This window comes from Bradyrhizobium valentinum, from assembly GCF_001440405.1.
GTDB classification, from domain to species: domain Bacteria; phylum Pseudomonadota; class Alphaproteobacteria; order Rhizobiales; family Xanthobacteraceae; genus Bradyrhizobium; species Bradyrhizobium valentinum.
In genome coordinates this window covers 1-55,920 of record NZ_LLXX01000038.1, presented here as the reverse complement: position 1 = coordinate 55,920, position 55,920 = coordinate 1, and the positions used below count along the sequence as shown (strand labels likewise).

The 55,920-nt window shown below is 61.4% G+C and carries 60 protein-coding genes, 1 tRNA gene and 4 pseudogenes; 36 read left to right on the top strand and 29 right to left on the bottom strand.

Features of this window, described 5'->3' with window-relative positions; translation table 11 throughout:
- Positions 1-348: 348 nt before the first annotated feature.
- Positions 349-495, bottom strand: a pseudogene (rocD, locus tag CP49_RS49140) (ornithine--oxo-acid transaminase); the annotation flags it as partial.
- A gap of 1,139 nt (positions 496-1,634) precedes the next feature.
- Between rocD and CP49_RS45775 the strand changes: the two are divergent.
- Positions 1,635-2,118 (top strand): annotated as a pseudogene (locus tag CP49_RS45775) (cation:dicarboxylate symporter family transporter); the annotation flags it as partial.
- Between the two features lie 15 nt (positions 2,119-2,133).
- On the top strand, positions 2,134-3,597 hold the full coding sequence (locus CP49_RS07270; RefSeq protein ID WP_063791642.1) for an MFS transporter: 1,464 nt from the start codon (positions 2,134-2,136) through the stop codon (positions 3,595-3,597).
- Between the two features lie 1,225 nt (positions 3,598-4,822).
- On the opposite strand, the gene CP49_RS07265 is transcribed toward CP49_RS07270, so the two are convergent.
- The 13 genes from CP49_RS07265 to CP49_RS07205 all read right to left on the bottom strand — a co-directional run bounded on the left by CP49_RS07265 (position 4,823) and on the right by CP49_RS07205 (position 17,502).
- The gene (locus CP49_RS07265; protein ID WP_057849609.1) at positions 4,823-5,785 is read right to left on the bottom strand and encodes a carbohydrate kinase family protein; all 963 of its coding nucleotides are present in this window, start codon (positions 5,783-5,785) and stop codon (positions 4,823-4,825) included.
- A 4-nt stretch (positions 5,786-5,789) separates the two neighbouring features.
- Positions 5,790-7,454: an FGGY-family carbohydrate kinase gene (locus CP49_RS07260; RefSeq protein WP_057849608.1), complete on the bottom strand. Its 1,665-nt coding sequence runs from the start codon at positions 7,452-7,454 to the stop codon at positions 5,790-5,792.
- Between the two features lie 27 nt (positions 7,455-7,481).
- On the bottom strand, positions 7,482-8,255 hold the full coding sequence (locus CP49_RS07255; RefSeq protein ID WP_057849607.1) for an SDR family NAD(P)-dependent oxidoreductase: 774 nt from the start codon (positions 8,253-8,255) through the stop codon (positions 7,482-7,484).
- Between the two features lie 47 nt (positions 8,256-8,302).
- A complete protein-coding gene (locus CP49_RS07250; protein WP_057849606.1) occupies positions 8,303-9,307 on the bottom strand; it encodes an ABC transporter ATP-binding protein in 1,005 nt (334 codons plus the stop codon).
- A 17-nt stretch (positions 9,308-9,324) separates the two neighbouring features.
- Positions 9,325-10,155 carry a carbohydrate ABC transporter permease gene (locus CP49_RS07245; protein WP_057849605.1) on the bottom strand — a complete coding sequence of 277 codons (831 nt, stop codon included), beginning with the start codon at positions 10,153-10,155 and terminating at the stop codon, positions 9,325-9,327.
- A 3-nt stretch (positions 10,156-10,158) separates the two neighbouring features.
- Complete coding sequence (locus CP49_RS07240) at positions 10,159-11,031, bottom strand: carbohydrate ABC transporter permease (protein ID WP_057849604.1); 873 nt, start codon at positions 11,029-11,031, stop codon at positions 10,159-10,161.
- Positions 11,032-11,116: 85 nt separating this feature from the next.
- Positions 11,117-12,457 carry an ABC transporter substrate-binding protein gene (locus CP49_RS07235; protein ID WP_057849603.1) on the bottom strand — a complete coding sequence of 447 codons (1,341 nt, stop codon included), beginning with the start codon at positions 12,455-12,457 and terminating at the stop codon, positions 11,117-11,119.
- 171 nt (positions 12,458-12,628) lie between these two features.
- On the bottom strand, positions 12,629-13,582 hold the full coding sequence (locus tag CP49_RS07230; protein WP_057849602.1) for a sugar-binding transcriptional regulator: 954 nt from the start codon (positions 13,580-13,582) through the stop codon (positions 12,629-12,631).
- Positions 13,582-14,247 (bottom strand): HAD family hydrolase, encoded by a 666-nt coding sequence (locus tag CP49_RS07225; protein ID WP_057849601.1) that lies wholly within the window; start codon positions 14,245-14,247, stop codon positions 13,582-13,584. Before CP49_RS07225 ends, CP49_RS07230 begins: the two co-directional genes overlap by 1 nt.
- A 288-nt stretch (positions 14,248-14,535) precedes the next feature.
- Positions 14,536-15,270, bottom strand: coding sequence for an SDR family oxidoreductase (locus tag CP49_RS07220; RefSeq protein WP_057849600.1), 735 nt, complete (start codon positions 15,268-15,270; stop codon positions 14,536-14,538).
- A 32-nt stretch (positions 15,271-15,302) separates the two neighbouring features.
- The gene (locus tag CP49_RS07215) at positions 15,303-15,617 is read right to left on the bottom strand and encodes a putative quinol monooxygenase (RefSeq protein ID WP_057849599.1); all 315 of its coding nucleotides are present in this window, start codon (positions 15,615-15,617) and stop codon (positions 15,303-15,305) included.
- 14 nt (positions 15,618-15,631) lie between these two features.
- The gene (locus CP49_RS07210) at positions 15,632-16,462 is read right to left on the bottom strand and encodes an oxidoreductase (RefSeq protein WP_057849598.1); all 831 of its coding nucleotides are present in this window, start codon (positions 16,460-16,462) and stop codon (positions 15,632-15,634) included.
- 137 nt (positions 16,463-16,599) lie between these two features.
- A complete protein-coding gene (locus CP49_RS07205; protein WP_057849597.1) occupies positions 16,600-17,502 on the bottom strand; it encodes a LysR family transcriptional regulator in 903 nt (300 codons plus the stop codon).
- A 167-nt stretch (positions 17,503-17,669) separates the two neighbouring features.
- Here CP49_RS07205 and CP49_RS07200 point away from each other — a divergent pair, with 167 nt between their 5' ends.
- Entirely contained in the window at positions 17,670-18,431 is a 762-nt protein-coding gene (locus tag CP49_RS07200) for an SDR family NAD(P)-dependent oxidoreductase (protein WP_057849596.1), read from the top strand.
- Here CP49_RS07200 and CP49_RS07195 read toward each other — a convergent pair.
- Positions 18,394-19,398: a LysR family transcriptional regulator gene (locus tag CP49_RS07195; RefSeq protein ID WP_082645893.1), complete on the bottom strand. Its 1,005-nt coding sequence runs from the start codon at positions 19,396-19,398 to the stop codon at positions 18,394-18,396. The two genes, CP49_RS07200 and CP49_RS07195, sit on opposite strands and share 38 nt — an antisense overlap.
- Positions 19,399-19,503: 105 nt before the next feature.
- Here CP49_RS07195 and CP49_RS07190 point away from each other — a divergent pair, with 105 nt between their 5' ends.
- From CP49_RS07190 to CP49_RS07180, 3 genes and pseudogenes are all read left to right on the top strand, one after another.
- Positions 19,504-20,097, top strand: a complete 594-nt coding sequence (locus CP49_RS07190; protein ID WP_057849595.1) for an NADPH-dependent F420 reductase — start codon at positions 19,504-19,506, stop codon at positions 20,095-20,097.
- A 55-nt stretch (positions 20,098-20,152) separates the two neighbouring features.
- Positions 20,153-20,745 (top strand): annotated as a pseudogene (gene wrbA / locus CP49_RS07185) (NAD(P)H:quinone oxidoreductase).
- 99 nt (positions 20,746-20,844) lie between these two features.
- Entirely contained in the window at positions 20,845-21,285 is a 441-nt protein-coding gene (locus tag CP49_RS07180) for an ester cyclase (RefSeq protein ID WP_057849594.1), read from the top strand.
- A 308-nt stretch (positions 21,286-21,593) separates the two neighbouring features.
- On the opposite strand, the gene CP49_RS07175 is transcribed toward CP49_RS07180, so the two are convergent.
- The 11 genes and pseudogenes from CP49_RS07175 to CP49_RS07120 all read right to left on the bottom strand — a co-directional run bounded on the left by CP49_RS07175 (position 21,594) and on the right by CP49_RS07120 (position 33,635).
- The gene (locus CP49_RS07175; RefSeq protein ID WP_057849593.1) at positions 21,594-21,959 is read right to left on the bottom strand and encodes a nuclear transport factor 2 family protein; all 366 of its coding nucleotides are present in this window, start codon (positions 21,957-21,959) and stop codon (positions 21,594-21,596) included.
- Positions 21,956-22,249, bottom strand: a complete 294-nt coding sequence (locus CP49_RS07170) for a hypothetical protein (protein WP_057849592.1) — start codon at positions 22,247-22,249, stop codon at positions 21,956-21,958. Before CP49_RS07170 ends, CP49_RS07175 begins: the two co-directional genes overlap by 4 nt.
- Complete coding sequence (locus CP49_RS07165; protein ID WP_057849633.1) at positions 22,249-23,451, bottom strand: ABC transporter substrate-binding protein; 1,203 nt, start codon at positions 23,449-23,451, stop codon at positions 22,249-22,251. Before CP49_RS07165 ends, CP49_RS07170 begins: the two co-directional genes overlap by 1 nt.
- A gap of 10 nt (positions 23,452-23,461) precedes the next feature.
- A complete protein-coding gene (locus CP49_RS07160; RefSeq protein ID WP_063791641.1) occupies positions 23,462-24,742 on the bottom strand; it encodes an MFS transporter in 1,281 nt (426 codons plus the stop codon).
- Between the two features lie 40 nt (positions 24,743-24,782).
- A complete protein-coding gene (locus CP49_RS07155) occupies positions 24,783-25,979 on the bottom strand; it encodes an FAD-dependent monooxygenase (protein WP_057849590.1) in 1,197 nt (398 codons plus the stop codon).
- A 578-nt stretch (positions 25,980-26,557) separates the two neighbouring features.
- A complete protein-coding gene (locus tag CP49_RS07150) occupies positions 26,558-27,274 on the bottom strand; it encodes a TetR/AcrR family transcriptional regulator (protein ID WP_057849589.1) in 717 nt (238 codons plus the stop codon).
- Between the two features lie 49 nt (positions 27,275-27,323).
- Positions 27,324-28,122 (bottom strand): annotated as a pseudogene (locus CP49_RS49135) (dioxygenase family protein).
- 127 nt (positions 28,123-28,249) lie between these two features.
- Positions 28,250-29,332, bottom strand: coding sequence for a maleylacetate reductase (locus tag CP49_RS07135; protein WP_245310556.1), 1,083 nt, complete (start codon positions 29,330-29,332; stop codon positions 28,250-28,252).
- Positions 29,298-31,007, bottom strand: a complete 1,710-nt coding sequence (locus CP49_RS07130) for an AMP-binding protein (RefSeq protein WP_057849586.1) — start codon at positions 31,005-31,007, stop codon at positions 29,298-29,300. The genes CP49_RS07135 and CP49_RS07130 overlap by 35 nt, the downstream gene beginning before the upstream one ends.
- 69 nt (positions 31,008-31,076) lie before the next feature.
- The gene (locus CP49_RS07125) at positions 31,077-31,865 is read right to left on the bottom strand and encodes an enoyl-CoA hydratase/isomerase family protein (protein WP_057849585.1); all 789 of its coding nucleotides are present in this window, start codon (positions 31,863-31,865) and stop codon (positions 31,077-31,079) included.
- A gap of 24 nt (positions 31,866-31,889) precedes the next feature.
- On the bottom strand, positions 31,890-33,635 hold the full coding sequence (locus CP49_RS07120; protein WP_057849584.1) for a CocE/NonD family hydrolase: 1,746 nt from the start codon (positions 33,633-33,635) through the stop codon (positions 31,890-31,892).
- A 144-nt stretch (positions 33,636-33,779) separates the two neighbouring features.
- Here CP49_RS07120 and CP49_RS07115 point away from each other — a divergent pair, with 144 nt between their 5' ends.
- From CP49_RS07115 to CP49_RS07100, 4 genes are all read left to right on the top strand, one after another.
- Positions 33,780-34,199, top strand: coding sequence for a DoxX family protein (locus CP49_RS07115; RefSeq protein ID WP_057849583.1), 420 nt, complete (start codon positions 33,780-33,782; stop codon positions 34,197-34,199).
- A gap of 190 nt (positions 34,200-34,389) precedes the next feature.
- Positions 34,390-34,854, top strand: coding sequence for a (2Fe-2S)-binding protein (locus tag CP49_RS07110; protein ID WP_057849582.1), 465 nt, complete (start codon positions 34,390-34,392; stop codon positions 34,852-34,854).
- Positions 34,851-37,076 carry a xanthine dehydrogenase family protein molybdopterin-binding subunit gene (locus tag CP49_RS07105; protein ID WP_057849581.1) on the top strand — a complete coding sequence of 742 codons (2,226 nt, stop codon included), beginning with the start codon at positions 34,851-34,853 and terminating at the stop codon, positions 37,074-37,076. The genes CP49_RS07110 and CP49_RS07105 overlap by 4 nt, the downstream gene beginning before the upstream one ends.
- 156 nt (positions 37,077-37,232) lie before the next feature.
- On the top strand, positions 37,233-37,697 hold the full coding sequence (locus CP49_RS07100; protein WP_057849580.1) for a nuclear transport factor 2 family protein: 465 nt from the start codon (positions 37,233-37,235) through the stop codon (positions 37,695-37,697).
- 640 nt (positions 37,698-38,337) lie between these two features.
- On the opposite strand, the gene CP49_RS07095 is transcribed toward CP49_RS07100, so the two are convergent.
- Together CP49_RS07095 and CP49_RS07090 are read right to left on the bottom strand one after the other, a co-directional pair.
- A tRNA-Leu gene (locus tag CP49_RS07095) sits at positions 38,338-38,422 on the bottom strand.
- Between the two features lie 97 nt (positions 38,423-38,519).
- Entirely contained in the window at positions 38,520-38,762 is a 243-nt protein-coding gene (locus tag CP49_RS07090; protein WP_057835618.1) for a FliM/FliN family flagellar motor switch protein, read from the bottom strand.
- A 65-nt stretch (positions 38,763-38,827) separates the two neighbouring features.
- Here CP49_RS07090 and lipB point away from each other — a divergent pair, with 65 nt between their 5' ends.
- Both lipB and CP49_RS07080 read left to right on the top strand, forming a co-directional pair.
- Complete coding sequence (gene lipB, locus CP49_RS07085) at positions 38,828-39,556, top strand: lipoyl(octanoyl) transferase LipB (RefSeq protein WP_057849579.1); 729 nt, start codon at positions 38,828-38,830, stop codon at positions 39,554-39,556.
- A gap of 65 nt (positions 39,557-39,621) precedes the next feature.
- Positions 39,622-39,936 carry a hypothetical protein gene (locus tag CP49_RS07080; protein ID WP_245310553.1) on the top strand — a complete coding sequence of 105 codons (315 nt, stop codon included), beginning with the start codon at positions 39,622-39,624 and terminating at the stop codon, positions 39,934-39,936.
- Positions 39,937-39,956: 20 nt separating this feature from the next.
- Here the strand turns inward: CP49_RS07080 and CP49_RS07075 are convergent, their stop codons facing one another.
- Positions 39,957-40,319 carry a tautomerase family protein gene (locus tag CP49_RS07075; RefSeq protein WP_245310551.1) on the bottom strand — a complete coding sequence of 121 codons (363 nt, stop codon included), beginning with the start codon at positions 40,317-40,319 and terminating at the stop codon, positions 39,957-39,959.
- Positions 40,320-40,447: 128 nt separating this feature from the next.
- Between CP49_RS07075 and CP49_RS07070 the strand changes: the two genes are divergently transcribed.
- The 24 genes from CP49_RS07070 to CP49_RS06960 form a co-directional block, all read left to right on the top strand.
- On the top strand, positions 40,448-41,776 hold the full coding sequence (locus tag CP49_RS07070) for a tyrosine-type recombinase/integrase (RefSeq protein WP_082645889.1): 1,329 nt from the start codon (positions 40,448-40,450) through the stop codon (positions 41,774-41,776).
- A gap of 3 nt (positions 41,777-41,779) precedes the next feature.
- On the top strand, positions 41,780-42,379 hold the full coding sequence (locus CP49_RS07065) for a hypothetical protein (protein ID WP_057849577.1): 600 nt from the start codon (positions 41,780-41,782) through the stop codon (positions 42,377-42,379).
- Positions 42,380-42,491: 112 nt separating this feature from the next.
- Positions 42,492-42,719 carry a lysophospholipid acyltransferase family protein gene (locus CP49_RS07060; RefSeq protein ID WP_057849576.1) on the top strand — a complete coding sequence of 76 codons (228 nt, stop codon included), beginning with the start codon at positions 42,492-42,494 and terminating at the stop codon, positions 42,717-42,719.
- Between the two features lie 103 nt (positions 42,720-42,822).
- Positions 42,823-43,227, top strand: coding sequence for a hypothetical protein (locus CP49_RS07055; protein WP_057849575.1), 405 nt, complete (start codon positions 42,823-42,825; stop codon positions 43,225-43,227).
- A gap of 120 nt (positions 43,228-43,347) precedes the next feature.
- Positions 43,348-43,533 carry a hypothetical protein gene (locus CP49_RS07050; RefSeq protein WP_057849574.1) on the top strand — a complete coding sequence of 62 codons (186 nt, stop codon included), beginning with the start codon at positions 43,348-43,350 and terminating at the stop codon, positions 43,531-43,533.
- A 217-nt stretch (positions 43,534-43,750) separates the two neighbouring features.
- Positions 43,751-43,918, top strand: a complete 168-nt coding sequence (locus CP49_RS44365) for a hypothetical protein (RefSeq protein ID WP_156438135.1) — start codon at positions 43,751-43,753, stop codon at positions 43,916-43,918.
- Positions 43,919-44,304: 386 nt separating this feature from the next.
- On the top strand, positions 44,305-44,646 hold the full coding sequence (locus CP49_RS07045) for a hypothetical protein (protein WP_057849573.1): 342 nt from the start codon (positions 44,305-44,307) through the stop codon (positions 44,644-44,646).
- A complete protein-coding gene (locus tag CP49_RS07040; RefSeq protein WP_057849572.1) occupies positions 44,643-44,885 on the top strand; it encodes a hypothetical protein in 243 nt (80 codons plus the stop codon). The genes CP49_RS07045 and CP49_RS07040 overlap by 4 nt, the downstream gene beginning before the upstream one ends.
- The gene (locus CP49_RS07035; protein WP_057849571.1) at positions 44,882-45,202 is read left to right on the top strand and encodes a hypothetical protein; all 321 of its coding nucleotides are present in this window, start codon (positions 44,882-44,884) and stop codon (positions 45,200-45,202) included. The genes CP49_RS07040 and CP49_RS07035 overlap by 4 nt, the downstream gene beginning before the upstream one ends.
- 145 nt (positions 45,203-45,347) lie before the next feature.
- Positions 45,348-46,445, top strand: a complete 1,098-nt coding sequence (locus tag CP49_RS07030; RefSeq protein ID WP_156438133.1) for a hypothetical protein — start codon at positions 45,348-45,350, stop codon at positions 46,443-46,445.
- Between the two features lie 327 nt (positions 46,446-46,772).
- Positions 46,773-47,315 (top strand): hypothetical protein, encoded by a 543-nt coding sequence (locus CP49_RS07025; protein ID WP_057849569.1) that lies wholly within the window; start codon positions 46,773-46,775, stop codon positions 47,313-47,315.
- Positions 47,305-47,679 (top strand): hypothetical protein, encoded by a 375-nt coding sequence (locus CP49_RS07020; RefSeq protein ID WP_156438131.1) that lies wholly within the window; start codon positions 47,305-47,307, stop codon positions 47,677-47,679. The genes CP49_RS07025 and CP49_RS07020 overlap by 11 nt, the downstream gene beginning before the upstream one ends.
- Before the next feature lie 38 nt (positions 47,680-47,717).
- Positions 47,718-48,047 (top strand): hypothetical protein, encoded by a 330-nt coding sequence (locus CP49_RS07015; RefSeq protein WP_156438129.1) that lies wholly within the window; start codon positions 47,718-47,720, stop codon positions 48,045-48,047.
- 108 nt (positions 48,048-48,155) lie between these two features.
- Entirely contained in the window at positions 48,156-49,214 is a 1,059-nt protein-coding gene (locus tag CP49_RS07010; RefSeq protein WP_057849566.1) for a phage baseplate assembly protein, read from the top strand.
- Positions 49,215-49,362: 148 nt separating this feature from the next.
- On the top strand, positions 49,363-51,345 hold the full coding sequence (locus CP49_RS07005; RefSeq protein WP_057849565.1) for a phage tail tip lysozyme: 1,983 nt from the start codon (positions 49,363-49,365) through the stop codon (positions 51,343-51,345).
- A 27-nt stretch (positions 51,346-51,372) separates the two neighbouring features.
- Entirely contained in the window at positions 51,373-51,885 is a 513-nt protein-coding gene (locus CP49_RS07000) for a hypothetical protein (RefSeq protein WP_057849564.1), read from the top strand.
- Between the two features lie 12 nt (positions 51,886-51,897).
- The gene (locus CP49_RS06995; protein WP_057849563.1) at positions 51,898-52,098 is read left to right on the top strand and encodes a hypothetical protein; all 201 of its coding nucleotides are present in this window, start codon (positions 51,898-51,900) and stop codon (positions 52,096-52,098) included.
- A 196-nt stretch (positions 52,099-52,294) separates the two neighbouring features.
- Positions 52,295-52,642 carry a hypothetical protein gene (locus CP49_RS06990; RefSeq protein ID WP_156438127.1) on the top strand — a complete coding sequence of 116 codons (348 nt, stop codon included), beginning with the start codon at positions 52,295-52,297 and terminating at the stop codon, positions 52,640-52,642.
- Complete coding sequence (locus CP49_RS06985) at positions 52,639-53,208, top strand: hypothetical protein (RefSeq protein WP_057849561.1); 570 nt, start codon at positions 52,639-52,641, stop codon at positions 53,206-53,208. The genes CP49_RS06990 and CP49_RS06985 overlap by 4 nt, the downstream gene beginning before the upstream one ends.
- Entirely contained in the window at positions 53,205-53,468 is a 264-nt protein-coding gene (locus CP49_RS06980) for a hypothetical protein (protein WP_057849560.1), read from the top strand. The genes CP49_RS06985 and CP49_RS06980 overlap by 4 nt, the downstream gene beginning before the upstream one ends.
- Before the next feature lie 115 nt (positions 53,469-53,583).
- Complete coding sequence (locus CP49_RS06975) at positions 53,584-54,048, top strand: hypothetical protein (RefSeq protein WP_197423030.1); 465 nt, start codon at positions 53,584-53,586, stop codon at positions 54,046-54,048.
- A 113-nt stretch (positions 54,049-54,161) separates the two neighbouring features.
- On the top strand, positions 54,162-54,587 hold the full coding sequence (locus tag CP49_RS06970) for a hypothetical protein (protein WP_057849558.1): 426 nt from the start codon (positions 54,162-54,164) through the stop codon (positions 54,585-54,587).
- Between the two features lie 236 nt (positions 54,588-54,823).
- Positions 54,824-55,150, top strand: coding sequence for a hypothetical protein (locus CP49_RS06965; protein WP_156438125.1), 327 nt, complete (start codon positions 54,824-54,826; stop codon positions 55,148-55,150).
- 539 nt (positions 55,151-55,689) lie between these two features.
- The coding region (locus CP49_RS06960) for a helix-turn-helix domain-containing protein (RefSeq protein WP_156438123.1) at positions 55,690-55,920 on the top strand (231 nt) is incomplete at its 3' end.

Sequence of the window (55,920 nt, the reverse complement as noted above, 5' to 3'; positions counted from 1 at the left end):
AACCATTCACGCTTTGCGCAGAGGACTAGGGCATCATTGGCGCGACGAGTGAAGATGACGGGCGCTGCTTGGTCCGAGTCGGCAGCCTCATCCTCAACTTTGATGGCGGCTGCACCATGTTCGGCTGGCAAGGCCATGAAAATACAGCGCCTCCCGGATCGGGCTACCTTCCCGGACGATAACACAAACGCCAGTACTCATAAGGCACCCCATGAGCGGAATCAGCACGCTGGAAACACGTGGACAAGCCGCACGATTACGAATCCCTGTTGCGTGGGTAGCGGTAGCCTCACGTTGCCGCTGCCGTCTAGCAATATCAATAGCTTGCCAGTTGTTCCCAAATGATGTCGTGATCCCCTCCTCCAGTGCCCTGGCGAGCGCGAACGGTCCGAAATGCTCGCGTGCCACCGCGTCAGTGCTGAAGCCGGTGATACCGCGAGTGCTTCCGTGGAAGTTGTCGGCGCAAGCGAATATCTCGGCTTGTCCGCCCGGCACACGAGATAACGCTTCCAATGCGCATCTCGCGCCCAGACGCCCCGCGCGACAGAATCACACCGAGCAGCTCGTAGTGGTGGGCCGGATTGCGCGCTTCCGTCGCCATGAAATCAGGGACCGGTGGCTCCTCGCCGTCGTCGACTTCGTCTACCGGCCACATGAGAACTTCTTCCCGTCTTGATCCGTCGAAGCGCGCGGTGTCCACACATCAGGTGAGGGCTTCGTCCGATTGCAAGTTGCGACTGTGTGATGGTCGTTTACCCTCTTCGAAGCGCGCAGTATCAATTTTGCAACCATGGTGTATTCTGAATCTATGCACGTCGATTGTCGACTTGCATCGAGCCAACTTTTGGGATCACGGAGGGCAACATGGCCAAGAAAGCGAAGAAGGCAAAGGCAAAGAAGACAGCCAAGAAGAAAAAGAAGTAGCGGTTCAGCGAAACCTCTTACTATCCGGATAACATCTGAGGTCCGTTACGCCGTTTGCAGCACGGACAGGCCGCAGCTTTCGCCAACAGAATATCCGCGCTACAAACAGTCAGGCCGGACCATTATGCAGATGGCTGCTGCATAACGGTCCGGTTTTTCTTTGGGCTTGATCAGGCTGTCGCGTTATTGCGCGCCGGATAGCTCGGGTTTCCTTTGAGCAAATGGTAGTCAACTTACCCGGACATGAACGCTGCTCGCCTGTCGGAATGGCGTTGCTCAAGTTGCCGCCAACGATGAGCGCCTGAGCCGAATTGTCAGGTCGCTGCAGGATTAGCGGCGCAACGCCTGGCGTGAGCGGTATGGCGGATTATGGAGCAACGTGGCCTCAGCTCTCGGAGAATGTAAGAGTTGCGAATTCGAGACCGTCCGTCCCGAACGCAGTGAATACCTTCTAAGTTATTGATTTTTCTTGCTTTGACCGGTGTTTCCGTCACGTTTTGTTCACGGTCGTTTCACCCAATTCGTTGCGATTTCGTTGCGGCGTTCTTTAGGAGAACGGGCGCTCGCAGTGGTGATAGCTTCTCGGTGCGCGCAGGCCCTTGATTTGCACTCTGGTATCCCGCGGACGAGCGCTGAATGTGCAAGCTCGATTCCATGACAAAAAGTGCGCAGCCGGCATCTGTGCTTCGTCAATCATCCTCTGCGCCAGCACCAACATCTACATGACGCTGGCAACGCTGGCCTCGCCCAGGCGACCAACACGCCCCTCACGCTAGGCCAGAAGCTAAGCATCCTGGCGATCGCGATGCTGACCTCGAAAGGCGCCTCGGGTGTGATGGGCGCCGGGTTCGTCACCCTGGCCGCGACCCTGGCGATGGTCCCCGGAATTCCGATCAAAGCGCTGGCGATCCTCGGGGCATCGACAAGTTCATGAGCGAAGGCCGCGCGCTCACCAACCTGATCGGCAACGGCGTCGCGACCGTGGTGGTCCGCCGGATGACAGACGAGGAACTTCGTTACTGTCTGCGTCGGACCGGTTTGCTGTCGAGCCGCGCCATTCACCAGCACATGTCCCAAGCTCTCGGACAAGAGTACCATCAGGGGATCGAATGGGACCGTGTTTGTTTGCCGTTGCACTGCTCAAGCAGCGCGGTAGTTACGAGTGGCTCAATGACCTTGACCGGAGCCGCGTGAGCTGAGGAGAATGTCATGGCGCAGCCGTTTGTCGAGCCTTGCAGTCGCGGCGTTATTGCAGCGGAACCATGTCCGCGAGAGCTCGGGCATGAAATTCCGCTCCGGCGCCGCCAGTTGGTGCTGGCAGCATGCGTGCTCGCGTCCTCAATGGCGTTCATCGATGGTTCCGCCCTCACGGTGGCACTGCCGAGGCTGCGCGCCGATTTCGGCGCCGATCTCGCATCCGTTCAGTGGGTCCTCAACGGCTATGTACTCGCGTTGGCGTCTCTCACGCTGGTCGGTGGCGCACTCGCCGACGTCCATGGAAAGGCGCGCATGCTCTCGGTCGGCTGCATGTTGTTCGGTCTGGCGTCGGCGGCTTGCGCGCTTGCTCCAACGGCGGCCTGGCTGATCGCCGCCCGGGTCGTGCAGGGGATCGCCGCAGCGATTCTCACGCCGGCGAGCCTCGCCCTTATCGGCGCCACCTATCCGCGGGACGAGCGAAATCGGGCGATCGGCGTGTGGGCGGCGGCATCGGCGCTAACCACCGCTGGCGGGCCGGCATTGGGCGGCTGGTTGACCGAGACGTTTGGTTGGCCGTCCGTGTTCTGGATAAATCCACCGCTCGCACTCGTTGCGGTCGGGATCTTATTAGCCTTCGCGCCAGAGGATCGGCGCGAACCGCGTCGGTTCGACGTAATAGGCGCCGCAATCCTCACCGCGGCGCTAGGCGTGCTCGCCTATGCACTCAGCCAGATTGGCCCAAGCGAGGCGCAGGGCGCCACCGCTAGTCCGCCGCTGTCGGCCATGACGATCGCGGCCGTAGCCGGCCTCGGTGTCGTTGGGCTCGCCCTCTACGCCATCTGGGAGCGCAATTGCGGGCAACCGATGACGCCGCCCCGCCTCGCGAAAAACCGCGCCTTCTTTGGTCTGAATCTCGCAACACTACTTGTCTACGGTGGGCTTTCGATCATGTTCTTCCTCCTGCCCTTTGATCTCGTAGACCGTCGCGGGTTGCCGTCGACCGACGCCGGGCTGGCCTTCCTGCCCTTCACCCTCGGCGTCGGCCTCCTGTCGAAGGTCTTCGGCAGTTTGGCAGACAAGATGGGAGCCCGGGCTATGCTTATTATCGGGCCGGCTGGTGCGGCTCTGGCCTATGGCTGGATGGCGCTAAGCCAGGAGGCTTCCCTGATGATCGGCGTGATCGGGCCGATGGCGCTGCTGGGCGTCTCCTTTGCCGTGCTGGTGGCGCCGCTCACCGCCTCCGTCATGTCGAGCGTAGACCGGGCCGATGAGGGGCTCGCCTCCGGGATCAACAATGCGGCGAGCCGGATTGCACAGCTCGCCGGCGTCGCGGCGGCTGCAGGTGTGGCATCGTTCGCGTCGGGCTATGAGATCGGTCTTGCGGTAGCGGCGGCCATTTCGCTCGCCGGCGTCGTTGTGGTCGCGGCGACGGTACCGCCGCCGGCCGTGGAAGAGAGCGATTTGCGACAGGCTTAGCAATCCATCACCTGCCAAGAAAGCAGGACTCGCTCGATCCGCTCGCGCTGAGCTTTGGCTCACCCGGCGCCAGGTAGTCCGTTGGATCCTGAGATGGTTCGGTTGCAGACCGACATGGCGATGGCTCATTTGTTTGCCGGACGCTTCGATGCCACATCCTCATGAGCGGAAAAGGCATTCAGGCATCTGCAGCTCGACCCGATCTGTGGTTTCCGGATCAAGGACGCGCGTGCTTCTCCCTCGACCGGAGGATCTCGCTACGTTCCTCGCGGCCTATCCCGACAGCGGATCGAACTGGCCAACCCAAGGCTCGCGCGCAAGCACTGCCTTGGTGTGAGCCTATCGATTTTTGGGCTAAGTCGTTGTTTTGCCTCAGCTGGTTTTGCAATCCCACCCGTTTTTGATGCGGCCAAAACTGAGCAGTTCTGAGACGTTTGCAAAACTCTGAGCGCTGTTCTACGGCCTCAACTGGAGGAAAAACCGAGACAACCAAAACGATTTTACTTCCTATTGCACTCGCAGTGGGTTTGGGAGACTTTCGCGTTCGCCGAGAGCCGCGCGAGAACGCATTCAGCGCACTGCCCCACCGGTTATGTCGGAAGACAACAAGTGCGAGGCATTGCATGTCGACGCCTCACGCGCCATGCCGAAGATCAAAGATAGGGCGCGCCCGGCTTTGTGCACGACACAGATCGTTGCGGCACTCGCACGGCGGCCAGCGAAGCCGCGTCTCTCATCTCCTGATGTGCGCAGTTCGGACCGTCGCCTTCGGATCGATGCTTGCGGTTTTGGTGGGTATTGACGTGATTTCGCCGCCGGGCCTCTTCAACGGCACCCCGGCGGCGAGACTTAAAGATTGGACTAGATTCAGAATGACGTGGAAGTATGCACTTGCCAGCCGTCACGAGGCTTGCCCCACGGAGCCTTTTTGTTAGTCGTAATCGTGACACTCGTCACGCCGGAGAACGCGGGGCCGACGTAGGTGAACCACCTCTCCTTGCCGCGACCGCCAGGGTTCAGAGACTCGCAACACACTAGCCCGCCACCGGCAATGCGTCGCCGCCCAGTGTGAGGTCCGCTGCTAGGCGCCGTCTTTCAATTTTCGTCCAATGACAATCAACGTAAGGAAGTGTGGGTCAGTCCAGTCCATCAATCGTGGCGCTGTTCCAAATCGGGTCAAAGGAATCTAGGCCAACAAAGTCGCGGCCGGGCGATATCTCGCGTTTCATTCGACATATCTGGCAAGAAGACGAGACAATGCCGGGCCGACATCCGTTTGGCGCGGCGGATCGGCCCCGGCCCGCCCGCACGTGAAGGCCGCGCAAATCGAGGCAAACGACAGCACTCGACAAAGCTGGTTGGAATTCATCTGCGACAGGGGGTGGGTTTTGATCCTTCCGATCGTATGCAAAGCGAATAGGAGCGCCGCTTGAAAACTGTCGCCAGCCCCAATGCTATCCACCACGTCTACGGCGGGGGCCTGAACCTCGACTGCGCCTGCCCCTCGATGCCATGCCTGCGCTCCCTTGATTCCACGGGTGACAACAACCAGGCCGGCGCCCGCCTCGATGAGCGACTTGGCCTTTCCCGCATAGTCGTTGCCGCCGTATAGAAATTCAAAATCGACATCCGACATCCGCACGATGTCTGCAGCGGCGGCAAATGCATTCATCTGATCGACGTAGCGCGCCTTGTGCCTGACCAAATTGGGTCGGCAATTCGGATCGAAGGAGATGGTGGTCGAGCCGCCTGCGTCTTCGATCATCGCCAACGCCTGGGCTGCCCCATTGTCGTTGGCAAGCGTGGTCGATCCGACATGAACCGCTTCGATCTCGTCGAAGGGGATGGAGCCGCGCTGGTAGGTCCAATTTCGGGACGCCGTCGCCTCGTCATAGAACGCATACTGCGGCTCGCCCGCGATAGTGCGGACGAACGCAAGCGTCGTCTGATGCTCGCTGCGCGTCACGTAGCGAAGATCGACCTGCGAGGCCGACGCGTGTTCGGCAATCATGCGGCCGAAGAGATCGGTCGAGATGCCGCCTACAAACCCCGCCGGAGCGCCGAGACGCGCCATGCCGACAGCGATGTTGAGGCAGGATCCTCCGACAACTGGCACGGCCGCGTCGCGTCCATCCGAGGACTTGACCGGCAGGAAATCGACCAGGGCATCTCCACAACTCAGCAGCATGGCTCTAGTTCTTCATATCAAGTGCGGCGATCGATGCGATCCCCTGCATCGCACTACGGCTATCTTGCTCCAGCTTTCGCATCAGCCCGTGAACCCGCCGCTTTGTCCGGTGGAAATCGGTTAATCCCGGCGGTGTCGACTCGCTCAGCCGGCCGATCGCGGACATTGATGCCATCGCCTCACCGACTGATCCGCAAGACTTCGCCGCAACCGCACCCAGCATGGCGGCACCGAGCAGGACGGGCTCGTGCGTTTCGGGAACCGCAACGGTCAGGCCGGTCGTATCCGCCATGATCTGGCGAACCAGCGGACTTCGTCCTGCGCCGCCGCTGATCACCATCATGTCGCTGTCCACGCCGTGCGATCGGAAAGCTTCGACGACATCGGCAAGTCCATACGCAAGGCCGCACAGTCCGGCCACGAACAGTCGCTCCATCGAGCCGATGTCGGCGTCGAGATCCATGCCTGCAACGACCGCGCGGGAGTAGGGATCGGCAAAGGGCGACCGGTTGCCGAGAAACTCGGGCAGAACGTGGATGTCTCGGGCAAAAATCGCAGCTTCACCCAGACTCGCGACGCGGGAGACGATACGCCGTTCGAGAAATTCCAGAACTTCCATGCCGGCAGCATGCGCAGTCGCGACGGCCTCGTTGTAGGCAGGATGAGACCCGACGAGATGATCGATGGCCGCACCGGCCGCGGACTGACCGCCTTCGTTGAGCCAGAACCCCGGCACCATTCCTGAACAATAGGGACCCCAGACGCCGGGGACGAAGCACGGCTCACGCGTCGTTGCCATGATGCAAGCCGAGGTCCCCATAATGTAGGCAAGGCGACGACACACATCGACCGGCTCACCCGACTTCCCGCGTCCACCAATCGTGCCCACGCCGCCGGCGTGCGCGTCGATCAGCGACGCGGCGACCGGCGTGCCTTCGAGAAGCCCCAAATCCTGTGCCGCGGACTTCGTCAGGCCGGCCCCCAGCGACGTGCCGGGTGCGACGATCTCCCTTCCGATTCGCGCGTATTCGTCCGAGGCAAGATCGCCAAGACCAACGCGCTCGAAATAGCTGCGGCACCAGCGCTGATCGTGGGCAAGATAATTCCATTTGCAGACGACGGTGCATATCGACCGGGCCGTTGATCCGGTGGCACGAAACGAAAGATAGTCGGCAAGGTCGAAGAAATGACCCGCCGACCGATAGGTCGACGGCAGGTGCCGTTTCAGCCAAAGCAGTTTTGGAATTTCCATTTCCGGCGAGATCGAGCCGCCGACATAGCGGAGGACCTCGTCCTGCGTCTCGTTGACCTCGTGCGCTTCGGCCATAGCGCGATGATCCATCCAAACGATGACGTTCCTTCGGTCGTCGCCGCAGCTACTTACCGTCAGCGGATGGCCGCCAGCATCGAGCACCACGAGCGAGCAGGTCGCGTCAAAACCCAGGCCCTTGACTGCGGAAGGCGGAATGGCGGCCTCCCCCATCGCCGCGCGAACCGACGCGGCGCATGCTGACCAGATCTCGGACGACGACTGTTCGACGACACCGCCCGCTTCGTGCCATAGCGTGATCGGATGCCGGGCGGTCGCCAGCAAGGTTCCGTTCTCGTCAAACACTCCGGCGCGGGCGCTCGACGTTCCGACGTCGATGCCGATGAAGGCCTGCTGCATTGCACCCCCGCTTAGTTCAGCGCCAGCTCACCAGCACGTATAGCCTCCGTCAACAAGGACAACACTCCCGGTCATCAGGCTTGCGGCGTCAGACGCCAGAAACAGGACGACGGACGCGATTTCGTCGACCTCTCCCATCCGGGCCATTGGCGTGCCGCCGATCCAGGCATCGTACATCCGCGGGCTGTTCTTGACGAATGCGTTGAGTGGGGTCGCGATATAAGTCGGCGCCACGGCGTTGACGCGGACGCCGCGTGCCCCCCACTCGGCCGCGAGCGATTTGGTGAGATGGTGCACCGCGGCCTTGGAGGCGTTGTAGTAGCACTGCTCCTGCGGTTTGTTGACAATGAAGCCTGACATCGACCCGATGTTCACGATGGAACCGGACTTCGCGTCCAGCATGTGCTTGCCGAAGGCGCGACAGCACCAGAACGTGCCGTTGAGATTGACGTCGATGACGTTGTTCCAGTGTTCGTCGGCAACCTTTTCGGCCGGCGTCTCGCTTCGCGCAATGCCGGCATTGTTGACAAGGATATCGATGCCGCCGTAGCGGGATGCCAATTGGTCGGCGACCTCGGTAACGCGCTTCGAGTCCGTTACGTCCATGATGACGATCTCGGCATCCAGACCTTTCGCCTTCAGACTAGCGCACCCGGTATCGGCAAGTTGGGAGTCGCGATCGGCGATCACGACCTTCGCTCCGGCCTCCGCCAAGGCCTCGGCGCAGGCAAGTCCGATTCCCTGGCCGGCGCCGGTCACCAGGGCCGTTTTTCGGTCAAGCTTGAATTTTTCCAGATACATAATCCTGTTCTTCCTGTTTGCTCATCGCGGCGCGGCGCGCCATCCGCTCATGTCCTGATGACCACGCCGTCCTTGTCGAAGCGGTGCAAGCGCGCGGGATCGGGCGAAAGCCAGATGCGGTCGCCGGCCTTGAAGTTGAATTCTCCGATGCAACGCGCCGTCAGCAAGCCAAGTTTGCCGGCGTCGACATAGAGGAAGGTATCGCTGCCGAGATGCTCGGCGACCGATACGGTCCCGGGCCAGCCTTCCCCTTCCTTGCCGATCTTCAGATGCTCGGGCCTGACGCCGAGCGTGGCGACGCTGGGCTCGCCGGCCACTTCGCCGGGCACAAAGTTCATCTTCGGCGAGCCGATGAAACCGGCGACGAAAAGATTCGCCGGGCGCTCGTAGAGCTCCAGCGGCGAGCCGTATTGTTCGATGTTGCCGGCGTTGAGCACGACGATCTTGTCGGCCATCGTCATAGCCTCGACCTGGTCATGGGTGACATAGATGGCGGTGGTCGCAAGTTGCTTCTGCAATTTGGCGACTTCCATTCGCATCTGGACCCGCAGCGCAGCGTCGAGATTTGACAGGGGTTCATCGAACAGGAACGCCTTGGGCTCGCGCACGATTGCCCGTCCGATCGCGACGCGCTGGCGCTGTCCGCCGGAAAGCTCGCGCGGCTTCCGGTCGAGATAGGGCGTCAGGTTCAGCGTGGCGGCCGCGGCCTCCACCTTGCGGTCGATATCGGAGCGCGGCAGGCCGGCCATCTTCAGGCCGAACGCGATGTTGCCGCGGACGCTCATATGCGGATAGAGCGCATAGGACTGGAACACCATCGACAGGCCGCGCTTCGCCGGCGGCACGCCCACCACGTTCCTGCCGTCGATCAGGATCTGTCCGCCGGTGACATCCTCTAGTCCGGCGATCAGGCGCAACAGCGTCGTCTTCCCGCAGCCGGATGGTCCGACGAAAACCACGAAGGAGCCGTTCTCGATATCCAGATTGGCATCCTTGATGATGTTGACCGGCCCGAACGACTTGCGGACCCCCTGCAACGTGATCTGGCCCATGATCCCTGATCCCTTTGCTATTTGACGGCGCCGAACGTCAGCCCGCGAACAAGTTGCCGCTGGGTGAACCAACCGAGAATGATGATCGGAGCAATGGCGAGCGTCGAGGCGGCGGATAGTTTGGCCCAGAACAGGCCCTCTGGACTCGAATAGGAGGCAATGAACACCGTCAGCGGCGCTGCGTCCGATGTCGAAAGGTTCAGCGTCCAGAACGCCTCGTTCCACGCCAGAATGAAATTGAGCAGTAGCGTCGAGGCAAGGCCTGGAATGGCCATCGGCGTCAGCACGTAAACGAGCTCGCGCCCGATGGTCGCCCCATCCATCCGCGCCGCTTCCAGAATGTCTTTCGGAATCTCCTTGAAATAGGTGAAGAGCATCCAGATCACGATCGGCAGATTTCCGAGACAAAGGATCATGACCAGTCCGGCGCGCCTGTCGAGCAGTCCGAAGTCCCGGTAGATCAGGTAAATCGGAAGCAGCACGCCGACCGATGGCATCATCTTGGTCGAGAGCATCCAGAGCAGAATGTCCTTGGTACGCCTGGTTGGTGCGAACGCCATCGACCAGGCCGCCGGAATGGCAATGATCATCGCAATCAGCGTCGAGCCGCCTGCAATGAGAAGCGAATTGACCGCATGATGAAAGTAGTCGCTGCGCTCCTGCACCGTCGCGTAATTCTCAGTGGTCCAGTGAAACAACAGGAATTTTGGCGGCATCGAGAACGCCTCAAGCTCGGTCTTGAAACTCGTCAGCACCATCCACAAGATCGGCAGGAAAATCAGAAATCCGAACAACCACGCCGCAGCGGTGGACACCCAGACGCGTCTTGCTGTGACCTTGCGTGCCATCGCTTACGCCTCCAGATTCCGCCCGACGATCCGCACCAGGAAGAACGCGACGATATTGGCGATCACGACCGCGACCAGTCCGCCGGCGGAGGCGTTGCCGACATCGTACTGGACCAGCGCCTGCGTGTAGATCAGGAATGCGATATTGGTGGTCGCCAGGCCGGGGCCGCCGCCGGTGGTGACAAAGATTTCGGCGAACACGGTCAGCAGGAATATCGTTTCGATCAGGATGACCACAGTGATCGGCCGCGCGAGGTGCGGCAAGGTGAGATAGATGAACGTCGAAAGCGCGCTCGCCCCGTCCATCTCGGCGGCTTCCTTCTGCTCCTCGTCCTGGGACTGCAGCGCCGTCAACAGGATGAGGGTGGCGAACGGCAGCCATTGCCAGGCCACGATAAGGATCACCGAGAACAATGGCACATCGTTGAACCAGTCGATCGGCGTTGTGCCCACGAGCGTCGCGACCCAGGCGAACAGTCCGGACACCGGATGCATCAAGAGGTTCTTCCAGACCAGCGCGCTGACGGTCGGCATCACGAAGAACGGTGCGATCACCATCAAGCGGATGATGCTGCGCCCGACCACCTGCTGATCGAGCAGCAGTGCCAGCGGCGTGCCGAGCAAAATGGTGATTGCCAGCACCGAACCGACCAGCACCAGCGTGTTCCGAAGTGCGGTCAGAAAAGCGGGATCGGTGAGAAAGTATCGAAAATTCTCCAGCCCGACGAAGCTCCAGGCTTCCGAATCGAGCAGGCTATAGTGCAGCGTCGAAAAATAGATCGTCATGGCGAGTGGGACGATCATCCAGATGAACAGCAATGCGACGGCCGGCGTCAGCAGGGCCCTTCCAAGGACCTGGGTTTGCTGCGTCGCCATCACCGCCTCCTGCTATCTCTTGAAGGGAGATGTGGCTGCCGGCCGTGCCCCGGGGCCGGTCGGCAGCTAAGATTGGCGCGGCGAGCTACTTGATATAACCGGCGCGCTTCATTTCGCGTTCGGTGGCGGTCTGCGCGGCTGCGAGTGCAGCGTCCACCGTCGATGAACCAGCCAACGCCGCCGAGAATTGCTGACCGACGGCGGTGCCGATGCCCTGGAATTCCGGAATCGCCGCGTATTGCACGCCGACATACGGCACCGGCTGTACGCTCGGCTTGTTCGGATCGGCGGCGTCGATCGATGCCAGCGTCAGCTTGGCGAACGGCGCGACCTTCAGATATTCCGGATTCTGGTAGAGCGAGGTTCGCGTGCCGGGCGGGACATTTGCCCATCCCTCCTTCGAGGCGACGAGCTTGGTGTAGTCCTTGCTGGTCGCCCAAGCGATGAACTTCTCGGCGGCTGCGGTCTTCTTCGAACCCGCGGGGATCGCAAGATTCCACGCCCACAGCCAGTTGGCGTTCTTGCCGAGCCCCGCATTCGGCGCGAGCGCGAAGCCGACCTTGTCGGCTACCTTGGAGTCCTTCGGGTTGGTGACGAAGGACGCCGCCACCGTGGCGTCGATCCACATCGCGCATTTGCCGGAATTGAACAGCGCCAGGTTTTCATTGAAGCCGTTTGAGCTTGCGCCGGGAGGGCCTGCGGCCTTCATCAGGTCGACATAGGTCGAGAGCGTCTTCTTCCACTCCGGCTTGTCGAATTGCGGCTGCCACTTCTCGTCGAACCAGCGCGCGCCGAACGAGTTCGACATCGCGGTCAGGAACGCCATGTTCTCGCCCCAGCCCGCCTTGCCCCTCAGGCAGATGCCGTAGACGCCGCCGGACTTGTCGGTGAGCTTGTTCGCCGCATCGATCACGAAATCCCAGGTCGGGTTTTCCGGCATGGTCAGGCCAGCCTTCTGGAACAGGTCGGTGCGATACATGACCATCGAGCTCTCGCCGTAGAACGGCGCGGCATAGAGCTTGCCCGATACCGATACCGCATCGCGGATCTTGGGAAGCAGATCTGCCGCGTCATAGTCGGCGCCGAGATTATCGAGTGGAACGAGCCAGTTCTTCTTGGCCCAGATCGGCACCTCGTAGGTGCCGATGGTCAGCACGTCGAACTGTCCGCCCTTGGTCGCGATATCCGTGGTGACGCGTTGGCGCAGCACGTTCTCTTCGAGCGTCACCCATTTCACGGTGATGTCAGGGTTCTTGGCGGTGAAATCGTTGGTCAACGCCTGCATGCGGATCATGTCGCCGTTGTTCACGGTGGCGATGGTCAGGGTTGTCTGTGCGACGGAAGGGGCTGCGCCCAACAAGGTAGCCGCGCCCAGCAGGGCGCTGAGGACGTGTTTCACGGTAACCTCCCTTATGGCATTGAGCATATGCCCACGCCTTGCATTTATGTTCACACCGACGCCGGGTATTGTCAAGGATCGGATCGCGCTTCCGCACCGGACTCGCTAGGCGGGAGGACAGGGTTCGACGGGGTCGCAAGCCCGGATCGGCTGACTGGAAACCCCGCGCGCGCCGAGGCCGAAAGACCGCTCAGTTCGCTACGGCTTGAGGATCGCGCCGGCCGTCGCCTCGTCGGTGATCAACCCGTTGAGGAGCCGTCCCTTCAGCGCCGCCCTCATGGCCGGAACCTTGGCACGACCGACCGCTGCTCCGATGGTCAGGGCCTCGGCAGGTACCCGCGGCGGAATGCTGGTGAGGCGAAGGTTCGTCCCGCCTTTGATGAGGTGCCCCTCCTCGTTGAATGCCCAGCCGGTCAGTTCGCCAACGGCGCCCAGCCGCATCATCTCGAACAGCTCTTCGCGCGAGACGAAACCGTCAACGTGGACTTGCGCCTGCCGATCCATCTGCCCGACCCCGACAAGCCGCAGATCGGCCTTGGCGGCGACCGCTCTCACCTTGGCGATCGGATCTATCTTGAGCATCTGGTCGCGCTCGCGCTCGGACGACATCAGAAACGGCAGCGGCATCGGATAGTGACGCGCCTTGGTCCGGTCGGCGAGACGACCGACAGTGTCGAAAAAGCTGGCCGAGCCGTCGGCCGAAATGTTTCCGACCAGCGACACGATCTGGTGGTTCGGACAGTCGATCGGAGACACGCGCTCGACGGCTGCCCGCACCGCTCTGCCGGTGCCAAGCGCCACGATCGTCGGCTTCTCGGTGCGCAGGGTCGATTCCAGGATGCTGGCAGCGCGCTCGGCAATTCCAGCGGCCGACAGCGGCGCGGCGGGATCGGTCGGCACGACCTCGCAATAGGCCAGATGAAACAAATCTTTCAGGCGTGCCGCCAATTCCATGCATGCCGCGATCGGATGCTCGAGACGAAAGGTGATCAAGCGCTCGGCTAGGCATAGCGAAACCAGGCGCTGCGCCGAGGCGCGCGAAACCTGCAGCATCTTGGCGATTTCATCCTGGGTGTGACCGGCAATGAAATAGAGCCAGCCGGCCCGCGCGGCTTCGTCCAGACGTGACTTCTCGTTATCGGATGCTGCCATCAGTCTCCTTGCCAATCCGTCCGCCAGAAATCCGCCATCCGTGCGAATGCGCGATCGGCTCCCGCTTCGCGGAGAATGGCCCGCCCGTCACGCGATTGATAGTGGCTGCCTCCGACAAAGCCCCAAACGGTCATGCCGGCCGCCTTGCCCGCCTTGACGCCGCTAACGCTGTCCTCAACCACGAGGGTGCGGCCAGGATCTACCTGCATCCTTTCGGCCGCGTAGAGGAAGAGGTCTGGCGCCGGTTTGCCGCGTTCCACCATTTGCGAGGTATAGAGACGCGTGTCGAAATGCGGCGCGAGGCCGGTCAAAGAGAGCGAGAAGGACACCCGATCGACATCGCTGGACGAGGCGACACAATGCGGGATTTGCAAGTCTTGCAGTACCGAGTTCACCCCTTCGATCGGGCAAAGCGACGAGAGAAACGCCGCCCGAACCCCTGCCCTCAGCTCGGCCGCAAATTGCTCGGGGATCAAGCGCCCCAACGCTTCATAATGCTGGAAGACCGCCGTCACGCTTCGTCCAAGGAACAACTCAAGCGCCTGATCGACGTCAAGGCTGATGCCGTATCCCGCCAACGTGTCGGAGAGACAGCGACAACTCAGCACCTCGCTATCGACCAATACGCCGTCGCAGTCGAAAATGATGAGATCGGGCCGGATCATCGCAAGCTTTCCCGATTCAATCAGAGCATATACTCAAAGGATGAGCAATAACCCTTTCTCAAGGCTACTGGAAAACGCTGGGCGCATAGCTCCCCCCCTCACGGCACTCACGTCTCAGCCAACGACGTTCTGACGCGCATCGGCCAGGATCAGAGGAAACACGATTCGCGGAACCGCTAGTAGCAAACGTCCGACGTTCACTTTGATACTGCTCTGCTCGCGAAACGTCGTCCACCCCCTGTTCTCACTTGGAAGTCTGCGCGGTATCATCGCTCACGCTTTCCTCTCTCAGAAGGAACTGGCTGTCGGACGAACGACCAACTCGCTGACGTCAACGTCATTGGGCTGTTCGATGGCGTAGGCGACGGCGCGGGCGATGGCATCTGCGGGAATGGCGATCTTACGAAACGTCTTCATCTCGTTGCGGCCTGCTTCGTCGGAAATGCTTTCGGCGAGCTCCGACTCGGTGACACCCGGGCACACGACTGTCACACGGATCTTGTCAGTTTCCTGCCGCAGTCCATCCGAGATTGCCCGGACTGCAAATTTGGTCGCACAATAGACCGCCGCTGTTGGCGTAACGCTGAGGCCGCCGATCGACGAGATGTTGATGATCTGGCCAAAACCCTGGGCTTGCATGCCCGGCAGGACAGCAGCGATACCGTGCAGAACGCCACGAATGTTGACGTCGACCATCCGGTCCCACTCGTCGACCTTCAGCGAGGCGAGCGGCGAGAGCGGCATAACGCCAGCATTGTTCACCATGACATCGACGCGTCCGAACTGCTCCTTCGCGTAGTCGATGAAGGCTTGTGTGTCCTGACGGCTGACGACGTCGAGCGCACGCATCCGGACGGACCCGCCGCCGGCAGTAATGGACTCGGCCAGGGCCTCGAGGCGATCTATCCGGCGGGCGCCGACAACCACATGCGCGCCCTTCGCCGCGAGAAGCCTCGCCGTCGACTCGCCGATGCCGCTCGAGGCACCCGTGATGGCAACAACTTTTCCATTGACGTTGGACATGACTATTTCCCTTTTCTCCTTGTCGTTGATGGTTACGTGTCTTGCGGTGCCGGCAGCGAGATCATGGAAAAGCGCCGCAGATCGAGCTCGCCTTCCACGAGGTTCGGCACCGCCGCGATGAACGCCTGCATATGCGGCAGCGTGAAGTGCGTCGCGAGGTCGTCGGCGGAGCGCCAGTTCTCGTAGACGCACCAGATGTCCGGATCGGCGTCGGAACGATGGAGATCGTAGTTGATGCAGCCGGCCTCCTGACGAGACGGCGCGACCAGCGCGAGCAACTGGCGGCCTAGCTCTTCTGATTGGCATGATTTCGCGCGAATGAAGGCAATATTTGTCACTTTGGTCATCGGTTAACTCCTGTTTAGGCGGTGAAATCGGTGCTGAGCGTGAGGCGTTCCCAACGCGTGAGGTCTTCCTCGAAGCGATCGAGACGACCCCTGGCGCGATCAAGCGCATCGCTGCCAAGTAAAAGGTTCAGCGGCGGCTCATCAGACTCGACAGCCTCCATGATCGCCGTGGCGCCGCGATCCGGGTCGCCGAGTTGCTGCCCATCCCTGGTCAGCAGCCCATCGACGGCGCGCCCGCTCGTGACGGCGTAGTCGTCGATGCTGCGAGATGTGCGGAGCACGGAACGGGTCGACAAGAACTCCGTCCGGAACGATCCGGGATTCACTACGGTCACCCAGATGCCGAACGGCGCCACTTCTTGCGCCAGACTGTATGACATGCCGTCCAAAGCGGATTTCGTAGCGGCGTAGAGGCCGGCGCCGGGCGTCGGCGCGATGCCGGCGATCGAGGAGATGTTGACGATGTGCCCGCACTGCTGCTCGCGCAGCCGCGGCAGCGCCGCGCGAATGAGAGCGAGAGGACCAAAGAAATTGACTGCGAAGACGTGATCCGCTTCGTCCAGCGTCGAGGCTTCGATGGATCCCAGCAGGCCGTATCCGGCATTATTGACGATCACATCGAGCCGACCATGACGGGCAAATGCCGCAGCAGCGGTACACACGATTTGTTTGCGGTCGGTCATCTCTAACGGCAGGATGGTGAGATTGTCCGCAGCGAGGCCCGCGGGCTGTTCGCCATGTCGGGTGGTGCCGATCACCAGGTCGCCCCTGGCCAGGACGGCCTTGGCGAGCGCATGGCCGAGCCCCCGCGCGATGCCGGTCATGAACCAGACTTTCTGAGCCATGGGATTTCCCTTCTCATCTGCGAACGGCGGACTTGTCCGTCGGTTCGAAGGGAAACTAGCCAGACACTGCCGATCCGATAATCGCGGGAATTCCGGACGAGCCTTTCAGCTCAGCCGCATAATCGGCCGAGCTGGCATCAGCGTTCGGCCGCGCTGGCCTTGACGAAATCGATAAAGGCACGAAGAGCGGGCGCCATCTGACGCTGCTGCGGGTAGCAGATATAAAATCCCGGAAATGGGGCGGAGTACTCTTCAAGAAGCGAGACCAGCTTGCCCTGGTCAATCAGGGGCTTGAGCTCCTGTTCGATCCAGAAGGCGATCCCCATCCCCTGAACTGCCGCGTCAATGGTCATCGTCTGTTCACTGAGGATGAGTGGACCATCCACCTCGACCTCGAACCACGCGCCATCCTTGAAGAATTCCCAATTATAGGGAGTCACCCGGCCCGACCAGCGCCAGCGTATGCATTTGTGCGAATGCAGATCCTTCGGCGTTTCGGGGCGGCCGTGGCGGGCAATGTAGTCAGGTGACGCGACGGCAATCTGGCGCATCTCGCCGCCAAGTTTCACACCGACCATATCCTTTTCCAGAACCTCGCCCAGGGTAAATCCAACGTCGAAGCCGCCCGCAACCAGGTCGACGATGGCGTCGTCCACCAGGATATCGAGCTTGATGTCCGGATACGCCGTGTGGAAAGCGACGAGGATCGGCGCAACATAGATCCGGAAGGCATGCCGCAAGCAACGGACCCGCACGATCCCGGCAGGGCGATCCCGGAAATGCCCGACATCGGAAAGCGCCGCATCGAGTTCGGCAAGAGCGGGCCTGATACGGAGCAGCAGCCGCTCTCCGGCTTCTGTCAGGGAGACACTACGGGTCGTGCGATGAATCAGGCGAACGCCGAGCCGCTCTTCGAACGTACGGATGATCTGGCTGAGAGAGGATGGGGAGAGACCGAGTTGTTCCGCAGCTTTGGAGAAGTTCCCCTGCTCGGCGACGGCGACGAAAGCGCGAAGATCAGTATTTCCGGTAGCCCGCATTCGAAATCCAAAGGGAACTGAATCGTTTATGTATCTGAACCTAAACAACCCATGCGGTCCAGAACGGATTATCTCTCGCGCCTTCACCTCCTAGCTTCTGAGCATCCGGCACCAGAGCACCTATCGCTATCGCAAGCGTGCCGAAAAACCCAAGTTAGGAGACTACAATGACTGCCATCTCAACGGCCATAAACGAAGTCGAAGGTAAGGTCGCCATCGTTACCGGAGCAGCCAGCGGCATCGGCCGTTCTATTGCAGAATTGCTACACACCCGCGGGGCCAAGGTGATCGCTGAAGACATTAATCCCGATGTCGAGCGCCTGAAGAGACCTGGCATCATACCCCTCGTGGCGGATGTCTCGCGGGAGGATGCTGCCCGGAAGGCAGTCGCGCTGGCCCTCGAGAACTTCGGCAAGCTCGACGTTCTCGTGAACAACGCCGCGCGTATCATGAGCAAGCTCGTGGTCGATATGACCATCGAGGACTGGAATGCGATCATGTCGGTGAATGTCACCGGCGCCTTCCTGCATTCGCGCGAGGCCATGAAGGCGATGATACCCAACAAGAGCGGCGCGATCGTCAACATTGCTTCCTATGCCGCCTATTTCGCCTTTCCGCAGATCTCGGCCTACACCTCGTCCAAGGGCGCCCTGGTGCAACTGACGCGGACGCTGGCGCTCGAAGCCATAGAACACGGCATTCGCGTGAACGCCGTCGGCTCGGGCGATGTGGTGACGAATATCTGGGCTGGCAAAATGGAGAACGGGCCGGGCTTCCTAGCCGATCACGGCGGCAAAGCGCCGATCGGCCGCGCCGCCGAGGCGAACGAGATCGCCGAGGTCGTGGCCTTCTTGGCCTCGGACAGGGCGAGTTTTATCGTCGGCTCGGTCGTCATGGCCGATGGCGGGATGAGCGTGAAGATCGGCTGACTGCAAGTCTTTCGGGTGGAGCCCGTCGCTCCACCCGATGGCCAGCTTTCGCACTTCCCTTTCGACTCTCGGCCTGTGATTTGAAGCGCTCGATAAGCCATGTTGCAGCCGGCCCCGGCGGGGTATCGGAGCGATATATCGCTTCGAGACTGTAAACCCCGCCTTTTGTGTCCGGCAGATCAAGCCGAACGAGGCGGCCTGCTTTGATATCGTCGTCAACCATCGGCGCTGGCATGTTGCCCCAGCCGATCCCTTCCTTCAGCAACATGTGCTTGGACCCCAGGTCCGCCAATCTCCAGGTGCGGGGGCTGACCACGGCAAAGTCGATCTTGCCTGTGAGCGGCGATCGGTCGGTCAGCACCAATTGAACATGTTCGCGTCCGGCGCCTGGTCTATTGCGCCCTCTTGCGAGCGGATGGTCCGGCGCCGCGACGGGAATTAGCGCGACGTTGCCAACGCCTATTCGCTCGACGCCAGCAACCCCAGCGTCACCCGGGAGCGGCCCGCTCACGCCGATACCAGCGGTTCCATCAAGAACGAGTTGCGTCACCCCGCCCAGAGCTTCCATGTGGAGCCGGAGCCCGACCGTTGGGAATTCTGCACGAAACGACTTGAGCGCATCGACGATGCGCGAGGCTGGCAACATGACATCCAGCGCGAGGTGAACTTCCGACTCCAGCCCTTGAAGGAGCCCTTTCACCTTCGCTCTAAGACCGTCAACCCCGCCATATATCGTGCGGGCCTCGGCCAAAACCGTTCGTCCGGAATCGGTCAACTGAGGTTTTCGCGTCGAGACCCGATCGAACAACGACACCCCCAGCTGCGTTTCGAGGTTGGCGATCGAATAGCTGACAACCGAGGTCGCTCGGTTGAGCTTTCGTGCAGCGGCAGCAAAGCTTCCTGTTTCGACAACAGTGAGGAAGACCCTCAGCTGATCCAACGTCGGCGTGCCCGGCTCGGAGCTCATTTCTATTCTTTCGAACGTTTTGATCGATGTTATACCAGTTTTCTCGAATGATAAGCCCCCTTAATTCTGATCGTACGCCGACCGATCAACTAAGGAGTAACGACCGTGACGAGCTATTCAATCATTGGCGCAGGCGCTACCGGGACCGCGCTCGCGCAGCAATTCTCGCGCAAGAACATCAGGGTCAAGATTGCGAACACGCGAGGCCGTGAATCCCTTTCCGACCTGACCGCCACCCTGGGTAACAACGTCGAGGCAACGTCAACACAGGACGCTCTGAAGGCGGACGTCGTCATTCTGGCGGTGCCGTTTGATCGCGTGCCCGATGCCGTCCGCCAAGCTGCGACGTGGGACAACCGGATCGTGGTCGACGCAACAAATGCAATCAAGTTTCCCGAATTCCTGCCCAGGGATCTTTGTGGTCGCCTCTCGACGGAGATCGTTGCCGAGGCTCTGCCTGGCGCTCGTGTCGTGAAGGGTTTTAATACCTTGCCGGCGGCGATACTTGCGCGAGTTCCAGACGATCATGGACGGCGCGTCATATTCCTCGCCGGCAACAACAGCCCGGCCAACGCCGAAGTCGCAGCTCTCGCGAGCGCCCTCGGATATGCGCCGATCGTCCTCGGATCCCTCAACGAAGGCAAACACGCGCAATTCGGCGGCGCGCTGATGGTCCACGACCTCACCAGCCACGGCTGAGCGCTTAACTCCCCTCGGCATTCACCGCGTCAAGCAATTCAATTGGAGCTTCACAATGAGCAAAGTTCTCGTTCTCTACTACTCCTCGTATGGCCATATCGAGCAGATGGCTCAAGCAATCGCTGAAGGCGCGCGCAGCGCAGGCGCGCAAGTCGACATCAAGCGTGTTCCCGAAACCGTGCCTGAAGCGATTGCGCTCACTTCAAACTGGACCAGAAAACGCCCGTTGCAGAGGTGGCCGAAATCGCCGACTACGACGCCATCATCGTCGGGACCGGCACGCGGTTCGGACGCATGTCATCGCAAATGGCCGCCTTCCTCGATCAGGCCGGTGGACTGTGGGCGCGCGGTGCTCTCAATGGCAAGGTCGGTGCCGCTTTTGCATCAACCGCGACTCAACATGGCGGCCAGGAAACGACTCTGTTCTCGATCATCACCAACTTGCTGCACTTCGGTATGACCATCGTCGGACTTCCGTACAGCCACCAGGGGCAGATGACCCCGAGCGAAATCGTCGGCGGCGCTCCCTATGGAGCGACAACCATCGCCGGCGGCGATGGCTCGCGCCAACCCACCGAGATCGAATTGGCGGGTGCCCGTCACCAGGGCGAACTGGTCGCCAGGACGGCAAACAAGCTTTTTGGTTGAGAACAGGTAATCGCGTCGTGCGCCGTCACCGATCTAGTGGCGGCCACCTGCTTCGAGTCATCGATGTAGAATCTTCAACAGCAAGGAAAGGTTATTCAGATGTCAGGAAATAGCGTCAGCGAGGCCGCAAAGGCGGTCATTCGCCGCAATACAGACGAGGTGCAGAGCAAAGGCAACTTCGATCTTTTCGAAGAGCTTTTTGCCGACGACTTTGTCGATCATACACCGCAGCCCGGTGGAACGCCGGACAAGGGCGGAGCGCGCAAGCTTTATCACGCGTTGCGGGCGGCGTTTCCCGACTTTCATGCCACCATCCACTGGCAGACCGCTGACGGCGATGTGGTCACGACGTTCAAGACGTATCACGGCACCCACCAAGGCCCTTTCCTCGGCATTCCGGCAACGGGCCGGAAGATCCAGTTCGAAACGGTCGATGCCATGCGGGTCCAGAACGGCAAGATCACCGAGCATTGGGGTGTCGCGAACTTGTTTTCCGTCATGCAACAGCTCGGCGCGCTGCCGCCGTTTCCAAAGGCGTAGCGTGGCTCTTCGGCGACCGGTCGCTCCAAGCCGGTGATACGAAGCGGCGTCAATAGACAAAAAAGCCCGCTGCCGGAGGGCAGCGGGTGCGATCGCGAAAGTCGCGATCTAGTCTAGGGAGGAAATGCCCCTTAGGGCGGCAGAAGGGTCACTTCTGCCTGGCCGTCCGACGCCGAATTCCGGATGAGGCATCATTCGACCCCCAAATACGCATTCTTGACCTTCGGATCGGACAGCAACGCCGAGGCCTTGTCGGAAAAGGCGATACGACCGGTCTCGGACTAGCTCCGACGAGAGCACCGACACAGCTAGGAGGGAATGGAATCGAGGAACACGTAGAGCGCCGCAATCTTGCCGTCGTGAACGATGATCACATCGAGGCCGGTATAGTCGGGCGCCCCGCCACGCGGGCCGGAGCCCCAGGCCAGACGGCCCGCGTTATGGAGAGCCTGCGATTCGCCGTGCGGGACATAAGCGAAGTGCGGATGGGTCGCGCGAAGATCGCCAGCAAACTTGTCGAGAGCCTCGCGCCCGACGAACGTGCCCGGCGGCACATAGAGGATGCAGTCTTCAGTATAAAGCTCCTCGATCGCGGCGCGGCGGCGCGCCGCGTCGGCCTCTCCGAAGACTTCTTGAAGATTACGGTGTAGCAGTTCGTGAATACGGTCGGTCATAAACGATTCTCCTTGATTATTGACTGGGTTTTCGAGCCCCAGTCGCGTTGTGAGTAACGTGCTCCGTCCTGGGCTTGTCCGCCGTTGATGAAGCGTTCGGTTCCGGCGATGAGCTTGCGTCCTAGGACGCGAGGAAGACGGCGGCGCCGGCGACGTCGCAACGACGTGTTCCAGATCACAGCCAACTGCCGGCTCGTCTGGTGATCGGAGAAACAGATCGACGTGGCGACCTTGCCGATCGCTTCAATCCGCATGCTGAAACAGACATGCTTCCATGTCGGCAGAAGCATCAGTTCGCCGTGAGGATCTCGCCGAAACGCTCCCACTGTTTGCCGTCGAAGCGCATGAACTGCATTTGCTTGACCGGTGTATGGTCATTAGGCGCGGTATTGACCTTGATGCCGGGCAGGAGCATTGGCAGTTCGAGATCTCTGATCGAATAGGCCTGCTTGTGAATGTTCTCCGGGCTCAGGTCGCTTCCAGCGGCTTTGAGCACGTGTTCAAGAGCCATCGCGAAATTGTACCCGAATACATAGTTCTGATCGCGAATATCTCCGTCTGGAGCATACTTTGCCATGAACTCGCGCCAGTCCTTTACGCCGCGATCCCCACTCCAGGTAGGATCCATCGGATCCTTCGCAAAGGCCGTCGAAATGATACCAATGCCGGCCTCCAGTCCGGCAACCTCCATCACGGATGAAATCCAGATTGAAACGTTGCTCAGAAACCTTGTCGGCTTCCACCCTATCTCGTGAGTCTTTCGAATGGCTTGTGCCGCGAACTTCGGGGTTGCTGCGATCAGGAAGACATCTGCTCCGGATGCCTTCAACCTTACGACCTGGGAGTCAATGGTTGGTTCGGTGACCTCATAAGTTGCCACGGTGACGACCTGCTCGAACCTGGATTCGAGCACGTCCCTCAAGCCGGCCAGATAATCGCGGCCAAAGTCATCGTTCTGGGCGAGCACGGCAATCTTCGTTGCTCCCAATTTTTCAACCGCGTGCTTGGCATAGAGCCGCGCCTCAAGGCGGAAGGGAGCTTGAATTCCCATCAGCGCCTTTGGAAACTGGGAAATATCGCCAAACTTCGACGCGCCCGACGCCAGGAAGAGCTGAGGAACGTTCTTTCCTTGGAGGTATTTCGCGATGGCGTTGTTTTGCGCGGTACCGAGCGAAGAGAATATCAGGGCGACCTCATCACTCTCGACGAGACGCCGCGTCTGCTCAACGGTTCTGGGAGGCACGTATCCGTCGTCGAGCGAGATCAGCTTGATCTTGCGGCCATTTATACCACCTCTCTCATTGACCCGGTTGAAGTACGCGATTTCCGCCTTGCCGAGGGCGCTGTAGGCGGAGAGCGCGCCACTATAGGGCATGGTCTGCCCGATCCGGATTTCACTATCCGTGACGCCACGTTGCTCAGCGCTTGCTGCTGACGTGAAGGCAAGAAAAGCGGCAGCTACAAGCAGATGTCGAATGGTTGTCTGGTACATGATCTTCCCCTTATGCGCGTTCGGCGGCAGGAGCGTCCACAACTCGCCCAGCACCGGCCGGAATCTTTTCTTCAGCGGGATAGCGATAGGGACCGAGAGAGAGTATCGCCGCGGTTGCGATCAGCATGAACGCGCCAAACATCCAAAGGGCCGGTTCGTAGGAATGCAGCCGCTCGAAAGCCAGGCCCATCATGAGCGGGCCGATAGCCGACCCGATGACGAAGCTGGCGAACAGGTATCCGTATAACTGCCCGAAACGCTTCATTCCGAAATAGCGGGACGTAAGGAATCCGATCATGTCAATTTCGGTACCGGATGCCAGACCGAGACTGATAATGCCCGCAACCGGTGAGACGGTGCTGCCGAGCAAGTAGATTCCGAGGCACGGGAGCAGAAAGAAGAACGCCGCAACAAACGGCGCGAAGATCCTGTCAACCAGATATCCGGATAGCAGACGCCCTACCATCGTAGAGAGACCAACGGCAACCATCAGGGCCGCGGCCGACTCAGGCGAATAACCCTTGTCCGTCAAGAGAGGCACTGTGTGCACGACCAACCCCTGGGTCACGGTCGACACAAGCAACAGGGCGCACGCGATCAGCCAGAACTGGCGGCCGCCAAGCACCTCCCGTACCTCAAGGTCGGGCAGCCGGTCCTGGGAAGCAGGAGATTGTGCGGGCACGTCGTCGGCCACGGTCATTGCCTTGGTCGGCTCGCGAATGAACAGAAACACCGCCGGAAAGGCCACCATCAGCGTGAGCAGGCCGAGACCGAGATAGGCGACACGCCAACCAAAATTGCCGATGAGAAACTGGGTGTACTGGGGCACCAGCGCCGCTCCCAGACCGATCCCGCTCATGGTTATTCCCAGGGCCAGGCCTCGCCTGTCGTCAAACCATGCGGAAACGCATTTTGCATAACCGAGGGGCCCCTGGCCCGATCCCAAAACGCCGGTCATCGCAAAGAACAGCATGAACACGATGATTGATGCTGGAGTCAGGGCAATGAGTGCGACGCTTGAGGCGCAAAGGACAACGATCGGAAGCAGAACGGTCCGGACGCCCCAGCGATCCATTAGTGACCCCACGAAGGGAATGGTCATCGCGGAGAAGATTGCAGCAACGCCGCCGGCGGCAGAAATGCTCGCGCGATCCCAGCCGAATTCCTGGTTCAGCGGTTTGATGAACAGGCCTAACGTGTACAGAATGACCGGGCCTTGAGCCACGAGCATCGACAACGTCGCGCCGAACACGATCCACCATCTGTTACCGAAAGCTGTTCCTTGAGACATGTTTCCCTTCCCCCGCGCTTTTTGATTCGATCGACTTCGCTCAGTGCCCAGACTTCGCCAGGGCATCTCGGGCGGTCTCTTCCGCATCGTGCTCGAATACCCACTTTCCCTGCGCCATCCACTCGCGCAGGCGCTCAGCCTTCTCCGTGGGATTCTCGTGCTCGGAGCGATAGAGTTTGCCTGCGGCGCGCGCGAGCGCCTGGACTCGGCTGGTCCGCGCAAGCCTGAGCGTCTCATAAAGTTTCAGACGGCCTGCGACGTCGACGGCGGTACATCCCTCCAGAAGAACGGCAAGCGTGATTGCGTCTTCGATCGACTGACCGGCGCCCTGGCCAACGTGAGGGACCATTGGATGCGCCGCATCGCCCATCAGCGTGATGCGGCCAGTCGACCAGTACGGCAATGGCGCACGATCGTAGACACCCCAGCGAAAGGTCTCGTCGAGCGAATTGATGGTGTCCTGGACGGGCTTATCCCAACCGGCATACTCGGCAGCTAGCGCCTTGAGCTCGCCTGGCGCAGACCAGGATTCCTCTGACTCGGTGTCGGTGGGAACGAAAGCCACCATGTTGATCAATCGCCCGCTGGCGACGGGATAAAGCAGGAAACTCCGGCCTGATCCGAGCCAAAGCGCGGGGTCCTTGAGATCGTCGGCCCACGCGAGCCGCTCGGCGGGAATCAGCGCCCGGTAGGCCATGATTCCTTCGCTCGTCGGGCGACTTTGCAGGCCGATCTCGCGCTGGACGACGGAACGAATTCCGTCAGCGCCGATCACGACGTCCGCGTCCGCGGCAACGCCGTTCGCGAACGAAAGATGCACCAGATCACCGTCTTCCTTGAGCTGGAGGCACCGGTGACCAAGAGCGACCGTTCCATTCGGTAGTGCGGCAAACAGCAGGTTCAGGAAGTCCGCGCGATGAACGTTGTACCCCTGACCGCCATCTGGCGAAAATGCGGGCGTTGCCGGCCCCACAGGGGTCGTGATCGCCTCGCCGTGCGACGTGCGCAGTGCAATGCCGTTGATTGGCGAGCCGATCTTCCGCAGTTGATCATCGAGACCGATGCGTTTCAGCAAGCGAGCGGCGTTTGGGTGGATCGAGACTCCGGCTCCGATCTCCCTCACGACCTCTGCCTGCTCGAAGACGCTCACATCGAGACCTCGCGCCCGAAGCGCGAGCGCAGCGGTCAGGCCTCCGATTCCACCGCCCACGATTGCAATGCGAAGCGAACCAGGCATTTCTTTCAGACCTTTTCTGTGGCGGCAGTCACGAGTTGCAGTTATCCGCTGGATATCTCGGCCGATACGCCACAAGGGAATGGGCTAGCCCGGCGACACCATCGCCGGAGCACGATCCGATGCCACCCCAATGCTTCGAGAGGACGAACCTGAAGCCGGATGGACATGCGGGCGGCTACTTCCTCCTCCCTGGAGGCGTTGATCGGCCCATTTGGGCATCGAAATCAAAGCCGTGGCCTTTAGCTTGTCTCTTGCGCCACATCATTATACTATACACTCGTAAAGTTTAATCAAGAGAAAAATGAGAATTCGGCGAGGCAGCGCGGCCTCGCGAGGTTTATGGGTCGGCGGCGGATTGGGTTGCGCGTTGTTGGGGGCCAGAGCCTTGGACCGCCAGACGAATTGTCGTTATTGGAGGCGGCGAGGGTTCGGCGGTACCGTCCGTCCACTCACATTGTTGTCGCGATGCGTAGAAACAACAAAGGCACCCCCTCGCACGACAAGCAAGGATCGTAAGATGCGCTTCAGAAGGCGAAGCGGGTGCAGCCTATTTCAAAGGGTCTTGGTTCTGCCTGCGCTCAGCGCTTACTCGCCTCGTTGATCCGGGCAGGCTTCGCGCGCGCATGTTTTCCAAAGACTGTTTCGTCCACAAGGCGCCAGTACGCTTCGATGACCTTCGAATTTTCGGCAGATAGTCCGCTCGTAACCCGCATTTCAGGCCCCAATCCGGAGAGCGTCGTAGTAAGACTGACCATCATGTAGTGGAACAGGATAGGATCAACCGCAGGAAGGAGTCCTTGCTTCTGAGCCGCAACAATCTGGGGGATCAACCGCCCAAGGAGCGGCGACAAGACTGTTTCCGCAACCCACTTCAGCCGCGGACTGTTCGTGAACGCCTCTTGCCGCATGAACCGGTGAAATTCGGGAAATGCGACCGTGTAACGGAACAGCGTGGCATATTCCTCCCGCAATCGAGTGAGCGGTGGCAAATCGGAATTTTCCGGCGCCGACGTATCCCACCCTGCCCTGATCTGCGCGAACGCATGTTCAGCCGCGGCCCGCCAGAGTATGTCCTTGCTTCGGTAGTGGTATGTGATGAGCGGATGTTGCAGACCAAGCCGATCTGCAATCGCGCGAATGCTCGCTCCTTCGAATCCCCGTTCGGCGAACTCCGCAATGGCGGCGTCCAGGATCGCGCCCCGCGTCTCAAGCGCGCGTTGTTGTTCGGCTCTCTTGCGCGGACGCCCCCGCCCTTCCACAGTCGATTTCAGCTTTGCACTCTTCGCCATATTCATTGGCTAACATGATTGCCGGGGAGAGGCCAAGAGCGCGATGCGCCGACGACTACCCGGGTGACCTTTTGTTGTTGGCAGCGACGAAGCTCGGTGGTCGGTTACTCCCAGGGTTGAGCTCCCTCGCAAGGCCGAAGTTATATTCGACGGTGCCAGTACCACCTTGCAACTCGGGACGAACGACGAGGGACGGCTTAACCCCAAATACCGCATCGCTCTCCAGAAACTCATCGCCTTCGAAGAACATATGAGTGATGAGGGTGCGATAGCCCGGCGCGCTGATCATGAAATGAATATGTGCGGGACGGAATGGATGTCGTCCCATTGCCGCGAGCAATTGGCCCGCGGGCCCGTCATCTGGAATTGGATAACAGACAGGTTCGGAATCGATAGGCACCTGCGATATCGGCACGAAAGCTCGCCCTCAGGTGCCCCTGTGGCTGGTCGCTGTCCTGGACGTCATACAGTTGATTGGGAGCAGTCTGCCAAACCTGAATCAACGCATCCCCGACCGGCTGCCCCTCCTGGTCAGTGACGCGGCCACTCATCACCAACGGCTCGCCCGCCTCCTCCCGAAGCAGGATACTGTCGCCTTGCGCGAGCTCGCGCTGGTGACCGGCATAGAACGGGCCGAGGACTGTGGAGTCACTGATGCCGGGACCCGCTACATTGTCGACCGCGTCAACCAGCATCGAAACGCCCAGAATGTCCGAGAGCAGGACAAACTCCTGGCGGCTTTCGGAACACATCTTGCCGGTGCGCGTAAGGAAGTCGATGGCTTGCCACCACTCGCCCTGGGTCAGCTTCGCTTCCCTGACGATCGCATGCAGATGGCGGATGACGACCTCCATGACCTCCTGCAGCCTGGCGCTTTTCGCATTGCCCATGCGGTCGATGACGTCGCGCGTCAGTTCCCGGAACGATTTCTACTGGTAAAGCACCCTCGTTCTTGCGGGTCATGACCGTCACTTGCACTCCTCAGGACGGCCGGCGGCCGTGATAGGCGTCGTCGAGAAGGGCCCGGATCGGGTTCCGCTCGATTGGACGCGGATTCCAGTAAGCGGACTGGAGGGCCGCATTGGCAGCCTTGTCGAGGTCGGACTCTGACATCCCGATTTGCCGCAGCGACGTAGGCGCGCCATTCTTCAATGCCAGATCAAACAATGCGCCTGCAGCGTCGGGCGCGCCAAGCGCGCGCGCAACACGGTCAAACGCGGCCGGTGCGGCGCCGGCGTTATACGCAGCGGCATGCGGCAGGATTACCGTGTGGGTCTCGGCGTGCGGAAGACCGAAGGTCCCGCCAAGAACGTGACACAGCTTGTGATGGAGCGACATCCCGACCGCTCCGAGGCACGATCCACAGGCCCAGGCTCCGAACAGGGCGTCGGATCGGGCATCGCGGTTTGCTGGATCCGCCATAATCTGAGGCAGCGCACGTCCAAGCGCTGCAATGCCCTGCTCCGCGAGATTCGAAATGACCGGGTTGGCTTCCCTTGCGTAAAGCGCCTCCACGGCGTGCGCGATCGCGTTAATCCCGGAAACCAGCGACAGGCCCGGGGGCAGGCCGTATGTCAGTTCCACATCGTAGATGATCACTTCGGGAAGGACCTTCATCGAGCGGATCGTCGACTTTTGACCCCCATCCGTCTCGCCGAGTACCGGGGTCGCCTCGGAGCCGGCATAGGTGGTCGGGAGCACGATCTGCGGAAGGTCGGTCCGGAACGCCAGCGCCTTGCCGAGGCCGATCGTCGACCCGCCACCGAGAGAGATGAGACAATCGGCATTATGAGCAACAAGCTTCGCCATCACGCGTTCGGTGACATCCACGGGGGTGTGCATGACAGCATCGGTCGAAAGGTGAACACCGAGCTTGCCCAATGCATGCATAAGCCGCGTAGCACCGGCGTCTGCGTGATGTGGATCGGAAAGCACAAAAGCCCGTTTGCGACCCAGAGCGTCCAACTCGTCCGTAACACGCGGGAGTGTTCCGAACCCGAAAACAACCCGCGCCGGCAGCGCCGAATATTCAAACGCCTCCATGTCGCTTGCCCAGAAGTTCATGTCCTTGTTGTGCGCGGGCGAATTCCTCGATCATCGCTTCGCGCATTGCAAACTTCTGAACCTTGCCGGTTACGGTTGACGGAAAACTCTCGACGAAACGGATATAGCGCGGAATCTTGTAGTGGGAGATCCGGTCCTGACAGAACCTGCGGACTCCTTCCTCGTCGAGAGCGGCGCCGGCTCTGGTGACGATCCAGGCACAAAGTTCTTCGCCGTATTTGGTGTTTGGTACCCCAAACACCTGGACGTCCTGAATATCGGGATGGCGGTACAGATACTCTTCGACTTCGCGCGGATAGATGTTTTCGCCGCCGCGGATGACCATGTCCTTGATCCTGCCGACGATGCGGCAATATCCATCGTCATCGATGGTCGCCAGGTCTCCCGTATGCATCCAGCCGGCTGAATCGACGGCTTCCCTTGTCCGAGCCTCGTCATTCCAATAGCCGAGCATGACCGAGTATCCCCTGGTGCACAGCTCGCCGGCTTCGCCGCGCGGTACGATCCGGCCGTCGCGGTCGACTATCTTGACTTCAAGGTGCGGCTGAATCCGTCCGACCGTCGAAACGCGCAGTTCCAGCGGGTCGTCACGGCTGCTCTGGAAGCTCACAGGGCTGGTTTCGGTCATCCCATAAGCGATCGTTATCTCGCTCATGTGCATCGTCGAAGCGACTTCCTTCATGACCTCGATCGGGCACGGAGCCCCGGCCATGATTCCGCGGCGAAGCGAGCTGAGATCGAAGCAGGTAAACTCAGGGTGGTTCAGCTGGGCAATGAACATGGTGGGTACCCCATAGAGCACGTCGCAACGTTCTGCTTCGACCGTTTCCAGGGTTTTCAGCGGATCAAAGGACTCCGACGGGTAGACCATCGTTGCCGCATGAGTCACACAACCGAGATTGCCCATCACCATGCCAAAGCAGTGGTACAGCGGCACTGGTATGCAGACCCGTGAACCGGGCTCGATCCCCGTCGCTTCACCCACAAAGAAGGCGTTGTTGATCAGGTTATGATGCGAAAGCGTTGCCCCCTTGGGCAACCCGGTGGTCCCACTGGTGAACTGGATATTGACGGCGTCATCCATCTGGATCGTAGCCGACAAGGATTCCAGTCGTTTGGTTCCAGCTTGCTTGCCTCTCTCTGCGATCCAGTCGAATGATAAGCAGCCATCGTGCTTTCCCGCAATCGAGATGACGTGTCGCAGTTCTGGAAGACGCGTGCTATGCAGCTCATCGCTTCCGTTTCCGAGCTCCGGGACGAGTTCGCGAATCATCGCGATATAGTCGCTGGTCTTGAAGCGAGCCGCGGCTATCAACGCGCGACATCCCACGGCGCGAAGCACATGCTCCAGCTCGCTCAGGCGGTAGGCAGGATTGATATTGACCAGAATCAGGCCAGCCTTCGCCGTCGCAAACTGCGCGATCGTCCACTCTGCGCAGTTAGGAGCCCAGATGCCGATGCGGTCCCCCGGCTCCAGACCAAGCGCCAGAAGTCCCGACGCGAAGGCGTCGGAACGCGACTTGAGCTCCGAGTAGGTCCAACGTATTTTCTGGTGCGCAACAACCAGCGCTTCGCGGGACCCATCAGTCGCGCTCACCTCGTCCAGGAGAGCGCCGATGGTCTTCCCGATCAGGGGCGGGCCGCTGTTACCATGCACATAACTTTCGCGTAGCACGAATACCTCCGATCATATTCGGATCCGGCACGACCGGCGACGTTTCACCGGCAATCAGTCGCCGTCGATCTACTTGCCTTCGAACACCAGGGTCGGCGGCTCGATATCCTTGTTGAAGGCATCCGCCGTACTGGCAAAGCCGCGCTGTGCATCCGGGCCGTCATAGAGCTCCATGGCGACATCAAGCATCACGAGGTCCGCGGCGGCCACGCCTCCGCTTGACCACGCCTTGAGCAACGTGCGGGTCGCCGCGTACGACCTGGTCGGCCCGGTCGCGAGTTGCTTCGCCAATGCGGCGGCGGTCGCGGTGAGATCCTTCTCCGGTACCACATGCGTCGCGATTCCGAGCTCACCGGCTTCGCGTCCGGAAATCGGTTCGCCCAGCATGGCGAAACGTGATGCCCGGGCTCGACCGACGCGCTCAGCAATCCGCTGCAAGGCGCCGGCGATCGGCAACATCGCCGTGGTGACTTCCACGCAACGGAAGACGGCATTGTCAGCCGCGACAAGAAAATCGCAGGCCAGCGCCAGTTCGAAGCCGCCGCCGAAGGCAATCCCCTGCACTACCGCGACCGTCGGTACCTTCAGCATCTCGATGGCGCGATAGGATACGTTTACGTCGGCAACGAATGTCCGGAACCAGTTGACATCCCTTCCCGGCCATTCCCGGACTTCCCCTCCGAAGCTGAAATGCGGTCCTTCGGAGCGAATCACCAGCACCCGTATGTCGCTTTCGCTGGCCTGGCGCACCGCGACCCGCAAGGCCTCGGCAAAGCGAAGATCGAGACGGTTGAAGGGCGGGTTGGCCAGTACGATGTTTCCAACCGCGCCATCTCTTTCAAAACGGATCGTCGTCATGTGAGACTCCTTTTTGTGCCGACGTCAGGCCGGGCGCTGATCGGTGGATTGCGGGATGATGGGCAGTAGCAGATGCGATGGCCGCTCGGCATCTCGATAGATCCTGTGGGTCACGGTCTTGCTGCTGCAAACGTGGTATGGAATGTACTCGACATTAGTCATCGCCCCGGTACCGGTGGGCACATCCATGGACGTGATGTCGAGGCAGATGCGGTGACCTGCCTTGAACTGGTTTGCCGTGGCGAGGATCTGTATCCGGTACTCGACCACTTCTCCCGGTTTCACGGGGGCGATCGCATCCTGCGTAAGCTGGTGGAAAGGCTCCCAGGGCTTGGAGCGCTTCTCATCGAGCGCCCGATAGGACGCTTTCAGCCAGCCCCGCGTCAATTCGCGTTCGGGCAGCGTCGAGGGAACATCGCGTTCGCCCTCGCGCGCGGTGCGAACGGACACGTCGGGCCCTACGTCCTTGAGCACGACAATCCAGTTGGTGTCTTCCTGATCGATTGCCGCATGCAGCGTTAGCGTGATCGGGCCGGCGACGGTGACGTCGTGCGGCAAGGGATCGGTCATGTAGCGCAGCCGTTCGACCTTCGTCGTCCGCGTTACCGGCATCTGCGTGAAAACGTCGGGTTCGCGCGCGGCCGCTCCGAGCTCAGACGCGGGGCGCGGGGGCTCGGTCGACAGGGTCTCCCAGTGCGAGAGGTAGTACTTTGTCCATTGCGTCTCCGGCAGTGGCCAATCGGTTCCGGTTCGCCACTCGTTGGCGCCCATGAGCCAGTAGCGCACCGGCGGCTCGTCCATGATACCGGTGTCTTGTCCCTTCAACCAATGGTCATACCACCGGATGATTTCGTCGTGATGCTGGTGGAACGGTCGCTCGAGGTGCGCCGGTCCGGTGAAGAGTAATTTCTTGGGCGCATTCACATTCTGGAAATAGTGCTGCGCGCCGAGCCAATGGAGCTTGTAGGTGTAAGCGTAGGCTCCTGAACCCGTGTAGAACGGTATTTTGATTTTCTTGAAGGTTTCCTCTGCGCGCTCGACGGTGCCGTCGAATTCCCAGGGGTGAGTCATCATGAGATACATGATGAAGGTGCGCTGACCTTTCTGGGTGAGGATGTTGTAGAGGTTGATGTATTGCTTGAAATCCGGGTTCTGCATGGCGCGGCGCCAGAGTTCCTCCTCAGGAGGGGGCAACTCGGCCGGGCGGTCGCGGGACTCGTGAACCGTGCTGAACACGTCGAGCAAATAGGGGAACGTGTGCAACACCCCGCCGGGATTGAAGTCACGGAATCCGAACATGCCACCATATGCGCTGCACGCGTCGTATGGAAAGATGGCTTTTAGCGCGGGATGTCCCTGCGCGGCTGCACGCCATTGTTCGCCGGCATAGCCGGAGATACCGACCATGCCGACCTTGCCGTTTGACCACGCTTGTTGGGTGATCCATTCGATCAAGTCGTAGTGATCGGTATCCTCGTGGCCGTAGTGCCCTTCGGACTTGGCGGATCCTCTCGGCTGCGCGATCACATGAACGTAGCCATTGGCAATGAAGCGACGCGTGTCGCCCGCTTCTATGGGACCGAACCAGAGCGGTGCGTGAGCCGGTTGCGGCGGCAATATGTCCGCGATGTCCGGGCCTTGAAGGTCCTTGTTATGCAGGGCCGCCGCATAAAGTACGGGATACGTGCCCGGCTTGTCCGGTCGATACACATCCACCGCTAACCGCGTGCCGTCCCGCATGGCGACACTGATGTCCCGCTCCTCGATCATCGCTACGTCTCCGCCCTTTTTTTGCGGCGCCGCTCGCCGACATTTCGAGACCATACCACTTTACTTTACGATCGTAAAGTATAATATGAGGTCAGGAACGCACGTCGGCGTCCGACACACTCACCCCTTCAAAGAGAGCCGAACATGGAATTCACGAGATTTCTGCCCCTGCTTGGTCGCCTGCTCATTGGCCTGCCGTTTCTTATGAGTGGCGTGGGCAAGCTCACCACCTATGCGGCAACGACAGCCTATATCGGCAGTGTAGGCTTGCCGTTGGCTCCGCTTGGCTGGGCGATCGCCGTTGCCTTCGAGATCGGCGGCGGGCTGCTGCTGGTTCTCGGTTTTCGCGCCCGAGAGGTCGCGCTCGCTCTCGCCTTGTTCGTTTTGGCGACAGCCGTCTTCTTTCACAGGAACTTCGCCGATCAGAATCAGATGATCCATTTTCTCAAAAACATCATGATGGTCGGCGGGCTTTTGCAAATCGCGTATTTTGGAGCCGGGCCCTACGGTCTGGACGCACGGAGAGGACGCGGTCCCAAGAATGTCACAGGCGCGGCCGCTTAAGGCGCTCCGACTCCAAGCCGTTGTACCAACACGAGAACTGCACCCGAGCGCGACGCTAGAACGCGCTCGGTAAGCGGCGGCGCGATAACGACCGAAGATTTCTACGGCTACCGCAACGTCATCTCGATCGCGAGGCAATCAGGATTGCTTCGAGATCGATCAATTTGGCTCGTGCCCACAGGGATGGAACATGTCCACTCGCATTACAGTCAACGGCGAATCTCGCATGGTCGACGCCGCTCCCGACACGCCCCTGCTCTATGTCCTGCGTAACGACCTCGGACTGAACGGGCCCAAATACGGTTGCGGGCTTGGGCAGTGTGGAGCCTGCGCTGCCATAATCGGTGGCAATCTGGTCAGGACCTGCTCGATGCCGCTTCGGGACGTTGAGAACGATCACGTCACTACGCTGGAGGGATTAGGCTCTGTGGAAAACCCTCACACCTTGCAGAAGGCATTCATCGCCGAGCAGGCGGCACAGTGCGGCTATTGCACCAGCGGTATCATCATGGCCGCAAAGGTGCTTCTGGACCGCAATCGCAACCCGGACGACGAAGACATCAAGAATGCGCTCGCGGACCATCTCTGCCGCTGCGGCACCCATAACAGAGTGGTCCGAGCCGTTCGGCGCGCGGCAGTGGAGCTCGCGCGATGACGGACCTCGTGCTGTCACGGCGGCGCTTTACCCAGGGACTGGGCATTGTCGTCGCGACGTTCGCGTGGACGACCCGATCTGCGATCGGCCAGGCGCCGCCCAATTTGCCCTTTAGTCTGCGCAACAATCGCAAATTGGAAGGCTGGATCAGACTCGAACCGGACAACTCCGTCGTGATCTTCACCGGCAAGGCCGAACTCGGTCAGGGCATCCTTACGGCTCTCGCCCAGATCGCCGCCGAGGAACTTAATGTCGAGTTCGACAAGATCCGAATGGTATCCGCCGACACCACGCGCGGGCCAGACGAGCAATACACTTTCGGCAGTCAGTCGGTCGAGCAAAGCGGTGCCGCCATTCGCGCTGCCGGCACCGAAACCCGGGCGATTCTTCTCGCTGCGGCGGCGCGCCGGTTCGACCTTCCGGAGACGCAACTGAAGGCCATGGCCGGATCAGTCGTTGCAACGGACGGCAGACGCGCGACGTATTGGCAGATTGCGAGTGAACAGCCTGAGATATTGCGGCGAGAGATCGCCGCCAACATCGTGCCGAAACGACCGGCCGACTACCGGATTGTCGGTCAGTCCATCAACCGCGTCGACCTTCCCCCCAAATTGACCGGTCGTGCGTCCTACGTTCAGGATATGAGACTTCCCGGAATGATCTTCGCGCGCGTCGTGCGTCCCCCGCGTTACGGGGCAAAGTTGATGGCGCTCGATGATACCACCGTGCGCTCGCTCCCAGGTGTCGTTGCAGTGATCCGCGACGGCCATTTCCTGGCGGTCGCCGCCGAGCGCGAGGAGCAGGCAATCGCGGCTCTAAACGCCTTGGCGTCGGGAGCGCGGTGGAGTGATGACGGCATTTCACTTCCCGACATGTCGAACCTGGCCAGGGAGCTGCGACAGCTTCGCAGCGAGACGAGCGTGGTCGGCACGGCAGGTCAGTCCGAGCCGGCGCCGCCCGACGCCAAGAGGATCAGCGCAGAATATGTCCGGTCGTACGTCTCCCACGGCTCAATCGGGCCGTCGTGCGCGGTGGCCTTGCTCAAGGATGGCCATATGACCGTGTGGTCACACACCCAAGGGGCTTTTCCGCTGCGGGGCGATCTCGCCAAGGTGTTGGGGATGCAAAACTCCGAGGTTGACGTGATCCACACGCAAGGATCCGGGTGCTACGGTCACAATGGTGCGGACGACGTCGCGCTGGACGCCGCCCTGGTTGCGCGCGCCGTGCCAGGCAGGCCGGTCAAGATCCAGTGGATGCGAGACGATGAATTTGCATGGGCTCCGATCGGACCTGCCATGACGACGAAGGTTGAGGCGGCGCTCTCGTCTGAGGGCAGGATTGTCGACTGGTCCTATGACGTGTGGAGCAATAGTCACGCGATGCGACCGGGTCAGGCCGGCGGCGTCAACCTGCTTGCGGCCTGGGATTTGAGTGTCCCCTTTACCAAATCCCCTCCTCCGCGTATTCCGCAGCCGTTCGGCGATGGGGACCGTAATGCTGTTCCCCCCTATGAATTGGCGCGAAAGGAGATCAGGAATCATCTCCTCCTTGACACACCAATCCGCAACGGATCGTTCCGGACATTGGGTGCCCATGGCAACGTCTTCACCATCGAATCCTTCATGGACGAACTCGCCGAGGCAGCCCAGCTCGATCCCATCGCTTTCCGCCTCGCTCACCTGAAGGATCCGCGGGCCCGCGCCGTCATTGAAGCGGCGGCCGCAACGGCAGGCTGGAGCGCGGGCGCGAAAGGTGATGGCTGGCGCGGACGTGGCTTTGCTTACTCGCGTTACAAGACAATCGGAATGTACGCGGCGGTCGTTGTTGACGTGAGCATCGACCGCAACAGCGGTATCGTCCGCGTACCGAAGGTCGTGATAGCCGCCGACATCGGCAGTGTCGTGAATCCGGACGGTGCGAGAAACCAGCTTGAGGGCGGGATCGTCCAGGCCGTCAGTGTAACGTTGAAGGAGCAGGTCACGTTCGATCGCCGCCAGATCACCAGTCGTGATTGGGCCGGATATCCGATCCTGACGTTTCCGGAGGTACCGAGCATCGAAGTTGTGCTGATGAACCGTAGTGATCCATCGCTAGGCGCCGGAGAGGGCTCGTTGGCGCCGACTTCAGCAGCACTGGCGAATGCCTTCGCTCATGCGACGGCGCGCCGGATTCGATTGCTTCCCATGACACCCGAACGCGTGAAAGCCGCTCTCGCCTGAGCACCGTGGCATTCTCGCAGTCCCCCGGACGCCCGATGCCAAGCGCCGAGCTACGCAATCGCCCGCCAGTTCGGGACTGAGGCATTCTCGAACCACGTGACAATCTCCAAGTGATCGCCGCGCGTTATCAGAACCAATCGAGCAAGGACACCAGCCATGAGTGAGCACGTCACCATCTCCCCCACCGAAGCCGCCGATCGCCTCGCGATCCGGGAGCTCATCGAGGCCTACGCACATTGCGCCGACCGTCGCGATGCGCAGGGCCAAATGTCTCTCTTCACTGCAGACACCCATTTCGTGGTGTTTATGAGCGCCAATGATCCGACTCCGTCGCAGGAGCTGCATTCGCGCGAGGCGCTCGCGCCAGTGTTCGCCGAGTTGAACAAGTACGACGCCACTACGCACTTCATCGGACAAACCACTATTATCACGCTGACGAACGACCGAGGCACCGGCGAGACCTATTGCCTGGCGCATCACGTCACGGTCGTCGGTGAACAGCGGCGTCTGATGGTTGCCTCGCTCCGCTATCGCGACACCTTCGTGAAGATGAACGGTGCATGGCTGTTTGCAGAGCGCCTGCTTTACGTCGACTGGCTGGAGGAGCGCGCCCTCGCGTGACATCAACGGCGGTGTAAGCTTCTCTTGCATTGTTGGCCGAACCCGAGGAGCACACGGAGCGAGTCCTAGCGCTTCGTAGCGTGAACGGCCCAGGCAATACCGTCGCCTAGATACGCGCGTCCAAGGCGGTTAAGCGCCTCCCCTTGGGCTAGACTGAAGAAGAGGGACGGGACTTTTTCGGACTGTCCACGCCAAGGCGCGCCTCATTCCATAACCGCCCATCACGCGAAAGACCTTTCCTCAGCGCTCCCATCGAGCGTACTAGCTACCCGCCATGCGACGCTGACTAGGCTGTGATTGAGCGACATCAAGGATCGGTCGGGCCCGACGGCGCCCTGCCCGCATATCGTTTGATGGAAACACTGCTCGGGAGACCGCATAGCGCTCACGGATGAGAGTGCGAGCCCGCCGATTTGTACGCTGGGCTACGCTACTGTCCTCCGTTGAGCAAATGGTGGTTTCCCATCGCGAAGCCTTGGTTCAAATAAAGATGCGACGACCATAGGAGCAAGCGCTGGACCAACACGCGCGATCAAACAGTGAAGATTTGCGCGGAACAGGATAGTAACATTCGCTGCGAGTAACGATGTGGGAGTAAAAAATCGCGAAAATTATTCTTCGTATCAATGACTTATGACTTTGGTGCGCTCGGAGGGACTCGAACCCCCACGATTTTACTCACTGCCACCTCAAGGCAGCGCGTCTACCAATTCCGCCACGAGCGCTTGGGATACCGGCTGGAAGGATTGCAGCCTGCCGGATCAACGGCGCCGATGTAACAAATCAGGGATGGTGGGACAAGGAGGTTTTGCGATCCGGTAACTACCTGACATCAGGGGATTTCGGCAGCATTTGCTTGACTTCGACCGCGATGCGGTTGCGATCCACCAGCACCACGCCGGAAGCCACCGGAAGGTTGTTGGCGAGGATCTTGACCTCGTCCTGCTCGGTGGCGTCCAGTTCGATGATGGCGCCGCGGGAAAGCCGCATCACCTGGTGGATGGGCATGGTCGTGGTGCCTAGCACCACCATGAGATCGACGCTGACTTTATCGAGGGTGGCCACTTCTGAACCGCCAAAGGGGGACTAAATTGCTGTGTGGTTCCACCTGACCACGTTATGGTTAGCCAATGGTTAATGACCGCCAAAGCCTTGATTTGACGACGTTCGCGCAGGCCAAAGGCGGCCGCGAGGTCGAATGGCGGATTTCGGCCGCTCCTGTGCCCTACCCCGAAGCCGTGACTGAGATGGAAACCCGCGCGGCCGGGATCGCCGACCAAAAGGCGGCCGAACTGGTCTGGCTGCTGGAGCATCCCCCGCTCTACACTTCCGGCACCAGCAGCAAGGAAGGCGACCTGCTCGATCCGCGCTTCCCGCTATTCACCACCGGCCGCGGCGGACAGCTCACCTATCACGGCCCCGGCCAGCGGGTGGCCTATGTGATGCTCGACCTCAAGCGCCGCCGGCCGGACGTGCGCGCCTATGTCGCCGGCCTGGAGGAATGGATCATCCGCATGCTCGACGCCTTCAACGTGCGCGGCGAGCGCCGCGAGGACCGCGTCGGGGTCTGGGTCAGGCGCCCCGACAAGGGCGAGGGCTACGAGGACAAGATCGCAGCGATCGGCGTGCGGCTGCGGCGCTGGGTGTCGTTCCACGGCATCGCCATCAATGTCGAACCGAACCTGTCGCATTTCTCCGCGATCGTGCCCTGCGGCGTGATCGATCCGCGTTACGGCGTCACCTCGCTGGTGGATCTCGGCCTGCCCGTGACGATGGAAGATGTCGACGTCGCGCTGCGGCAGGCGTTTGAAGAGGTGTTCGGGGCAACCAGTGCACGCCTGCCGGAGGCGATGGCCTGAGACGTCCGCCGCCCTGCGGTCTTCCGCTCCCGCGAGCGGCGCCACATATCCAGAGGCAGCGGCGCATGGTGGAGGTCGCGATGACGACGCACAGGCTTCCCTTCGAAAACCGGTGGACCAACAGCGCGAATGCCCTGCAATGGAATTGCGAGCTTGACCATCTGGGCGTCGCGAACGTACGGGCCATGTTCGTAGATCACGAAACACGGCATCCAAACCGGCGCAACGTCGTGCAGGACGTTCCGGCCGGCTTTGTCCGGGACTGGCTGGCGTTCCAGGATCGGCGCGCGGCGCGCCAACAACTGCTGTGGCGCGCGACCGTGATTGGCCTTTCGTTTGTCGCGGCCACCGCGGCCGTGCTGGGCGTGCTAAGGGCGTGACATGTGCTTGCCGATGAGGTTCACGCCGCCGCCTTGCGCGGCGCGACCTCGAGTTGGCCCGCGATATAGCGGCGCTCCTGGGTGAGGCCGCCGAAGCCGTAAGCATCACCCTTCACTTCGTCGACATGCGCGTAGCTCTCTTCGTGCAGCGGCCCGAGCAGTTCGCCCATGCGCTGGAACAGCGCGGCGAGATAGGCCGCCTTCTCGTCCTTGGTGTTGGTGCCCTCGCTGACATGAACGTCGAGCCAGAAGCTGGCGAGGCTCTGTTCGGCGAGCGACTTTCCGCCGGCGAACCAGTCGGCGGCATCGACCGACTTCACGATGACAGCGGTGACCTTGGGATCCTTGCGCAGGGTCCGGCGCGTAATCTCGACGTGTCTCACCGCATCTCGAAAACGAGCAAAAACCCCTTTAACCAAGGGCGTCCGCGCAATCCGTCTGTGCCTTGACGCTGCAAACTGTCTCACCTAGTCTCACCGCTGATTGTAGGTGAACCTATAGGCAGGCGGAAATGGCGAAGGCGGAGAAGAGATCGCAGGCGGCGGCGCGCAAGGCGGAGGCGGTTTCCGTTGTTCCAAGGGTCGAACCGAAAGGGAAGCCCCGCCGAGCTACCAGCACTGGCAAGCTGACCGCCCTCGCCGTCACCCGGGCGACCAAGCGCGGAATGTACAACGATGGGCTCGGGCTCTATTTGCAGATCGCCGAGAACGGCTCGAAGTCGTGGATACTGAGGTATCTGTTCAACGGCCGCACCCGTCACTACGGCATCGGGCCGCTGCACACCGTCAATCTTGCCGAGGCGCGCACCCGGGCCGCTGTTGCCCGCCTGCAAATCCTCGACGGCATCGATCCGGTGGAAGCGCGGCGCGAGCGGAAGGCCGCCGCCCAACTCGAAGCTGCGAACAGCATCACCTTCGATGACGCCGCCGAGGAACACATCAAGGCGATCGAACCGCAGTGGAAGTCCAAGAAGCTGGGCAAGCAATGGCGCTCGCATCTGAAAACCTATGCCAGTCCGCATTTCGGCAAGCTGCCCGTTGCCGCCGTCGATACCGGGCTTGTGACGCGAGCCCTCATGCCAATCTGGACAACGAAGCCCGAGACGGCATCGCGCGTCCGAATGAGGATCGAAGCTGTGCTCGACGCGGCAAAGGTCAAGGGATATCGGACCGGAGACAATCCGGCGCGATGGGACGGGCACCTTCAGCACATTCTCGCGGCCCTTCCCGCCGCAAAGCACCACGCCGCTATTCCCTACACCGAGGTCGCTGCCTTCATCGCCGATCTGCGCACGCGGGAAGCGACATCAGCCCGCGCGCTGGAATTTCTGACTTTGACCGCGACCCGAACCAACGAGACGCTCGGCGCTCAATGGGATGAGTTCGATTTGCAGGGCAAGGTCTGGACGGTGCCCGCGATCAGGATGAAGGGCAAAGCAAAGGTGGCGCGCGAGCATCGTGTGCCGCTCAGTGATCGCGCCGTCGAGATCGTCAAGGAGATGCAGAAGATCAAGCACGGCCCGTTTGTGTTCCCCAGCGCCTTCCGGCCGATGAAGCCGATGAGCGGCAACGCCCTCCTCGACCTGTTGAAGCGGATGGAGCGCGACGACATCACATCGCACGGCATGCGCGCGGCTTTCCGCACCTGGGCAGGCGAACAGACGAGCCATCCGGGCGCCGTTGCCGAAGCCTGCCTCGCTCACGTCGTCAAAGGCGTCGAGGGCGTTTACCAGCGCGGCGACCTGTTCGAGAAGCGCCGCAAGCTGATGGACGATTGGGCGCGCTACTGCAACGACACCGCCACCACCGGCGCCAACGTCATCCCGATGCGGGGCGCGTGACCGATGCCGAAGCGCAAGGGTGCATTCGTCTACAGCGCCGACCAATGGCAGGCCGTGACGCAGGCGATCCCGTCTGACGATCCAAAACTGTTGCAGGCCGTTCGCCGCGAGCTTCAACAGAACATCATCACGCCTTACCTTGAGGCGATGGCCACCGAGGAAGAGAAATCGACACAGACGCCGCTCGACGCGATGCGAAAGGCGCTCGCCGCCGTCGACCATCTGCCGCCCGACACCGTTGCCGACTTTCGCCAGCACGCCCGCGACATCATCGAAGCGATGGAGGATGCGAACCGGCGCAACCGTGGCAAAGGTCGCTCGAAGCGTTTACGCGGCATGCTCTACGAAGCAATCCTCCGCATCTGGACGGGCATGCTCGGCCAGAAGCTGGCGCGCAACAAGCCCGACAAGGGCGCGAGCCGGACGACGGCGCCGAGCGGGCCGACGCTCCGCTTTCTGCAAGCCGTACTCCGGCCGGTGATGAAGAACGAAATGCCGGGACCTTGGGGCGTTGTCGACATCATTGAGCGCGAGCACGATGCCCGGACCGACACGGTTAAGCAGGTGAAGGCGTTCAAGGCGACACAAGCGAAGCTGCGCTGAGATGCCTGTATGGGGGGAGTGACCCCCGAAATCGGGCTTCACTTCCCCCATCTTTCGCAACGGATTTTTCCGGAGTACAGGTCGAAGCAGCGTAAGACATTTGAGGTGAGCCGTGACGAAATCAACCGCTGCCCTGAAATCCGCAAGTCCCTTCGAGCCGCAGGCCGCGAGCCGCACGCCGTTCGGCTATCGCATCTACACTTGGTGCGCGATGACCGAGATGAGCCGAGCGACGCTGTACAGGCAGATCGCAGCCGGGAAGTTGAAGGTGATCAAGCCGAACGGCATTCCGATGATCCCGCACGCCGAGGCTGTTCGGCTGGGTTACGTTACCGAGTAAGACGAGATCGACCTGCCGGATCAGGAGCACCGGCAGGGCGATTGCACGACGGACGCGGAGAGCAACCGCGTCCGTCACTGGCAACAAAGCCGAGACGGCGACCATGCTCCAATCCGACGAACTATCATCACCGCATATTTCCCGCGCCGCGCGCCGCGCCATTGTCGGCGACGGTGTGATGGACACTGCCCTGGTTGCTGCCGGTCAATCGCTCGCCGGTCATCGACATGAGGCGCGCTACCGCGGCGTGATCGCCGACCTTTTCCGCTCTGGCCGTTCGGTAAGCTGCATCGTTTGCAGACGCTCGCCCGCCATTGAGCGCCCTATCGGCGGATTGCTGCTTGCCTGTGCTGCGCACAAGCCGAAAGCGTCAAGCGTCTCCGCAATCTGTCTCGCATGCTGGACGGCCTACGACGCCGACCTGATCGAACAGGCCGCGACGCGCGTACTGCGAACATTTGTGAAGGGCGGTCGCTTTGTTGATCCGCCGCCGATCGACACTTCCTGAAAATGAAAACGCCGCCCGGCTTGAGGAGACCGGGCGGCGATCCGAAACGATGCCGCCGAATTGGTCTCGCGGCGGCATCGATCTTCAAACCGAGGACCTGAGTGTGAAAGGACGAAAAAAATGGGTTTGCTGATGACACTGACGCGAGAAGCCGACAGCGCCACGATCAAAGTGCCGAAGGCGGCGGTCGTAAACATCGAACCGCGCCCCACCGGGCCGGGAACGCGGCTCACGCTTTCAAGCGGCGGCCTTGCCGACGTTGCCGAGGACATCGCGACGGTGGCCGCACTCTTTGAAGCGGACTGAGAAACGAAAAGCCGCCCGGCTGACGAGACCGGGCGGCGTATCGAACTAAGCATCAAGCCGAGCTTGGCGGAACGGTTTGATGAAGGCGGGAGCAACTACCACGAAGCACCACACCGGCCCCGAGGGGCCACCAACACCAAGAAAGGCATCAGCGGATGCAACGTATATCTCAAGCCGCCCGCCCGCAATGGGCCGCCCTGCACCTTCCGGTGCAGTCATGAGTAAATCTGGCACCAATTGGACCCGCGCGAAGCGAAAGCCGACGCGCCCGGCCTATGTGAACTTCCCGCTCGATCATCTCGGCATCAGCGCCAAGCGCGCTTTCCGTGAGTGGAAGCAATCCCTGACCCAAAAGCAGCGGAGGAGCCTCGCAGCGTCGCGCTGACACAACGCCTTATGGCGTTCGCTGGACGGCAGCCGGGCGTGGTCCCGGGACGGTGGCGGCGAACGCAAATCTAAAATGCACAACCACGGGGTCCGACCCATGTGCAAGCCCGGTCCGAAAGGTGCGAGGGCGGTCGGCGGAGCGGCGTAGCTCCGTAATAGTTGGCACCAAGGCAATCCGCGCGCCGCGAGATTGTCGTCCGTAAGCTCGGTTGGCGCTCAAGTGTCAGACGACCCGGACATAGGGACCAACCTCGCCATCCGGTGGGGTTGGTCGTCCTATGTCCGGTCACCCGGAAGAACAACTCAGTGTCAGGAACGAAGACAGAGAGAGAAGAGAGACTTGAGAATGCGCGCGACGCAAACGACACACCGAGGGAGACGACGATGACGAGGCGCAACACAATCGACGCAGGACGGCAGGCGATGGCGGAGTTTAACGCGACGGTGCGCGCATTCCGGAAACGGAAGCGGCTGATCTTGGTGGCGGCAAAAGGATTGCTCGCGGCGCGTCGCCAGTATCCGAACAACCGCACATTCCACCGCTGGCTCAAGTCGTCGAGCTACGCGGACCTTTCGGGACATGATCGGGCGGCGCTGATCCAGATCGGGCGGCATGAGAAGCGCCTACGCGGGTTTCTGGCGACGACGGGCATCGCGGCACCGTCGCTGTTGTGGAAGACGGCGCGCAAGACGATCATCGCGGCCGATGGGGGGCCAGCATCGTGACGAAGCGCGCATTGACACCCGAACACGCCGAACGGCTACGGCTGGCGACGGCAAGGTCTGTGCTGGACCATTTGCGCGTCGCTGGCGTGAACGTCCCGGCGAATATCCTCGCCGCTGGCCTGATGGCGGTGGTTGTCAGGATCGTTCGCGAGAACATCAGCGCAAAGCATCAGTCGGCGGTGATCGCGCGGTGCCGGGCGAGCCTCGACGCTGCGGAAGCTGCTCGGGGGAAACGATGAGGCCGATCGGTAAAGCCGAGATCGACAAGATGCTCGACGGGCGCGGCCGTCGATATCCTGCGACGGTCTATGTGCACTTCACCATAGCAAGGCTCTACCGGATCGCCGCGCGGGAGTTCTACCAGGGCACGAGCAAGAGCGAGCAAGCCGCTCGGCTCCGGTCCGACACGTTGCGATATCAGGCGGGCGCATTCAGGCGACAGGTCGGACCGGCTTGCGCCGATCGGCACCGGGGCAAGATCGAGGAAGTCTGTCACCTGATATTGCGGTTACGGGACCGGGTGCCGAGCGCGCGAACCATCCGGCGTTGGCTTTGAATTATTCATGGCCAACGCGACCGGCGATGATGCGGGCATCATCATCACCGGAGCCGATCACATGCCGAAGAACAGTTTTGGATTTGAAGTCCCGCCGCCGCAGCCAGACGCTCCCCCGCCGCCTCACACTGTCTCGCCGCTCGCCTTGCCATTCGCCGCGGGTATCGAGGGCAATCCTGCCGCCGTGCTGCCGCCCGGAGGTGCGCATCACTTCCGGCTCCTACGCGACGGCGTTGCCGATGCTGATGCCATTGGACACGGATACGCTTCCCGGCTGGTTGACCTGACCGAACAGGTACAGCGGGCAAGGCAGCGGCTCGCGCAAGTCAAAGGACAATTCGGCGTCAGTGAAACCCATCCGGAGTACGTCGCGCAGGTCGCGATCATCGCCAACGCCGAGGAAGAACTCGCCCGCCTGAATGTGCGTATTGCGGCGCACCAAGCCATCGCTGGGCCGCGCCGTGAATTGCTGGGCCGGATCGAGGGCTGGTTGAGATCAACAGCGGCCGGTCATGACATCGTCGATATCGAATTAGTCGATCCGCCGAAGCTGCTCAAGGCCGAGACGCCTGCAACAGCGGTTGACCGGCTGCGGCGCCGCCTGCGCGAACTGGACGCCGATGCACATCGCATCAACTCCGCACCGTTCCCGTCATCGTTCGCGAAGTCGGTGGCCGAGAACTACATCAACCAACTCGCCGACGCTGCCACGCCTCACGTCTCTTCGCTGGTCGAGCACGGCGGGCCGCTCGTGATCGACGGCAAGATGGTCGAGCCGCCGATCGTGTTTCCGACGAAGATGACGCGGTCCGCGGTCGATACCGCGGCGGGCCGAGTAGTGTCGACCGTGGAGACGCCGGACACCATCGGTCTTATGGCTTGGCTGTTCCGCGATCAGATGCTCGCCCGCATCGGCGAGGCGATCGACGCGGAGGCCGAGGACAAGATCGCGCTGAGCCATGAGGAGCGTGCCCAACGGTTGGCCGTGATCAAGTCGGACCGGGAGCACGTCGAGCAGGAGGAGGCGCACTGGCTTTGGCAGGCGTTCGCCGCTGGCGTTGTCGTCGAGCCGCGCGCCGACATGGCGCCCGACGCCTTCCTGGGTGTGCAGGCCATCCGGGCATCACGACCGGCGCCCGTCGATCATGCGGCTGGGGTTGTTGCTGCTCGGGATGCGCACGGTGCCGGGCAGCCGATCGACATCGCGTCCCTCGTCATGCCGATGGGAAGGGCCGCATCGTGATCCAGATCGCGGCGCCGCCAAGGGCCGCATCCCCTTGGCGTGCTGCGCGATGGGAAGGCGGGGCGAGCCGCCCGAGCACGGCCCGCCCCGCCGACCTTCCTATCCGTTCGCTCACCCTCCATCTAGAGCGACCGGCAGGCAGGCAGCCGCGGGCAGCGAGAGCACGGCAGGCCGAGGGCGCTGGGGTGGCAGCGGGTCGGGGCGAGGCGCATCAGCAAGGCTGCCGGGTCCTCCTGAGCGATTTCTAAACGCGGGGGACGCGAGACCGCGGCTCTTCCGCATATTTGGGGTAAGATAATCGGCGGTTCCGGTGCATGGGATTTCAGGATGACAGACACGGCGATGATCGACAGCCCCGGGGCAAAACCGGCTCGGCGGCGCAAGGGCGCGACCGTGACCGCGACGGCGCTGGCGGAGCATCTAGGCGTCTCGCGGCAGTACGTGGCGCGGCTGGCGGACGAAGGGACCATCGCCCGCCAGGGCGACGGTCTGTTTGATCAGGATGCCTGCCGCCTGCGGTATCTCGACTGGCTCCGGAGCCCGGACCGGAGATCGGCGAAGAGCGAGGCGGAGCAATCGTTCGTCGCGGCAAAGACGCGGCTGCTCGAAATCCGGACGATGGAGAAGCTGGGGCAACTCATGCCGCGCGAAGGCGTCGAGGCTGCTCTCGACGATGTTGTCGGCATCTTCCTGACCGGGCTGAGTTCGATGCCTGCCCGCATCGGCCGGGGCGACCTGTTGCTCCGCCGTCGTGTCGAAAAGGAAGTGTACGAAGTCCGGCAATCGGTAAGCGCCGCCTGCGCCGCGAAGCTGGCGGCGAAGCAAGCCGAGTGGCAGGCCGCCGAGGAGACGGTCACCGATGCCGACTGACATGCTGTTGCCCGGGATGCACCACGACACGTTCGATTGTTTTGTCGAAAATCTCGGCTCCCTGTTCTACGAGTTGAACCGCAAGGCGCGACAGAGCGACCGGCCAAATCCCACCGCGCTCCAATACATCCCGGCGACGCTGCACTTCGTTCCGATGAGGGACATGGCGGTGCTGGCATTCCTCGACCACATATCGGACGGCGCGGTGACGGCGGCGCTGACCGAACAGGCGCACGCGCTGGTCGATACCGCAGACGGCAAGATGCTCGACGCTCCGGCCTTTCTCGAAGCATGCGAGCCCGCGATCGATCAAATCCGGTGTAGGATGCAGAGCGAACCCCAGATGCAGGACATGCGCGCATGACGATGATCGACACACAGGCCGCCCCGAACTTCGAGAAGATGCTCGACGCCGCCGATATCTTCCGCGAGCGGATCGAACGCGCGATTGAGAAGGCCCTCGCCGCCGTCGATCCGACATCGCCCCGCGCCGAGGATTGTCGCGCTGCACTCCGGCAGATCAGGGCAACGTTGCCGGAATGCAGTCTCCCTCAATTGATGAAGGTCGCCGCGCTCGACGCCGGAATGCACGGCGCGATATTCAAGATGATCGAGGTGACCTTGGGCATTGTCGGACCGCCGCCGCTGATGCTCGACGTGCCGTCCGCATCGGCGATGCTGGATATCTTCACGCCGATGATTGAGCAGGTCCGCAAAATACAGCTACACTGACGACAACCAATCGAGAGGGCGCAGGAGCAAACCGCAACCCTCTCGCTTCCACATTTCCCCCACCGCTCGCGCGGGCCACAACGCGAAGCAACGCGAGAGGCTGCGAGAATGGCACGGCAAGACATCAGCGAGACGGCAACGCTAATCGTACAGGGCAAAGAGTTTAAGGACTTCACGTCGATCAGTCTCAGTCAGCGATACGCCGAGTTCAACCCTGTTTTCGCCTTCGACTGCACAGAGTTCATGCCCGCCCCTGCCACTGCGGCGAAGCTGGCGATCAAGCCCGGCGACGTCGTGCAAGCCTACCTCGCCGGTCAACCGGCGCTCTCCGGATACGTCGTCGAGCGGCATGTCGGCTACGACGCGCGCAATCACGGCGTCAAGATCGTCGGCGTCGGCAAAAGCTGGGACCTGACGAACTGTAGCGTCTTCGAGCAAGGCGGCGCGATGGACGGCATGTCGATCACGCAAATCGCGACGAAGCTGGCGAGCGAGGTCGGCGTCACCGTCCGAACGGTCGGCAATGTGGACAACACGCCGTTCGAAAACGCGCACGTTCAACCGGCAGAGATGATCTCGTCGGCCATCGAGCGGTATGCGCGGCACCGTTGCGCCATCCTCGGATCATCGCCGAACGGCGAGCTTTTGATCATCGGCGCTCACCCGGCCAATCCATCCGGCGCGCTGATCGAAGGGCAGAACATCCTGCGGGCGAACTGCGTGATCCGTGACGAGAACACGTACAAAAAGATTTACGCGATCGGGCAGCGCCACTCCAACGATGAAGTCAGGGGCGATGCCGCGAACAAGCAGATCGCGATGGTCACCGGTTCGGCGACGCGCGAGCGCAAGCTGGTTGTCATGCACGACATCTCCGACAGCGACCACGGCATCAAGCAGCGCGCCGAGATCGAGAAGCTTTTCACCGAGGGCGGCAAGGTCGAGGCGCACATCACCGTGCAGGGCTGGTTAAAGGCCGATGGGAAACTCTGGAAGGCAGGCGAATACTACCGCGTGAAGTCCCCGATGCTGCTGCTCGACGACGTGCTTGGCTGCAAGGTCGCCAGCTTCGATCAAGGTCCGGCCGGTACGACCACGACGCTCGAAATGGTGTTACCCGATCATCTCGGCGGCAAGCCGGACATGCGCGGGCCGACACCGACTTAATCGCGAGATCGCGCACACCTGACACTGACACCGACACAAGGGGGCTATCATGGTTGAAGAGGTATTCCGGGGCAGAGCAGTTATCGTTGACGGGATGACCCCGGCTCTTCGCACAATCCGCGAGGAATGGGCGCGCTTTAATCGGGGCATGACGACGGGTGCCGCGCGTCGTGAGGTGGATGGCCTGCGCGGAAGTCTTCGAGCCATTGGCAACGAAGTCCGGGGGGCGACGCTACCGGCGTTGTCATCGCTCGGGCTCGCAGGTGGCGGCGTCGCGCTGGCGGTTGTTGGCATTGCGGGGTCGGTCAAATCTTACGCCGAAAAAATCCAAGACCTTGGCATCGCGTCGAAAGAGTTGCAGCTATCGGTCCGCAACATCCGCGCCTTCGAGGCCGCAGCCGGTGCGGTGCGCATCAACCCCGAACAGGCGATGCAAGGGCTCGCCACGTTCCGGAAGAACGCCGAGGACTTCCAGCTAAAGATCGGCTCGATCCGCGATGAGTTGGCGGGCTATGGCGCTGGCGACGTGGTCGAGGCAATCCGCAAGACCCGCGAGCCGCTGGATCAACTCCGCATCACCTTCGAGCGGATGGAGCACCTTCAAAAGAAGAACCCGGTCCTCGCGCGTCGCTATGCGGAGGCGATGTTCGGCAGCGCGCAGTTTGCCCGGTTGGGATGGGAGGAGTTTCGTCAATCGTTCCAAAAGGTCGGCGAACTGACGGCGGAGGAAATCGCCCGCGCGGAGAAGGCGAACCGCGCGTTCCTCGACCTGGGGAGGTCGGTCGAAAAGTTGAAGCAGTCGGCGGCGGGCGAACTGTTGCCGGGCATGACGAAGGCAGTCGATGGCGCGACCTCTATCGTCGAGAGCATCGGCAAGCTGGATGCATTCGCGGAGAAGTGGAGCGGCCGGAAGGGTGGCGTTTACGGATTTATATTCGGGCACCCGCAGGGCGAGGAAGGCGGGTCCACCGATCCGATGAACGATCACGCGCGGGGCATGAAGCGAGGCCCGAGTGGCGATCTGCTCAATCGCAGCCAGCGGCCCGGGGATTATCGCCTGCCGGGCTTTCGTGACGACCGGCGCAAAGAGGACACCGAGCAAGGCACGAAGAAAGGCGTCTTCGAGGGGCTCAAAGAGTTTTTCCAGCTATCGAGCGCGCAGGCGTCAACCGGTGGCTTCATGAACGCATCGCTTGGCGGCGGCACACTCAGCAATCCCCGGTTCGGCGGCGTCGGCGGTCAATGGGGCAATCAACAGTACCCCAACCGCGGCGGCTCCGATGGCATCGGCGCATCGAACGGCCAGTCAGCGCCAGCGGCGGGCCTTGGCACCGTGCCGAAGTCTGTGCGCGACTTGCCCGCCGCAAAGCTCCCCTCCGGACAGAAGGGCGAGAATGCGCAGCGGCTCTATAACGAGCTACGGCGGCTCGGCCATTCGCATGAGCAGGCCAGTGCTGCGCTGGGGCATGCGCAGCATGAGAGCGGCTTCAATCCCGGCGTGGTCGGAGACAAGGGCACCGCGTTCGGTTTCTTCCAGCATCGCGGAAGCCGCTGGGCGAAAGCACAGAAGATGGCGGCCGAGGCCGGGACGACGCCGTTCTCTCCGGAGGCAGCGGCGCGTCACTTCGATCATGAACTGCGCACCAACGAGAAGGCGGCGGGCAGGAATTACTTCGCCTCGAAATCGACGCACGATGCGGTGACGGCGCTGAATGCCTACGAGCGGTTTGCAGGATGGCAGCGCGGGCAGCCCGGGCGCTATTCGTCGGCAGAAGGTTTCGCGAAAAAGATGCGCGACACAAACGCACCGCCGCCGTCCGTCGTGAAGGCAAGGCCGGAGGCAGCACCGGACTTCGACGATCGGTTCAACTCGGCGTTCCCGAACCGCAACCAGAATTTGCCGAAGCCCGGCAGCTTCGAAGACCGGTGGTCGGGCATCACAAGCGATCGGATAGATCAGCGCATCGGCAACAACAACATGACCGCGACCGGGACGGTGAACCTGAGCGTCACCGCACCGACCGGCACGAAGGTCGATAGCAAGGCCGATGGATTGTTTCAGAGCACGAACATCACGCGCACGAAGCAAATGCCCAGAGATTACGGCGAGCGAGACAGCGGCGCGCAGTAGAACCACAGCAAGGCGGAGAGTTGCAGCATGAGCACCGAGATCGAGCAAAGCATCGCCTACGCGGCATTGAGCAAACCAGCCAAGCGCGCGTTGGCATTCATCACTGCCGCGATTGAACGCGGTGGCGTCGGAACAGCACCGGTAACATCGCTCGCCATGATGACGGCGCTGGGCATCTCTTCGACGGCAAGGATCGCCGCGGTCAATCGCGAATTGCGCGGGTTGGGTTTCGTGATCACGACGGAAGGGGCGCGTCGTGCCACCGTGTTCGCGTTGACGGAGGGATGGCGCAACATCACCGATGCCGATGAAGCGAAGCGGCTCGCTGCCGTCGCGAGGGAGACGCAGAAGCGACGTCAGGTCCGCGTCGGCGCGCGAGTATCCGGAGGCAACGCGGCGCGGCTACGGATGGCGCAAAGCCGAAGTGAGCAACGGCAGAAAGAGCTTGCCGAGCGACCTGATGACGATGAACCGGTGCAGGTTCGGAAGATCACGCTGCCGGTGCTGGCATGGCCTACGAACCCGAACGCCGGATTGTGAAAGGAGCGATCGATGCCAGCGCGACCGACGAACCCGCTCGACCGACCGGTGACGCCGCCGACGAAGGCGGAGGTCTTGGCGATGACAACGGCGGAAATCTCGGCGCTGCTCGACGACCTATCGAGGACGCCGCCGCCTGCTGCGCGCCGACGCGAGGCGCTGCAACCCTCATGGGGCAGGATCGCTGCTCAACTGAATGCCCGGGTCCGGTAGCCGGGTTATCCCCAGCTTTCCACACCGGCACCAGCCGGGGCACCGTGCCGGGCGTGAAACATTGGCCCAAAAGATCCCCTGAAAATCGGGCCGATGGCGGCAAAAGACGTGGCGTTTTAGAGACTTAGGTCTCGGCGCTGAGACAGGGGTTCGAGCCCATTGCCCCGCCCGGATCGCCTGGGCCATGATGCCGCCCATGCTTACGAAAGACGCACCCCTGACCCGCCGACGCAGCCCTCACCGGGACGGCTGGCTGGTCTATGCCGCCGACGTGATGGCGGGCTCCATCGTCAAGGAAAGCGGTCTCGCGGGCAGCGAGCATTGGGTGTGGCGCTGCGGCTTTTACCCCGGCTCCAATCCGGGCGAACGCCGGTCCGGCACCGCCGCGACCTTCGAGGAAGCGCGCCTGCAATTCGAGCGGGCTTGGATGGCGTTCGTTGCCCGTCGCACCGAGGCGGACTTCGATCGATGGCGCGATCATCGCGATTGGACGCTGCGGAAGTATGCGGCGATAGATCGCGGCGAGCAGGTGCCGCTGCGATGAGCGGAAGCTGGGTGAATTTTGACGAATATGAGGATGTGCTGGCATCGACCGATCTGCTTGCCATTCTTGCTCCGAAATTGCGAACGCAGCCGTCGTGCTGGAAGTGGATGATATTGGCGGCTCAGAACGGCCTGCAAGGCGCACTCGTTTGTGCGATCCAGGATACCAGCGGCACGAACATTCTTGAGAAGCAATCGGCAATCGCTGCGCTGGATTGGTACAGAACACGCGAGGGTGATATGCCGCAAGGAAAGCTGGCGGTTTTCGGAACGCTGTTGAAGCGATACCGCACGAAATATCCGTCCAGCGTCACGGCTCAGCAACTCAAGAGTATAGGTCAGCTTCACTGGGAGCTTCGAAACAACTTCGCCCATTTCATCCCTGCAAGCTGGAAAATTGAGGTGGACGGGTTGCCCGAGATCATTCAGAGCGCCCTTGATCTAATCGAGGACGCGATGAAGCGGGACCAAGTCATGATGCATCTGAGTGGCAACCGAAAACGCCGACTTGAGAGAAACATATCGTTGACGCGCAACGCGCTGCTGCCGGTTTCGGACCGATCATGAAGTTGACTGCTGATCGACCCTTCGCCGATCCCGAGAAAGCCGCGCGCCGTCTGATGCAGCACGCGCACGCCTTCGAGCCGGTGCAGGATGGCCGCATCTATATCGAAAAACTCAACGAGCCGTTCCTGTTCGTCGACCGAGGCACACCGGCTGAGTATTCGACGGGCCTCGCGTTTGCCATCGAGCGCGGCTGGCTGACGATGCACGAGAGCGGCACGTTCGTCCGCTTCACTCAATCCGGCAGCGACCTGTTCGCCTAAAAAGGATCACCCATTGTCAGCGCAGATCGTTCGAGAGGTCGCGAAGGAAGCGTTTGCCGACGCCGTCGAGATGCTCGCAATCATAGAGACGCTCGAAGCGGGAAACGAGCCCGCCGTGATTGCGGCTGTCAACTCCGCGCGTACCGGCGCAGTCGCCATGTATGTCACTGCGGCCTTATGGTCTCGTCTCTTGGTGATTGTGACCCGAGCTTACGCGGCTTCGCGCCCCGGTGATCGGCACGCTCAGCATGCCTTCGATTTGCTGGGCGACCCGGTGGTAAGATCAGAGATCGAAAAGACCGGACATCCGTCGACGCTGACCGAGGCCATTGCACTTTGGATGCAGTGTCGAGGCGACCATCGGCGGCAGTCGATCCATGATTATCGCGACAAGCAAATTGCACACTGGGGTACTCAGAAACATACGTCGCCGGTCATCAACGACATATTCGCCGTGACGCGAGCGACGGCGACCGCGCTCGAACGGCTGGCGCAGGGAACCGGCATCGTGACCCTCAGCCTCAACAGTCAACTCGTGGACTACAGGGATGCAGCGAACCGCTTTTGGCGAGCGCAGTGATGCCTGTTCGCCCGGGTGATATCGCGGGCGACGGATCGCGCCGCGATAGCATGACGGTTTCACGAAAGAAGAAATGCGCGTAACGTGACGCGCATTCTAATGACCCCGGTCCAATGAGCTTTTTCCCGATCAACCGCCTTCAGCGCATCAAAGACCTGCGACGCGTGCTGACGGATCGATGGGGGCCGCGCCTGCCGAACAACGAGACCGGCCGCGTGCTTCTGGCTATCGTGATCGACCACGCGCTGCTGATCGCGCGTGACCTTGCCGAGAGGATGGCGCTGCAACTCTTGCCGGAGATCAGCGACGCCGAAATCGCCTACATGATCGACAAGGCGGGCGATGGCCGCATGTGGGGACCGCAGGCGCTGGCGAACGCTATCGGCCTCACCGAAGCGACCCGCGTGCGATTGCAGGTCACGACCATCGGCGCGACGGACTGCACGACAAGCCAGCGCAGAAACCGCAATCTTAAAAGGCGGCGGCTTGCGAAACTCAATGCGGCGGTGACGGCTTCCCCGGTGATCGACGCGACGTGATCGAGATCGGTGCTCGGCTCACCGACGCCATGCCACCGCCGAAGCGCCTTGCGACTGCGGCGTCGGCTTTCGAGCTATCCCGCCCCGCGTCGCCGCTGAGAAGGCGCTGGCCGCCAATCCAAACCGATCCGACAGGGCAATTGCCGAGGAGGCGGGCGTTAGCACTCCGACCGTTAGCCGCGCTCGCAGGCGATCAACTGTAACAAAAGTTACAGTTCAAAAGCGCACCGGGCGCGATGGTAAGACACGAAGGCCGGTGCTGCACAATCGATCCGGCGTCGGTATGGTGTTCGCGCGATCCCGAACTGATCGGGCACGTCATGGTGGTGAAGACGATGAAGCGATACGGAGTTTTCTGGTTGCGAGCGTCGAAGACGTTCGTGGTGCGCAACGTCGAGGGCGTTGACGTTGCGACCGACGTCGAGCGGCTCACTGAGGCGTGGGAGATCGCCGAGGCATTGGAGCGCGAGCACGCTCAACGGGTCGCGGCGAGGAAGGCGGCACAGGCGGAGGCGGCAAGGGTCCGCGCGCTGCGGCAGCGATCGGCGCTGGTAAGAGCCTGAGCGCACCGACGACCTGCTCGCCCTGCTCGATCAACTGCGGAAAAGTCCGCAGTTCAAAAGCGCACCGGGCGCGATGGCAAATCCGCAACGGTTGCGGATTAGACCCTGCCCCGAGCTAGCAGGGTCGAGGGCGCGCAGACCCTACGCCAGATCATCAGCCGCGGGCGTCCGTGAGCGTTTTCGGTCCCGGCTGTGGGGTAAGGCCCGGCCCCCTGCCGGACGCATCCACGAGGCTCCCTGTGGGTCGAGGAGTAGGTAGCCAATCGCCTCACACACAAAATGTAGTTGTTTCAGGTGGTTAGATCACAAACCGTGATCCTTGCGCAGGATCCGCGCGGTTAGATCGCTGACGGCGGAGGCAACCTCTGCCTTCAGCGACGGCGCCTTGCGAATGCTGGAATAGGTAACGGTGATGAGCGGCATGGTCATTCTCCTTCAAAAGGCGCGTTGGCATCGCGCTATGCACTACCTAGACCCGCGGCCATCATTTTGATATCTTATCTCTCCTCATAACAGTGATAATGAATATTGATGATGCCATGAGCACGCTCGATATCGACACGGTGCAGGCGTTCCTGCTGGTCGCCGAACTGCAAAGCTTTACCCGCGCCGCCGAGGCGCTTGGCGCCACGCAGGCCGCCGTCAGCATGAAGCTGCAGCGGCTCGAGAGCGTGGTCGGCAAACGCCTGGTCGAACGCTCGCCGCGGGCGGTCGCGCTGACGGCGGACGGCGCGGCGTTCCTGCCCCACGCCCGCGCGCTGATCGAGGCG

Bases quoted from the DNA above. Each gene is read 5' to 3' on its own strand.
- CP49_RS07270 (WP_063791642.1), top strand. From the start codon at position 2,134: ATGGCGCAGCCGTTTGTCGAGCCTTGCAGTCGCGGCGTTATTGCAGCG.
- CP49_RS07265 (WP_057849609.1), bottom strand. From the start codon at position 5,785: ATGCTGCTGAGTTGTGGAGATGCCCTGGTCGATTTCCTGCCGGTCAAG.
- CP49_RS07260 (WP_057849608.1), bottom strand. From the start codon at position 7,454: ATGCAGCAGGCCTTCATCGGCATCGACGTCGGAACGTCGAGCGCCCGC.
- CP49_RS07255 (WP_057849607.1), bottom strand. From the start codon at position 8,255: ATGTATCTGGAAAAATTCAAGCTTGACCGAAAAACGGCCCTGGTGACC.
- CP49_RS07250 (WP_057849606.1), bottom strand. From the start codon at position 9,307: ATGGGCCAGATCACGTTGCAGGGGGTCCGCAAGTCGTTCGGGCCGGTC.
- CP49_RS07245 (WP_057849605.1), bottom strand. From the start codon at position 10,155: ATGGCACGCAAGGTCACAGCAAGACGCGTCTGGGTGTCCACCGCTGCG.
- CP49_RS07240 (WP_057849604.1), bottom strand. From the start codon at position 11,031: ATGGCGACGCAGCAAACCCAGGTCCTTGGAAGGGCCCTGCTGACGCCG.
- CP49_RS07235 (WP_057849603.1), bottom strand. From the start codon at position 12,457: ATGCTCAATGCCATAAGGGAGGTTACCGTGAAACACGTCCTCAGCGCC.
- CP49_RS07230 (WP_057849602.1), bottom strand. From the start codon at position 13,582: ATGGCAGCATCCGATAACGAGAAGTCACGTCTGGACGAAGCCGCGCGG.
- CP49_RS07225 (WP_057849601.1), bottom strand. From the start codon at position 14,247: ATGATCCGGCCCGATCTCATCATTTTCGACTGCGACGGCGTATTGGTC.
- CP49_RS07220 (WP_057849600.1), bottom strand. From the start codon at position 15,270: ATGTCCAACGTCAATGGAAAAGTTGTTGCCATCACGGGTGCCTCGAGC.
- CP49_RS07215 (WP_057849599.1), bottom strand. From the start codon at position 15,617: ATGACCAAAGTGACAAATATTGCCTTCATTCGCGCGAAATCATGCCAA.
- CP49_RS07210 (WP_057849598.1), bottom strand. From the start codon at position 16,462: ATGGCTCAGAAAGTCTGGTTCATGACCGGCATCGCGCGGGGGCTCGGC.
- CP49_RS07205 (WP_057849597.1), bottom strand. From the start codon at position 17,502: ATGCGGGCTACCGGAAATACTGATCTTCGCGCTTTCGTCGCCGTCGCC.
- CP49_RS07200 (WP_057849596.1), top strand. From the start codon at position 17,670: ATGACTGCCATCTCAACGGCCATAAACGAAGTCGAAGGTAAGGTCGCC.
- CP49_RS07195 (WP_082645893.1), bottom strand. From the start codon at position 19,398: ATGAGCTCCGAGCCGGGCACGCCGACGTTGGATCAGCTGAGGGTCTTC.
- CP49_RS07180 (WP_057849594.1), top strand. From the start codon at position 20,845: ATGTCAGGAAATAGCGTCAGCGAGGCCGCAAAGGCGGTCATTCGCCGC.
- CP49_RS07175 (WP_057849593.1), bottom strand. From the start codon at position 21,959: ATGACCGACCGTATTCACGAACTGCTACACCGTAATCTTCAAGAAGTC.
- CP49_RS07170 (WP_057849592.1), bottom strand. From the start codon at position 22,249: ATGCTTCTGCCGACATGGAAGCATGTCTGTTTCAGCATGCGGATTGAA.
- CP49_RS07165 (WP_057849633.1), bottom strand. From the start codon at position 23,451: ATGTACCAGACAACCATTCGACATCTGCTTGTAGCTGCCGCTTTTCTT.
- CP49_RS07160 (WP_063791641.1), bottom strand. From the start codon at position 24,742: ATGTCTCAAGGAACAGCTTTCGGTAACAGATGGTGGATCGTGTTCGGC.
- CP49_RS07155 (WP_057849590.1), bottom strand. From the start codon at position 25,979: ATGCCTGGTTCGCTTCGCATTGCAATCGTGGGCGGTGGAATCGGAGGC.
- CP49_RS07150 (WP_057849589.1), bottom strand. From the start codon at position 27,274: ATGAATATGGCGAAGAGTGCAAAGCTGAAATCGACTGTGGAAGGGCGG.
- CP49_RS07135 (WP_245310556.1), bottom strand. From the start codon at position 29,332: ATGAACTTCTGGGCAAGCGACATGGAGGCGTTTGAATATTCGGCGCTG.
- CP49_RS07125 (WP_057849585.1), bottom strand. From the start codon at position 31,865: ATGACGACGATCCGTTTTGAAAGAGATGGCGCGGTTGGAAACATCGTA.
- CP49_RS07120 (WP_057849584.1), bottom strand. From the start codon at position 33,635: ATGATCGAGGAGCGGGACATCAGTGTCGCCATGCGGGACGGCACGCGG.
- CP49_RS07115 (WP_057849583.1), top strand. From the start codon at position 33,780: ATGGAATTCACGAGATTTCTGCCCCTGCTTGGTCGCCTGCTCATTGGC.
- CP49_RS07110 (WP_057849582.1), top strand. From the start codon at position 34,390: ATGTCCACTCGCATTACAGTCAACGGCGAATCTCGCATGGTCGACGCC.
- CP49_RS07105 (WP_057849581.1), top strand. From the start codon at position 34,851: ATGACGGACCTCGTGCTGTCACGGCGGCGCTTTACCCAGGGACTGGGC.
- CP49_RS07100 (WP_057849580.1), top strand. From the start codon at position 37,233: ATGAGTGAGCACGTCACCATCTCCCCCACCGAAGCCGCCGATCGCCTC.
- lipB (WP_057849579.1), top strand. From the start codon at position 38,828: ATGGTTAATGACCGCCAAAGCCTTGATTTGACGACGTTCGCGCAGGCC.
- CP49_RS07080 (WP_245310553.1), top strand. From the start codon at position 39,622: ATGGTGGAGGTCGCGATGACGACGCACAGGCTTCCCTTCGAAAACCGG.
- CP49_RS07070 (WP_082645889.1), top strand. From the start codon at position 40,448: ATGGCGAAGGCGGAGAAGAGATCGCAGGCGGCGGCGCGCAAGGCGGAG.
- CP49_RS07065 (WP_057849577.1), top strand. From the start codon at position 41,780: ATGCCGAAGCGCAAGGGTGCATTCGTCTACAGCGCCGACCAATGGCAG.
- CP49_RS07055 (WP_057849575.1), top strand. From the start codon at position 42,823: ATGCTCCAATCCGACGAACTATCATCACCGCATATTTCCCGCGCCGCG.
- CP49_RS07050 (WP_057849574.1), top strand. From the start codon at position 43,348: ATGGGTTTGCTGATGACACTGACGCGAGAAGCCGACAGCGCCACGATC.
- CP49_RS44365 (WP_156438135.1), top strand. From the start codon at position 43,751: ATGAGTAAATCTGGCACCAATTGGACCCGCGCGAAGCGAAAGCCGACG.
- CP49_RS07045 (WP_057849573.1), top strand. From the start codon at position 44,305: ATGACGAGGCGCAACACAATCGACGCAGGACGGCAGGCGATGGCGGAG.
- CP49_RS07035 (WP_057849571.1), top strand. From the start codon at position 44,882: ATGAGGCCGATCGGTAAAGCCGAGATCGACAAGATGCTCGACGGGCGC.
- CP49_RS07025 (WP_057849569.1), top strand. From the start codon at position 46,773: ATGACAGACACGGCGATGATCGACAGCCCCGGGGCAAAACCGGCTCGG.
- CP49_RS07020 (WP_156438131.1), top strand. From the start codon at position 47,305: ATGCCGACTGACATGCTGTTGCCCGGGATGCACCACGACACGTTCGAT.
- CP49_RS07015 (WP_156438129.1), top strand. From the start codon at position 47,718: ATGCTCGACGCCGCCGATATCTTCCGCGAGCGGATCGAACGCGCGATT.
- CP49_RS07010 (WP_057849566.1), top strand. From the start codon at position 48,156: ATGGCACGGCAAGACATCAGCGAGACGGCAACGCTAATCGTACAGGGC.
- CP49_RS07005 (WP_057849565.1), top strand. From the start codon at position 49,363: ATGACGACGGGTGCCGCGCGTCGTGAGGTGGATGGCCTGCGCGGAAGT.
- CP49_RS07000 (WP_057849564.1), top strand. From the start codon at position 51,373: ATGAGCACCGAGATCGAGCAAAGCATCGCCTACGCGGCATTGAGCAAA.
- CP49_RS06995 (WP_057849563.1), top strand. From the start codon at position 51,898: ATGCCAGCGCGACCGACGAACCCGCTCGACCGACCGGTGACGCCGCCG.
- CP49_RS06990 (WP_156438127.1), top strand. From the start codon at position 52,295: ATGCTTACGAAAGACGCACCCCTGACCCGCCGACGCAGCCCTCACCGG.
- CP49_RS06985 (WP_057849561.1), top strand. From the start codon at position 52,639: ATGAGCGGAAGCTGGGTGAATTTTGACGAATATGAGGATGTGCTGGCA.
- CP49_RS06980 (WP_057849560.1), top strand. From the start codon at position 53,205: ATGAAGTTGACTGCTGATCGACCCTTCGCCGATCCCGAGAAAGCCGCG.
- CP49_RS06970 (WP_057849558.1), top strand. From the start codon at position 54,162: ATGAGCTTTTTCCCGATCAACCGCCTTCAGCGCATCAAAGACCTGCGA.
- CP49_RS06965 (WP_156438125.1), top strand. From the start codon at position 54,824: ATGGTAAGACACGAAGGCCGGTGCTGCACAATCGATCCGGCGTCGGTA.